Raw genomic sequence first — 57,671 nt, 5'->3', positions numbered from 1 at the left:
AACGGGAATGATTTAAATTGGCAAAAAGGAGATCGCGCAACCCACGCTGATTATCGAGAGGAATCCGCTTGGTTTGCATGGATTTTGCCTGTTCAACTTGCTCTTTTGCCGCTGAAAAATGATGAGATTCTGGTTTTTTTAAAGGCAAGCCAACAAGAATATCCTGTCCGCGGCTGCTGCCTGATCTGAGTAAAAAACCACCTCCAATTTCAGACATTAAAATATCATAGCTATCCTGAACTTCAGGCCCGGTGCCCGCTGAAACACAAAAACAGTTACTGGATGAGTAGGCACAATTGACCGCAACGATGAATAATTGTTCCCGCCGCGTGCGATAGAGCATATCTACATTTTTTCCGGATAAAAACACTTTATCCTGTATTTTCATTGCCGCCAAATCACAGGCACGCGCTCCGATTATTGCCACAGGAGGCTCATGCGCATTCGCTGGTTGGAATGTTAATTTGCCTCCCTCATCGCGCGCGACTCGCCAGACCGTCTCCCGAGGTTTAAATAAGAGCGGTTTTATGGCTTCTGCGCCATTGGCAAAGGCAAACGCTTTCTTGTCTGCCGTTTGCCGGAGGGTGTATTCTCCGGGATTCTGCCGATCTCTTATCCCCCAGGGAAGTTCCGATAGATCGCCTATCTCTTCATAGACAATCGATCCATCCCGCACTTTTGGGCCAATCACGCGGTAACCTGCGCTGTTCAAGGCATCAAATAATTTCTGCAGGTTGTCCTCTGGTAAAAATCCTTCCGTTTTCATCTTGAGTTTCCAGGTGAATGACAGATTTTGGGCGCGCACCTAGCAGATACGGGGCAACTGCTCTCCCATCAACCAGTCCATAATCCGCATGCCGCCGAGTTTGGTTTTAAGTTGGACAAACTGGTGGCTATCATCCACCACTTCGCCAATCACAGCCGCATGCTGCCCCAGCGGATGCCGATGCATGCAGGCCAAAAGTTTTTCTGCATCTTCAGGCGCACAGAGTGCCAGCAATTTTCCTTCATTGGCAACATACCATGGATCAAGGCCAAGCAATTCACAGGCACTCGCAACTTCAGTCCGGATTGGCAATTTGGTTTCATCTATTATAAATCCTACTTTAGACTGTTTTGCCCATTCGTTCAAAGTCGTTGCAACCCCGCCGCGGGTGGGATCACGAAGCGCGCGGATGGCAGCCCCGCTTTCAATCATCATGCCCACCAAACCATGCATTGGCGCACTGTCAGACTTAACGGCTGTCGTAAAATGCAGATGGTTGCGTAAAGACATAATGGCGACGCCATGATCGCCAATAAAGCCACTGACGATGACTTTATCACCCGGGCGGGCCTGATTGCCTGAAAACCTTATGCCAGGGGGAAGAACTCCAACACCCGTTGTGGTGATGAATACGCCGTCTCCCTTTCCTCGCTCCACTACTTTTGTGTCGCCCGTGATGATAGGCACATTTGCCTCTCTTGCTGCCTCTGCCATTGAGACCACAATCTTTTGCAAATCAGCAAGAGGAAGACCTTCTTCGAGGATAAAACTTGCCGAAAGATACAAAGGCTTGGCGCCTGCCATGGCAATGTCATTAATGGTTCCATTTACTGCCAGGGAACCAATGTTGCCCCCTGGAAAAAATAAAGGAGAAATCACATAAGAATCAGTCGTCATGACCATTTGCCCTAATGATGAAGCAAAAACTGCCTGATCATTACCGGCAAGCAGCCATTCGTTTTCAAACTCCCGATGAAAGAGCTGCTCGATTAGCTGAGCTGTAGCGCGCCCGCCGCTGCCATGGCTTAATTCCACAAAACCTTGTTTAAAGTTAAGCTTGGCTCCTGTCTTTTTCCCGGAAATTGGATTTACAGCCACAATCGCCATTCACGCTCTCCTTGCATAAGCATACATCGCAGCGCATGCGCCTTCAGAAGAAACCATACACGCACCAAGGGGATTTTCAGGCGTACAGGCCTTGGCAAACAATTTGCAATCCGTTGGTTTTTTTATTCCTCGTAAAATAGCGCCGCAATCACATTGTTTATGTTCCGTCCCTTCTTTTTTATCAATAGAAAATTTTTTTTCTGCATCATAGAGCTGATATTCCGGCCTGATTTTTAAGGCGCTGAAAGGAATGTCTCCCAACCCGCGCCATGCAAAACTTTCCCTGGGCTCAAAAATTTTGTCCACCAGTTGCTGGGCATAAAGATTGCCCGCAGCGGTTACGGCACGTGTATATTGAATCTCAACTTCATGGCGCCCTTGGTTGATCTGTTCGACCAGCATCAATATGGCGTGCAAGACATCTAAAGGTTCAAAACCTGCTATCACAATGGGTTTTTGATATTGATTGGCAACAGCCTGATAAGCGTTGCTGCCAATTAAAATGCTGACATGGGCAGGCCCCACAAATCCGTCAAGATTGACCGCTGACGCTTCATGCATCTTTCCTTGCAAGAGGCTGTTCATGGCTACCGGCGTCAACACGTGGTTACAAAAAACGCTGAAATTGGTTAAGTGTTCCGCATAAGCGCTTTGTATGGCACAGGCTGTGGGCGGAGTCGTGGTTTCAAAGCCGATTGCAAAAAAAATCACTTCTTTTTGAGGGTTTTTTCTTGCAATATCCAAGGCATCATCCACAGCATAGACCATACGTACATCAGCCCCGCGTGCCTTGGCACGCATCAAATTTTGCTGGTTTGTGCCTGGAACCCGCAACATATCGCCGTAGCTGCAAAAAATAACATCTGGCAAGGAAGAAAGCGCTATCGCTTCATCAACGCGGCCAATGGGCAGAACACAAACTGGACATCCCGGGCCGTGGATCATTTCTATATTTTCAGGCAATAAATCCGGCAGGCCATAGCGGTGTATGGTATGGGTATGGCCGCCGCAAAACTCCATCAGGCGATAATAACGGGAGGGGGAAGCTTTCTGCTTAATAGCTTCTGACAAGGCTTTTGCAGCATGAGGCTCGCGAAATTCAGCAATATATTTCATTGATTTTCCCCTCCCTCGGCCAATTCGTTAAACAAAGCAAGCGTTTTTTTTGCTTCCGCTTCATTAAGCCTCGTCAATGCATAGCCGACATGAAGAATGACATAATCGCCAACATGAACCTCATCAATCAAGGCCAAAGAGATTTCTTTTTCAATACCGCCTATATTGGCAAGAGCCCTTGATGGGCTTAGGATCCGGGTGACCTGCACCGGGATAGCAAGACACATGGTCAATCTTTCCTTATTTTCTTATTCATCTTTCATCATCAGGGTTAATCGGTTTTTCGGCCGGCAATCCATGCCTGGCCCAATGATAGACCGCCATCATTGGCCGGCACTTTTTGCGGCAGAAAAACCTCCAGACCTTCAGTTCTTAATCCCTGACTCAGCCCTTCAGCCAAAATGCGGTTTAAAAAACAACCGCCGCTTAACAAAATTGTATTCACTTTAATTTTCAAAGCCCAGTATAAAACCCATTCCTGAAGCCCCGCAATTAAAGTACCGTGAAAAAGATTGGCGCCTTGTACTGCATCAAGCTTTAAAAGATCATTGAAAAGAGGCAGCATATTGAAACAATCATTCTGTAATTGCCACCCTTCCTTTAAAACTTCAAGTTCACGTACAAGGCTTTCAAGTTCCATCGCCGCCTGCCCTTCGTAGGTTGATACTAAAGTTACTCCTAATAAAGCGCTTGCCGCGTCAAACAAGCGCCCGCAGCTTGTGGTAAAACCGCTGCCTCTGGCATGCTGCTTCAGCCAATGAGCCAAAAGTCCGGCTTGGGGCATGGAAGCAAAACGGGTAGAGATTTCATCATTTCGCCCCAATTGATGCAAAACAGCCGCTGCCATACGCCAGGGTTCGCGGCTGGCAATATCGCCGCCCGGCAGGGCCTGCGGAAAAAAACTGGCCAAACGCTTAAATTCAGTGTTCTCAAGCAGAAGTAATTCTCCGCCCCACGCATGGCCATCCGTTCCATAGCCATATCCATCGAGTGCAAGCCCCAATGCCGGACCTGAAAGATGATGTTCTGCGGCGACTGCTGCAAGATGCGCATGATGATGTTGAACCGGTATGCAGGGAAGTTCAAAATCACGCGCAAGATGCGTTGTATAAAAATCAGGATGCAGGTCACAGGCAAGCCGTTCAATGCGGATAGAGAGCAAATTCTGCAAATGATTTAATGTCTCATGGAAGAAGGCAATGCTTTCTCTGTTATTTAAACTGCCTATGTGCTGGGAAACAAAAGCTTCATCGCCACGGGTGAGGCAGAATGTGTTTTTTAAATGCCCCCCGAGCGCTAATGTGGGCGGCATCACTTCAGGCAATTGAATGGGTTCAGGCACAAATCCCCTGGCGCGGCGGATGAATCGAGGCTTGTTATTTATCAAGCGTACTACAGAATCGTCGGCTCTTGTCATAATCCTGCGGTTATAACTGACAATAATATCCGCAACGCCCTCCAGCCCAAGCTTGGCTTTATCTTCGTCTATTATGATAGGTTCGCCGCCTTGATTGGCGCTGCTGACTACCAATACCCAGGGGTGGAACTTGCCTAACCAGGCAATGCCCTCTGGATAACTTGAAAGTGCGTGAAACAAAAGGTAATGAAAAGGGGTCGAAGGAAGCATCACGCCATATTGATTCAATTTGGGCGCAATTTCTTCTGGCAATAATTCTGCAAGCTTATCCAGCAATACGATAGGACGGGCTCGTGCGCTTAATAACCCCGAGGCTTCGGCATCAACCCTGACAAGCTTTTTTGCACTGTTTAAGTTCAACACCATGACAGCCAATGGCTTATGGTATCGCATTTTTTGAGTACGCAAACGCCGTATTGTTTCTTCATTTCTGGCATCGGCGATAAACTGGTATCCCCCGATTCCTTTAACAGCAAGAATTTTTCCTGCGCTTAAAGCCTGCGCCAGCTCGGCAATTGAATGAGAAAGCTCAGGTCCGCAGTGAGGGCATGCGGTAGGCTGGGCATGATAACGGCGGTTGGACGGCTCACCATAATCATGGCGGCATCCTTCGCATAAGGGAAATTCAGCCATCGCAGTGCGAGCTCTGTCATAAGGAAGTTTCTCCACAAGAGTATAGCGCGGGCCGCATTGCGTGCAGTTTAAAAATGGATAAAGATAATAACGGCTCTGCGGTGTAAAGAGATCCTGAAGACATGCTTTACAAATAGCCGCATCAGGTGAAATTAAGGTACTGGCCTTTCCACCGACGCTTTCCTGGATGGAAAAACCGCTTTCATCCTGAATATAGGGAATGGCGCCAACCTTGATATCCTGAATTCTTGCAAGCGGCGGCAAAGCATCTTTTAACCGCAAGACAAATTCATGGCGGGCTTCGCCCTGAATTTCTATTAAAACACCTTTTTGATTATTTCTTACCCATCCGGTTAAACCCAATTCCTGAGCCACACGATATACATGCGGGCGAAACCCCACTCCCTGAACGACACCCGTAATTAAAATCTGAAGGCGTTCGCCTGTTTGTAAAGCTTCTACCGCCATGAATCTGCCCTTTGCATGCGCGACGATTTCTCTGCCAGCCAATCATACCAGGCAGAAAGGCCTTCTTTGGTTTTAGCGGATAAATTGAGAATCATCATGTCAGGATTAATTCTTTTTGCATATTCCAGACATTTTTTGAGATCAAAATCCACATAGGGCAGCAAGTCCATTTTCGTGATCAACATTAAGTCTGCCCTGCGAAACATATCGGGATATTTCAAAGGCTTGTTATCCCCCTCTGTCACTGAAAGGACAACCACTCTGTGCTGCTCCCCAAGGTTAAAGAGCGCCGGACATACGAGATTGCCAATATTTTCCATAAATAAGATGCTATTTTCTTTAGGTTTTAAATTCAAAAGGCCATGGCTCACCATGTGGGCATCGAGATGGCAGACACGGCCTGTGTTGATTTGCAGGACTTCGATACCTTCCCTGCCTATTTGCAAGGCATCAAAATCGGTTTCCTGATCGCCTGTCAGCACCGCCATGTCGCGCATACCCTTTAAATCAGCCACGGTTTGGCCAATCAGGGTCGTTTTTCCAGAGCCGGGACTCGACATCAAATTTAAAGCGAGGATATTGTTTTTCTGGAAATAAGCTTGATTCTTCAATGCGAATTGTTGATTTTCTGCCAGTAAGTCCTCTTCAATGGCGATCCGTTTCAGCGGGGCATCATGATGCCCATCGTCTTCATGAACATGATGTAAGGCGCTATAAGAGTCACTGCAGCCGCAAATCGCACACATTATTCTACCTCCATATATTTGACCTTCAATTCCTCCCCTTGAAGCACTGTCCAGGAAAAATGGCCGCAGGCACAGCAATCATAATATTGGGCAATCGGCATTTTTTGTTGGCAATGATTGCAGAGGGCAAACCCTTCAACCGGAATTATTTCAAGAACAGCATTTTCCGCAGCAGTCCCCTGGCTGGCAATTTTAAAGGCAAACTTTAGGGATTCATGATCCACACCAGTCAGAAGCCCTGCCTCAAGGGCAATTTTTTTTACTTTAAGCGCTTTGTCTCCTTTGACATGATCATTGATAATATTAATGATATTTTTACATAATGACAGCTCATGCATTCAGCATTCTCCCTTGCAGATGCACCATAGACAAAAAAACAGATTTAAACAAGGACGCTCTATGACCCATCGAACCATATATCCTGTGCCCGAACACTTTGCCAGAAACGCACATATTAATGAATCACAATATCATGCCTTCTATGAACGTTCCATTGCTGAACCTGACGCGTTCTGGGATGAGCAGGCCCGCCGGTTTATCAGTTGGGTTAAGCCCGCCTCCCAGGTTTGCAAAGGCGATTTTACAGCAGGATCTGTCAGGTGGTTTGTAGATGGGCAATTGAATGTCTGTTATAACTGCGTTGACCGGCATCTTGAAACCCGTAAAGATCAAACAGCCATTATCTGGGAAGGAAACAGCCCGGAACAATCACGAACCTTAACTTATGGGGAACTTCATGAGCGGGTCTGCAAATTCGCCAATGTTTTAAAAGGGCAGGGAGTCAAAAAAGGCGACCGGGTCTCAATTTATCTTCCAATGATTCCTGAAGCAGCCATTGCCATGCTTGCCTGCGCGCGAATCGGCGCCATTCATTCCGTGGTGTTTGCGGGCTTCTCGCCCGACTCCTTGAAAATGCGAATAAATGACGCAGATTGCAGCCTGCTTATCACAGCCGATGAGGGCTTGCACGGCGAAAAAACTGTGCCTTTGAAAAAAAACTGTGATGAGGCCCTTAAAGAATGCCCAGGCGTTAAGACAGTCATTGTGGTTCAGCGCACGGGGAACAGCGTTTTCTGGCAGGAAGGCCGTGATCTTTGGTATCACGAACTAATGGACAGGGCCGAAACAGACTGCCCCTGTGAGGTTATGGATGCCAATGATCCCTTATTCATTCTCTATACGTCAGGTTCTACCGGAAAGCCAAAAGGTGTTTTGCATGGCAGCGGCGGATATCTGGTTTATACGGCGATTACCCATCGCTATGTTTTTGATTACCATGACGGAGATATTTACTGGTGCACTGCTGACATCGGCTGGATAACCGGCCATTCCTACCTGGTCTATGGGCCTCTGGCAAATGGCGCAACAACGCTTCTCTTTGAAGGTGTTCCGCAGTTTCCGGATTATGCACGCTACTGGAATATCATCGATAAATATCAAGTCAATATTTTCTATACAGCCCCAACAGCCATCCGCGCACTGCGCAAGCAGGGAGATGGCTGGGTTAAACAAAGCAGCCGCCAAAGCCTGAAGCTGCTTGGATCAGTTGGCGAGCCCATTAACCCTGATGTCTGGGAATGGTATTTTACCGTTGTCGGTGAAAGCCGCTGCCCTGTCGTTGACACCTGGTGGCAAACTGAAACAGGCGGCATTTTAATGGCGCCGCTGCCTGGCACGCAAGCGATGGTACCGGGTTCGGTGTCTCGCCCTTTTTTTGGCATTGTACCTGATGTGGTGGACGATAAGGGCATGCCTGTACCGCCGGGTCAGCGCGGCAGGCTTGTCATCAAAAAGCCCTGGCCCGGTATGATGCTTACGATTTATGGAGACCATAAACGCTTCGTCGATGCTTATCTTCTTGAAATCCCGGGCTGTTACCTGACCGGTGACGGTGCATATCGCGATGAAGCCGGCTATTACTGGGTCACGGGGCGCAATGATGATGTGATCATGGTTTCTGGCCACAGGTTGGGCACAGGCGAGCTTGAAAGCGCCCTTCTTTCGCACCCTGCCGTATCTGAAGCTGCCGTCGTAGGGGTTCCCGATCAATTAACCGGCGAAAGCATTTATGCTTTTGTAACGCTTAAAGCGGATATCACCCCTGCCGATGCCTTGAAACAGGAATTGATTCAGCAAGTCAGGGAAAAAATCGGGGCAATTGCCAAGCCACGTACCATTCAATGGGCAGAATCCTTACCCAAAACACGCTCCGGAAAGATCATGCGGCGGATTTTACGTAAAATTGCCCGGGATGATTTAACGGAACTTGGAGATATCTCAACGCTTGCTGATCCAAATGCCGTCAAACGCTTGATTGCAGAAAAAGGAGAAAACCATTAACCATTCATTGCCGGTCTTATTCATGATGGTATTTGCATTGGGTGCCCGCCATGGTTTGGATTTGGATCATATTGCAACCATTGATGCGATTACCCGCGCGATGCGAAAAAATAACCATCTTGCCAGAATGGCCGGATTATTTTTTTCGCTGGGGCACGGGTTCGTGGTGATGGGCATCAGCTTAATCGTTGGCAGCGGTTTTGCCAAAGAAATATTTCCTGCAGCGCTTGAACCCTTGGGGCAGGGAATATCGATCTTTTTTTTGCTGGCTTTTGGCCTATTTACGCTCTGGAATGTTTTGCAAACGAAATCTCACCGGCAGAGCTCAAGCCCTGTCAGTATCTTGCTTGCGAAATATCTCCCCAAACGTTTCAATCCCCTGGCTGTCATCCTGATTGGCACCTTGTTCGCGCTATCGTTTGATACCATAACGCAGGTGGCATTTTTTTCCTTGTCGGCCTCTTTACTGGCAGGCTGGTCTTTCTCCTTGCTTTTGGGCGCAGCATTCACGGCCGGCATGATGATGGCAGACGGATTAAATGGTTTTTTCATGTCAAAATTAATTCAAAAAGCAGATAGCCGCTCCGTTACCGCATCCCGGTTCCTGGGGCTTATCATCGCGGTTTTCAGTTTGGCTTTGGGGATATATGAGTTTTATGAATTCATACTTCCCGCCCTGAATCCATAGCAAACATGGATAACCACCTTAATGCTGTTGAAATAAGGAACAATAATGAAACAAAAAGTTTTTGTAAACCGCATCTTAAATATGAAAAAAATCAAATACATTGGCCTTGATATGGATCATACCCTTATTCGCTACCGCACAGAAAACTTTGAAACCCTGGTTTACAAGCTGGTTATAGAAAATCTGATAAAACACAAAAATTATCCAGAAAGCATTAAACAGTTTAAATTCAATTTTCAAGATGCAATCCGCGGCCTGGTCATTGACAGCAAAAACGGCAATATTTTAAAACTGAGCCGTTATGCAGCCATCCGGCAAAGCTATCATGGCACAAAATCCATCGATTTTTCAGAACAAAAGCAGTTCTACCGCAGTATCTATGTCGATTTAAATGATCCAAACTATATGGCCATAGACACTTCCTTTTCGATTGCCTTTTGTGTTTTATATGGGCAGCTTATCGATTACAAGGATGAACACCCCCATGATTTGCCAAGCTACAGCGTGATTGCGCTGGATGTTTTAAGCGGTGTTGATGAAGTGCATGCTGAAGGGACACTAAAACAGCATATTTGCGATAATCCGGAGCGGTTTATTTACCGTGATCGTGAAGTCGTTGAAGGGTTGAAAAGATATATTCATCATGGGAAAAAAATCTTTATATTAACCAATTCTGAATACCAATATGCCAATCTATTGTTAAATTACGCCTTAACGCCGTATTTAGAGAAAGGGGAGCGTTGGCACGACTTGTTTGAATATGTCATTACCATCGCCAATAAGCCCCGCTTTTTCTATGATGAATACCGTTTTTTACGCGTCAATCCTGAAGACGGGAGCATGACCAATTTCTCAGGCCCCATCACGCCCGGTATTTATCAAGGCGGCTACGCGACAAAATTTACCGAAGATTTGCAATTAACCGGCGATGAAATTTTATATATTGGCGATCATATTTATGGCGATATCCTGCGCTTGAAAAAAGACTGCAACTGGAGAACTGCTCTTGTGGTTGAGGAGCTTGGCAAGGAGATAGCGGCGCAACTTCGAGCCAAACCTATTGAGGAAAAAATTGAATCCGCTATGAAAAGCAAGCGCAAACTAGAAGAACAACACATTGAACTCTATACCAAAAGCATCGAAGAAAACACCAGTCAATACAATGAGGAGCTTGAGTCGCTGCAGACAAAAATTATGGAACTTGATAAGCATATAGCCGGTTTGTTGCAAGCGCATCATGCTTTTTTTAATGCCAAATGGGACAGGGTTTTCCGAACTGGCGCTGAAGAAAGCTATTTCGCCTATCAAGTCGACCGCTATGCCTGCATATACATGGAAAAACTGGCCGATCTCCTGCATCATTCTCCCTTGACTTATTTCAGGGCAACACGAAGACTATTGGTGCATGATATTGAAGCATCAGAACTTTGACAGGCGATGTTTTGGGCTACCCCCCTGGTTTACCCATCTTGTTATTTGGTGCTGGAATACTATATCTTATCTGGATTTAATGGTTTTTTTAAGCATTCTTAATGGGCTATTAAGCATAAGGAGAAAGTATGCAAATTCAAATCAATCCCGGCAACCAGGTGCACGGGTATCAATATGTAGCCAAGGAAATTGAAGCGCAGTTAACCAAAAAGCTGCATCGTTTTGAGGGGTACATCACCCGTATTGAAGTTCATGTAGAGGATGACCATCAAAAAACAGGAGAAAATGACAAACGTTGCCTGCTTGAAGCAAGGCTTAAGCATCATCAACCCGTTGTAGCAAGCGACACAGCCCCCAGTTATAAAGAAGCCATAAACGGCGCAATTGATAAATTAAAACGCGCCCTGGACAGCACTATTGGGCGACTGAGCAATAACGGTTAGTACAAAAACAGTGCCTACGTACGAAAAAATACTTGTCGCCTACATCCCGCGGCTTGTTCGCGAGATGTAGCGATATACATAAATTGATGGATGCTATCAACCAGGCATTGCTGGCGATGGAAAACGACGGCACCTATAAAACCATATATGCAAAATATTTTGGGTGGAACACCCTGTTTCACCCGTTTTACGCTTCGCTAATATGGGCTACACTCGGCGGCTGGCGATAGCTGGCTCAAGATTTAAAGTTTTTTTATCCGGTTGCAGTAACTCGCGGGCTTTATTACTGTCAAATCCTTTATGCCAGGCAGCAATAATAATGGCAGCAACGGTGTTGCCTATCATATTCGTGAGTGCCCGGCCATCCGACATGAAACGATCGATGCTTAAAATCAAGAGCACTCCGGCAACGGGTATCAAATCAAGCGCTGCCAATGAACTGGCTAACACTAAAAATCCGCTGCCGCTCACGCCTGCCGCCCCTTTAGAGCTGATTATCATAATGGCCAGGAGCGAAAGCTGTTGCCAAAAACTCAAATCAATATTGGTTGCCTGGCCGATAAATAATGCAGCAAGCGTTAAATAAATGGCGGTCCCATCGAGGTTAAAGGAATACCCAACCGGCAACACGAGTCCCACGATATTTTTTTCACAGCCAAGGCGCTTAAGCTTTTCCATCAGCATAGGCAGCGCGGTTTCGCTTGATGAAGTTCCCAAAACCAGCCAGAGTTCAGTTTTAATATAACCCAGGAGATGGAATATATTCACCTTGCAATAAGCCTTAAGAATAGTCCCGAGCACCACGAAAATAAATAACAGGCAAGTCATAAAAAAGAGGGCTACAAGGCCAAGTAAATTCAGCAGCGAACTGATGCCATATTGGCCTATGCTGAAAGCCATGGCTGCAAAAGCAGCCAGCGGCGCAAGATACATAATGATTTGGATCATTTTAAAAAATACATCATTTAATATTTTTATGCTCTCTAATAACGGGCTTGCTTTTTCGCCCGCGAGCAATAAGGCAAAGGAAAATAATATCGCAATGAATAATACCTGAACTATTTCCCCCTCAATGAAAGGGCTTAAAAAGGAATGGGGAATGAAATTGAGAACAACACCTTCTGCCTTAGCGCCTTGATGATTAAGCAGATATTGGCTGCCGGCAGCCAACGCGCCCGGTTCAATATTCAAACCTCGCCCTGGCTGCAGCATATTGGCCGCCATGAGTCCGAATGCCAACGCAAGGGTTGTGGTGATAAAAAAATAAAGCAGTGCGGATGCGCCTATTTTTCCCACTTCTTTTATATCCTGCATCGCTGCAATTCCTGAAACAAGCGAGAGAAAGATGATCGGCGCAATGAGCATTTTGATGAGTTTAATGAAGGCATCTGACAGCGGCTTTAAGGAACTGGCAAATTCTGGATAACAGACGCCAAGAACTGCGCCCAAAAGAATTGCTGCCATGACCTGCACATATAATTTTTTTACAAATCCGAGCTTTAATTTGGCCATCCTGTGCACGCATTAAGTGGATTTATCAATACTATAGTACTTAAAAAAGATTAAGCAATTTTGATCCATCACCTGCATTCAGGATATCGACCCGTATTGTGCCTTGCCTATTGGGCTCGCTGCAGTTCGTTGTCTTTGAACTATACTTATTAATGCATGTAATGCCTAAAGTGGAGGTGCATCATGATTCATGTAAACAAGCTCACCGATATGCCAAAGGAAGAGGTGTACGCCATATTGGAAAAATCAGCGGAAAAACTCGTTAACGATGAAGATTTCCGTAAATTTTTTGTTCAAAACCCTCGCGAGGCTCTGGAAAATCTTGGGCTGAAATTCAAAAAAGGCGTTGAGGTTAAATTTGTCGGAAGCCAAAAAGAAATAGATTCCTTGCCGGATAATGTCTTTCCGCTTCTAGTGCCGAAAACTGCTGCCAGTAAAAACCTTTCACCTGAGCAACTGCAGCAAGTCGCTGGAGGAACCTTTATAGATGACGCATTTCAGTGGGGAGGAAAAATCGCAGGTGGAGTTCTTAAACACACCGTTATAGACCCCGCCAAAAATGTTTATAATGGGTTCGTAAATGGTCTTAAGTAAGAGAAACCAGACACCATAGTGAGCAACTGATTAATCAGCTGCTCACCCGAAACTTAAAAAATTCATATCTTTTGACCTCAGTGTCTGAGGATGAGTTTTACTTCGCGGCAACCACTTCCATGCGAAAATTAGCCAAAACGCCGTTATGGAGGTGAATTTCGACTTCGTATTCCCCAACTGAATGCAATGGCCCTTCAGGTAAGGTGAATTAGTTTGGTTGGCTGGACGGGCGGTGGGGGGAGCTATAGACACTGCAAAACAAATTGCAAATACATTCAGCAACGGAGTAAATAATAGATTATCATAATGCATAACCGCAACCCGTATTCAAGAAAGCCTAATACGGGTTGCCGCTCAAATTCCCATATCCGCCAAGCTAAAAGCGCACCTGCTTGCGGCAGTTTAAATAGTATTCGTTTTAGTGTCCTATAATTTGATATAGGCAATAAACAAAGGACTGTTTTATGGCTAATGTAAATGCGCTAAGCATCAACCCCGATATTGTCTGCCTGCTGATTTTAAGAGCGCGCGAGTTCCATGCCAAGGAAGAGGTTTCGATCCCTGAAGACTCGCCTGATACCGAATATGAATATGACTGGGCACAGGTTCTGGCCGACCACCAGGATGACCTGACTTATCTTGAAATTAAAAATGCGATAGGCTCTCTTGAGCCTTCCCTGCAAACAGAGCTGCTCGCCCTCATGTACCTTGGCCGCGGCGATTTTGACGATTGGCAGGCAGCAAAAGATGCCGCCAGAGACAATATGCCTGTTAATTTTGTAGATTATTTATTGGCACATCCTTTTCTGCCCGATTACCTTGAAAAAGGGCTCGATATGCTGAATATCCCCTGTGATGATTTTGAGCTGAAATCAGGGTAACGGGGTCAATCAGACGCAGGTTGGGCCTTGGCCCAACGCGAGCCCAATCAGGATGAAGCAGCGCCATGGGATAATGAATTATTCAGTAATCTGATAAATTCGCGGATAACGATAAAAAACATGCTGTAATCCGCCGAGCCGCTGCTGTGTACCATGGATAATAATTTATTCCATCGTTCAATAATGGCAGGATTCTCGGCCATCCAAGCTTCTATTCTTGTGTCCACCTCGCCTTTGCCGGTACTGGCCATAATGCGCTGCGTCAGGGTGCGCTGCGCCAAATCGAGCTCATCGCGCAGTGAAAGCTTGGCAAGCTGGTTCCAGTAGCCTTCCCGTGTATCGCTTGCCATTTGATCGCGAAACCACAAAAGATTCAACCGCTCGCCTGCGGCAAAATAGAATCTTGCGGTTTGTTCCATATCCAGCTTGTGGGTTCTTGCCACTTCAATGATGTTTAAAGTGGTGTAGATGGCACGATAGGCAGCAATGCGCTGGGCAGTGGCCCTTGAAAGCCCCGCATTTTGGAATTGTTCGGTCAGGGTTTCGAGATAATGTTGTGTCACCCCGCCCATCAGCTCGGGAATTAACTGTTCAAGCGCCCTGATTTTTTGGCTGTATTCCTTGATCAATGGCTGGATCTCGCCTTGCAGGCGGTTGTTTTGCAGAAACCACCGGGTGGATAAGGCAATCAGGGTGCGGATGTTTTTTACCATATCAAACTGTTCAGCCAGAGAAATTTGATAATCAAGAGACTGAATCGTGTTCAGCAACTCTTTCGTTGAAAAAATTTCAGAAGCGACAGTATAGGCCCGAATGATATCAGCAACTGACGCGCCTGTTTCCATCCCTGTCTTGAAAATAAACGTGATTCCCATATTGTTCACCACGCTATTGGCAAGCTGGGTTGCAATGATATCGCGCTTTAATTGATGTTCCCTTAAAGGCTCTTTGTATTTTTTACCAATTAATTTTGGAAATGCAGTTTCCAGTTGAAGGGCGAGGTATGGATCCTCAACAAGCGTGGAATTTAAGATATCATTTTTTAGGTGGATCTTGGTATAGGCAAGAAGAACGGCAAGTTCCGGCCGAGTGAGCCCCTGACCTGCCGCCTTACGCTCCATCAGCTGCTTGTTTTGAGGCAAATACTCGACTTCGCGATTAAGAATATTTTGTGACTCAAGCTCTTTTAGATAGTCGGCATGTAAGCCTATCTCTTCCCTGGCCATAAAACCCGCATAACTTAAAGCCAATGCCTGGTAATAATTGTTGGCCAGCACCAAATCCCCTATTTCTGAAGTAAGCGACGCCAGCAATTTGTTACGGGCTTTTAGCGATAATTTGCCGTTTCGCGTTTCTTGATTCAATAATATTTTTAAGTTCACTTCATGGTCAGAACAATCCACTCCTCCTGAATTATCAATAAAATCGGTATTAACAAGGCCGCCATTCAACGCAAATTCAACCCGCCCCAACTGGGTGAAGCCCAAATTGCCGCCTTCACAGGCTATTTTACAGCGAAGCTCGCTGCCGTTGACGCGGCAGCGATCATTGGCGCGGTCGCCAACATCCGCATGGCTTTCTTTTGATGATTTGACATAAGTGCCAATGCCCCCATTAAATAACAAATCCACAGGGGCTTTCAGGATGGCTCGGATTAATTCATCAGGGGTCAACGAATCGCTTTTGACGTCGAGCGCTTTTTTCATTTCCGGAGTAAGCGCAATTGCTTTGAGGGTACGTTTAAAAACACCGCCGCCTTTTGAAATCAAACTGGAATCATAATCTTCCCAGGACGAGGAAGGAAGTTGAAATAAACGCTTTCGTTCCTCAAATGAAATTTTTGGGTCGGGATTCGGGTCGATAAAAATATGCCTGTGATCAAAAGCTGCAATTAATCGAATGTTATCTGAATAAAGCATGCCATTGCCAAACACATCGCCGCTCATATCGCCAATGCCTGCAACGGTAAATATTGACTGTTCAGGGTCAATTTCCAGTTCCCTAAAATGCCTTTTCGCCGACTCCCAGGCACCGCGTGCGGTAATTCCCATTTTTTTATGATCATATCCTGCCGAACCGCCGGAAGCGAAGGCATCGCCCAGCCAAAAACCGTATTCTTCCGCAATGCTGTTGGCAAGGTCAGAAAACGTGGCGGTTCCCTTATCAGCCGCCACTACCAGATAGGGGTCTGAAGCATCATGACAGACAACATCTTTGGGAGGGATGGTTTTTTCTTCGCGGACATTATCGGCTAAATCAAGAAGGCCGCGGATAAAAAGGCCATAGCAGGCAGCCACTTCTTTCTGAAGCGCTTCCTTCAAAGGGCTCTTGGGCAAATGCTTTAAGGTAAAGCCGCCTTTAGCGCCAGTAGGCACGATGACCGAGTTCTTGACTACCTGCGCCTTCATCAGCCCCAAAATTTCCGTGCGGTAGTCTTCCAAGCGGTCAGACCAGCGGAGCCCGCCGCGCGCTACCTTGCCATACCGCAAATGTATGCCCTCAAACCGTGCGGAATAGACAAACGTTTCATACATTGGCACGGGCAAAGGCATATCAGGTATGCTTCGCGAATTAAACTTAAAGGAAAGATATGTTTTGGGCGCGCCGTTTTCATCCACTTGATAGTAATTGGTGCGCAAGGTTGCCTTAATTAGACAAAGCAGCCTCCTGATAATGGTATCTTCATCCAGTTCAGGTATCAGTTCCAGCCTGGCAAGAATCTCTTGTTCTGCTTGATTGATTTTGGCGGCCGGCAAATTCTTTTTAGGGTCATGCATCAGTTTGAAAAACTGAATGAGATCTTCGACAAGGGCCAGATTTTTGGTGAGCGCGCGTTCAATATACAGCTGGCTGTAAGGGAAGCGAATTTGATGTAAATATTTGGCGTAAGCCCGCAAAATATTTGCCTCACGCCAGGAAAGTGAAGCGCCTAATATCAGTTTGTTAAACCCGTCATTTTCAGCCTGTCCGAAATAAACACGCGCAAACGCTTCCTCAAACAGCAGTTGGATTTTCTGAAGCTTTAAATCCTGAAGTTTGGTTTCCAGGGAGAAATCGTTAATCCAGATGGTTTCACGACCGCGAATGATTTTGTAAGGATGTTCAGTATGGGTGCGAAGATCAAAATTCTCAAGCATCGGCAATACATCGGATAAAGGCACAGGCCTTTGCCACTGAAATAACTTAAGGTGCAGCCTGTTTTTTTCTTCTTTGGGCAGGTGATAAAATTTTAAAGCAAGAGTATTTTTTTCAGATACTTCTTCAAGAAAAGCAATATCTTGACTGGCAGTTTCAGGATCATAATCTTCACAGTAGCCCGCCGGAAAACTTTCCGCATACTTCTTAAAGAGACCGCCCCCCTTCTCTTGTCCCAGTTTCTCAGCCAATTTTACCTGAAGACTTGCCTTCCACTCTTTCATCTTATACTCCTTGAGCCTTTATACCGTGTATACTTTTACCTTGTGCACCCTTCCTTTCACGCTAATTTCACCGAGCTCCCTAAACTGAAAGGCAGAATGATCTGCTGCAATATACGTATATTCGCTGATGATGATATCGGCATTTAATTCCTTGGAAGCGCTTTCAATTCTTGAGGCAAGATTAACTGTATCGCCAATTGCGGTATATTCCATATGTATATCCGTTCCAATATTGCCTACGATTGCGCTGCCAGTATTAATGCCTATGCCAATAGCTATTTTCGTTTTGAGTTTTTCTTCCCATTGTTCATTAAATGGCTTAAGCACATCCCGGATCTGGATGGCAGCTTCAATGGCGTGATCCTCCTGATAGGGATCATCCTGGGGTGTGCCGAATATGGCCAAAAATCCATCGCCAAGATATTTATCCAATATGCCTTCATGAGAAATGATAATTTCAATAATGCGTTCAAAAAAATCATTTAAAAAATTAACCACTTCTTCAGGCTTAATTCGTTCTGAAATGGCAGTGAAATTACGAATATCACAGATAAGAATAGTCACTTTGCGCCGTTCGCTTGAGAGTTGCGGAAGCTCTCCCGTGTCCAGTATCCTTTCAGCCAATGCATGAGACACGTATCGGGTAAGGCTTGCCTGCAGCATATCACGCTGCCTAAGACCCTGCGTCATTTTATTGATGATTTCTGCAACTTCCGCAAATTCATCTCTGGTGCGAATTTCCAAATGACCGCTCAGATCGCCTTCGCTGATTTTTTTCAAAGCTGCGGTAATTTTGAATAAAGGCCTGTTAAACCAGCGTAACAACAACCAACCAATCAGCATGGCCAGCAGTATTGTTGCCGTAAATAAAGCAAATCCCGCAATAAGCAGCCCGTGAAACCGGCCGGCAACCTCCTCGGCATTGATGTCTACACGGATGCTGCCCGCATATTCACCCTCCGGCGTACGGATTGGATAACTGGCGCTTAGCCAATGCCCCCATATATCTTCAATAAATTCGGGCAGTATGCTTGGTTTGCCGTAATCAATCGGCAGGGGTTTTCCTGAAGCCGTTTTAAATTTTACAATAGTGCCTAATTTTGTTTTTTCCGCGCCCTCTTCTTCCGCGTCTACCCCGAAACGCAGTATTTCCGGATTTTTGGCATCGGGAAATAGGGTATAAATAAAATTTACATACGCGTCATCGCGCCGATTGGCATCGCGAACCTTGCGTAATTTGGCCTCGAGCTCCTGATATAAGGGAGAATATTCCGAAGTATGGACATTGATTTTCTGATATTGTTCTACATCTATGAGCGCGGCTGTCGTGGCCGCTATGGATAAGGCTGTTGAGCCAACTTCTTGATAAAGGGATTTTTTGCCATAAAGATATGCCAGCAGTAAAAAAGCCCCGTTTGATATCAATACGGCAAACAATAAGCTAACCATCAGCTTGGTTCGGAATTTCATCCCATCCCCTACAAATGATGCTTTTTTCATAAGTATTGGATATGGATGATGCGATGTAAAGCAAAACCAAATCCGACAGCGGTGCCCAAGCCTGTTCTTTCTACTTACGCACTACGATGTCATTTTGAACATATTTAACGCCATTGATTTTCCCTGCCAGTTCCGCTGCTGTATCACTTTGACGAATGGTTTTAACATACCCGCTGAGATATACCACCCCATTTGCAACTTCAACATGAAGAGGTGCATCTCTTAAGAGCTTATGATTTCGTAAAGTTTCACTGACTGCAGCCTGAAGAGATTCATCGCTGGACTGCAAGGGAAAATTGAATATCCCGCCGGCAGCATTATAGCCTTGACAGCCCATCAATAACGTAAAAATCATTGTTAAAAATAACTTTCGAAATAAATTGATTCTCATTTTTTTCCTTCATTAATTATGTTCATCCAGCCAATCATACATGACAGCATTGGCAAAAGTTACATTTCCAACCTGACAATGGGTACTGGCGCCTTCAAAATCACTAAATTTATAATAATGAGCATTCAGTTTATTACAAAACTCATCAAATTGCTTTTCTGGCTCCCCTCCCTCACTGGCACCGATAAGCGCAAGGCATGGGCAATTGATGTTTTTTAGTGCGCTGCCAACTTTAAATTCTTTTAAATAGATAAAAGTATCCTTAAATGATCGGCGTCCATAACGAATCATTAACTGTTCGCTGCGAACCTTCATCTCAGAAGGAAACTCTGACTCAGGAATATTGTTCAAATCCTCAATACGGAAGTTATTTTCATCAGGCATTTCTGCCGGATCCCCGCCAATAAAAGAGGAAAGATAAGCATGGACATCCAACACCGGTGAATTGGCGATCAATGCCTTGATCCTTGGTTCATGGGCAGCCGCTCGGGTTGCAAAATAACCGCCTATGCTGATGCCCAAAAGAGCCAGATGATTCATGTCAACTTCCTCGCGAAAAGCAAAATAATCAATGACCAGTTTCACCACATTCTCAAAATCAGGCTCAAAAAAAGTATCCGGGTATTTGCGAAAAACATCCATCTGACCTGGGCCTGCAAAATGAATGACATTATAGTTACGCTCTACGGCAGCCTTGCCGCGCATGAGGAATTCTTCTTCCAGGGTGCCGTCAAAACCACTGACAATCATAATCGTTTTACGTTTTTGGCCATCATTTGCCGGCGAAATAAAATAAACCGGGATATGAATATTTTTATAGGCAATCGCATGGGTTTCAAAGTGCAAATCCATGCTGCCAAGCGCTGCAATGAAACAATCAGCAGATTTAAGCCCCAGTTGCCGGTGGTGCTCGGAAGAACAGGGTGAATAATATTCTGCGGCACGAAAGGAATTGCATGCCTTAAAGAGCTGCTCACGTCCGCTGATGATATGATTTTTCGCCAGGCGGTCGAAACCATCCTGTTTTTGCCATTCTGCCTGCTCTTCAAATGCCTTAACCCATTTCTCAGGGTCGGCCTCCTGCATTCGGTTAGCAATATTCAGGCATTCACCTACGGATGCGGCTTTATATGAGGTAGATCCAAGCTGGCGAATCATTTGAAAATCCATTTCAGGATCTTCAAAACCCCTGATGCGTATGCTGCCTCTACTGATATCACTCATAACGATTTCCTTATGCTTAGATGATTAAACTTGAAAATATTTTTCATAGTGAAGCCTGACCAACTCACGATCTGCTTTTATGGGCAGGCATTCTTCCGCTGCATTTTTCAGTGCCCGCGCATGCTCAACGAGAACAAGCTGATGAGTTTTTTCTGCGATTGCGGCATGGATATTCACAATCATTTGCATCATATGAAGGGTAACATTGCGATCACGGCTAACATAAGGCTGAATTCGGCTGAAAATCATATCGCAAAATTCACTGAACAAAATGGGTTTTATGATCAAGCGCAGGTTGTCGTCCTTATCATAGCGGTAAGGCGAATGTTCACAGGTTTTCGATGCTTGTTCTAAAAATAACTGCAACCAATCGATGGTTGTCATCGCTGTAAAAGGATCGTTAACGCCCGGAGACAAGGCGCGGGCAATAATTTCAACCATTTCATTGACCAGAAACAATATATCCTGTTCCTGATTACGCCTATGCCCAAAAGCAAAGGCGCTGATGCATTCTCCCGCTAGAGAATCAGTGATTTTTTCTTTGGAATAAACATGAATAAGGGTCGTTTTTTCGGTAACGTATGACCCGGGACGTACTTCAAGCTTCAAGATCACTTGGTGATTCCTGGCCGTCTTGATTAATGAATTACCATCTAGGATGCGGATATAACCATGCGTTGTAGAAACAATCGCATCATAATGCTGATGAAGCGTATCTTGAATATCCACGTTTTTATCCGGGCATTCCTTACCAATATTCATGGGGAATAAATGTCCCACCTGCCGATTCAAGTCCTCCCCAACCTTAGCGATCACATTGGACATGTTAATGCTTTCGGGGATATGGTGAATAAAATAAATTAAGACTAAAATACTGCAGAATGTCAAAATGACTGCAATCAATAAAGAAACTTGCGGTACAAAGGCTTCTCTTCCTATCGTAACAAATAGTCCCCCTTCTGCTGTATTTAATACATTGCGCAAGGTCATTAAACAGTAAACATAGGTTGCGATAAAGGTGCCAAGCGTTATCTGGTTAGGCCTGTCGCGCATAAAATTGGAGGTGAGTCTCGGGCCTATTTGGCTTGCAGCAAAAGATACGGCAAGAATAGTCATTGAAAAAGTAACCCCTGCCACGGTTATCATGGATGAGGCGATGGTCGTTAAAAAAGCGCGGGCTCCTTCAGGATTATTGTAATGAAACAAGCCTAGTTTCCGCAGCCAAGTAGGAGACAGGTAATGATCAATCTGCATGGCAACGATAGAAAGCAAGATAGCCATGACAGTCATCAGCAAAGGGATATACCAATAACTGGCTCGTAAAGCAGCATAAAAATTTAAAATCCTTGTTTTCATCACCAGTCCCTGTCGAATCAAACGCCTTTTAACTCATTATTGCATTTTTACTTCAAATCGCCAGGTATATTTTAAATCACCGCATTCTGCGATGCCTGCTCGTTTTTGCAGATGCAGTGTTCGCGTTGGATAAGCACATTGTGCGTGATTCGCGGTTCGATTTGTCAAATCATCCTGGGCAAAAATAACGTCATTGACGATTTTTGATGATTACAGCCAAAAAATAGCCAGGGCAGGCAAGGCTGTAAGCAGTACCACAATTTCCAGCGGAATGCCAAGCCATAAATAATCAAAAAATTTATACCCTCCAGGTCCCATGACAAGGGTATTGTTTTGATGACTGATGGGCGTGAGGCAAGAACAGGAAGCGCCAATACTGATGGCAATTAAAAATGCGTCGGGGCTCATATGGAGCAGCTCTGCAATATCAGCGCCAATAGGCGCCATAACAACAGCCGTTGCCGCATTATTCATAAAATCCGATAAAGTCATGGTGATAAGGAGTAACAAGGCAAGAATGAGAATGACTGAGCTGCCTCCTGTCATTGACAACAGGGAATTTCCTATCATTTTTGCAGCTCCGGTGTTCTTCAGCGCATCGCCCAGCGGAATTAAGGCACCAAGAAGAACAATAATAGACCAATCAATACTTTTGTAGACTTCACGTATTGGAATTACGTTACAAGCAACCATCAACACTACGACAAGAGTAAAAGCGACTTCAATCGATAAAATCTGCAATGAGGTTAATAAAATTCCGCCAATAAAGAATGCCAAGGGCAAAACAAGGCTTCTTTTAAAACCCACGTTAATCGTTCTTTCTGCCAGAGGAACAAGCCCAAGGTTAATGATTTGCTCACGTAAATCTTCTCCCGGCCCCTGAATTAACAATACATCTCCCGGATTAAAATTTACATGGTTTAACCGTTTTCTAATTCCTTTCCCCGACCGCGCAACGGCAAGCAGGTTCAAGCCATATCTTGATCTCACTCGAAGCCTTTGCCAAGAACGGCCTTGCAACCTGGAGCCCGGAGTCACCACAGCTTCAATGGTATTGATCTCTTCACCACGCAGGCTTTCAGGTGAAATAATTTCTCCCTGGCTTAATTCCAGGTTTCCCTGGATCAGCAGGTTATTTAAATCCTCATGAGAAGCTTCTATGATTAAGACGTCATTTGCCAAAAGCTCCTCTCTGCTGTGCACCACCAGTTTTTTCTTACGCCCTCTGATTAACCCCAGTATGGAAAAATCCCCTTCGATGAATTGCTCAAGCTCAGCGCGCTTCATTCCTGCCACAGGAGAATTCTCCGGAATACGGATTTCAGTAATATAATCCTGAATGGGATACATTTCGCTTGTGTCGCCAGAAGCCTTGCGCCGTTCGGGAACAAAACGCCAACCAATAAAAATGATAAAAACCAAACCGCCCAATGCGACCGCAAACCCGACAGGGGTAAAATCAAACATGGAAAAAGGCGTGCCGGTCAAGGTTTCTTTATAAGAAGAAATCAAAAGGTTTGGCGGGGTTCCTATTTTGGTTGTCATGCCGCCAAGTATGGTTGCAAACGATAAGGGCATCAGTATCTTTGATGGGGACAATTTTGCGCTGATAGCACCCTGAATGGCAACGGGCATGATAAGCGATAATGCCCCAACATTGTTCATAAATGCTGATAAAACAGCAGCCAAAATACAAATTGAGCCTATCAGCAAGAAGGGAGATGCCAATACAGGCTTCATAAAACTCAATATCTGCTCAACGAGACCCGCTTGGATAATCACTGAAGAAATCACCATGACTGCTGCAACGCTGATTACTGCAGAATTGCTGAATCCTAAAAAAGCTTGGGAAGAAGGCACAAGGCCTGTAAAAACGAGAGCAAGAAGGTTCATTAAAGCTACTGTATCATAGCGAAAATACCCCCAAACAAACATTACGATGGTTATGGCCAGTATCAGAAATAACAGATATGCGTCATGCATCATCAATCCCTGAAATAATTTCTCTTGCGGGCAAGAGAGAATTATAGGCCATAAAAGCCTAAAAAAATAAATAGATTTTTTAAGGCTTCCTGGTAACCAATTTCGTCACGTTTTAATGAGGGGCTGTTGGCAAATCAACCCAGCGCCTAACTGTTCTTCATCTCTTATTGGGAAATTGGCGGCTCAATAGATAGCATCTTTTCTTTTGAGAAAGGATGTTCTTGTTTGCCGGTACAGTGAGTTAACTGTATTTTGTGTTGCGCCTTTCCATAGCAAACAATGACCAGGCCTGATTTGTTATAAACAGTAACAGTGATATTACTCATAACATCTTTGCTGAGATTTTCAACAAAGATATTGACCCGATAACCTTGAGGATTACCGTCTTGTTCCAGTTTTTTTCGTATGCATTTCGCTAAATCAGCACCCACCTGATTTTCAACCTCATAACACTGATCCATCGCCTCGATAACCAGAGCCAACTTTTCCTCCCCTTTTTCAGCCTGCGCCGGGATAAGGAAAGTAAACAAGAGAATGAGTCCAAATATATATTTCATTCCATCTATTCCTTTCCATTTTAACAATTTACTCAAGAACCAGCTAAATTGATCCATTTCTGTTCCTGAACCTTTGCAATCCCTAACCACAAAGGGGATCTTCCGAATAGTTCAATTATAGTACACTTGGACAGATCAAATCGGCATATCATCAAAATCAGAATCGAAATATTTAACAAGAGTGATGCAAACCTCGAACGCTTCATTAAAAAATGATTTTTTAATCCTTTAGTATTTTTGTTTTTTCATGAAGTTCCAGCTTTTGGCGGTATCCTGCCCTCCCTAAAAGATGAAACGCCACGGGGGCGGTCAGAATCAGAAAAAATATAGCCATCAACAGTTCAATAGCAACCAGCCAGTCTGCAAAAAAAAGCACAGCGCCGCCCAAGACGAGGCCTGCGCCCAAGGTTCCTGCTTTCGCGGAAGCATGCATACGCAAATACAGATCAGGCATCCTTAGAATGCCCAGAGATGCAATCAATATCAACCCCGCCCCTGCAATCAAAAAATAATCGCTAAATGGTATCATCCCTCTTTTCCTTTTCTTTGAGCATTTTTTCCAGGTATCGCGCATACATCGTACTGCTTAAAAACATCACCAAAGCCAAGGCAACCACAATATCGAGAAAAATGGCCTGCTTTTTATAGATGCTAAAGAAAGCAATAGAAGCCATTAACAAATTAGCCAGCAAATCAAGCGCCACAATCCTGTCCGCCAAACTTGGGCCGAGCGCCATTCTAACAAGACAGAACACATAAGCCAGAGCTATGGCAAATGCAGAAAGCCAGAATAAAAGACTCATGGCCAGATCACCCTGATTGGATATTCAAATTTTTTACGCAAACTCTTAACTAACTTCTCTTTATCCGTAAAAAACATGGTATGCAGCAACAGATTTTTTTTATCTTTAGAAATTTCCAAAGTCAAGGTTCCAGGAGTCAGGGAGATAATATTGGCAAGGACAGTGATTTGTATATTATTGGTACAGCTAAGAGGAAAATAGAGTATTGCAGGTTGTGCCCGTAACCCAGGCATTAATACCACAAAGGCTACTCTCAAATTAGCCCAAATAATTTCATAAGAAACAAAAAAAATAAACATCACAATATAAATCATCCTGTATAACGTTTTTCTTACAGAATCCATGATTGCCCCTATTCCTGCTGAAGTAATGCCTGAGCCGCAGCATTTGCGACGGCATACAGTGTTTCCGGGAAAAAGCCTATAAACAACGTTATGAGTCCAAGAAAAATAATTGGCAAATAAAAAAACATGCGCTCTTGCAATGGAATATTTCTGGTTTTAAATTGCGCGGGTTGCAAAAAAGCATAACGCCAAATTTTTATCATGGAATATAATGTGAAAAAACCTACGGCGAGCGCAATGACAGCGCTCATCCAAAAACCGCCTGCCAGAGCCGATTTTAAAACGAGGAATTTTGCCCAGAATCCTGAAAAAGGGGGCATGCCAGCCAAAGACAAGGCCGGAATTAAAAACAATATGGCAAGCAGCGGTTTTTTACCCAAAAAATTGCCCATCTTGCGTAAGTTCACATGCCCGTTATAACGGCTGATTAAGCCTGCAATTAAAAACAGGTTGGTTTTGACAATGATATGATGAACGATATAGAAAATACCGGCGCTTAATGCCAGAGTTGTACTCATTGCCAGGGCCAGGGTCATATACCCTACCTGTGAGACAATATGAAAAGATAGAATCCGGCGAATGTGAAAATCAGTCATTGCGCCAAATACGCCTCCCAGCATGGTGAAGCAGGACACAAACAGTAAAATTTCCATGAAATGCGCGCTGGGAGAAAAAAACAAAGTGGCAGTACGCATTAACGTATAAATACCAACTTTCGTCAGTAATCCTGCAAAAATCGCACCCACGGTTACACTGGTTAAGTAGTAGGAATCAGGCAGCCAAAAATAGTACGGAAACAGTGCGGATTTAATCGCAAGAGAAACAAGCAATAACGCAATAAACGGCAAAGCAACAGCCGAGTTTTGAGAATCATGAAACCAGCCTGCCATGTCATACATATCCAGCGTTCCGCTCAGGCCGTATAAAAAACTAATGGCAAGGAGCATAAGCAAAGTCGCAAGGATATTCAGTCCAATATAATATAAGGTACCCTGCAAAACCTTTTCTTCATGGGATAAAGTCATTAAAACGAATGAGGCCATGATCATCACCTCAAACCAGACATACAAATTAAATAAATCTCCGGTAGAAAATGCCCCGGTCACCCCGCATAGCATAAACCAGAAAGCGGGATAAAAAATGCTGATTTTGTGAATGGTGGTATCAACAAGGCTATACATGGCTGTGGCAAAAACCGTGACAGCAGTTACAAGCAACATCAAACTTGAAAAACCATCCAGCAGGAATGAAATGGCAAAGCCTGAAGGATAACCGCCAATCCGCAAAACAAGGCGGCCATCTAATTGCACTGTCCTAAATACATAAATAGACACGAGCAGGTAAATCACGGCACCAAGGATATGGAGCAACCGCTGTCCCCTTTCGATTTTTATAGAAAGCAGTGACACTAACGCAATTGCAAAAGCGCACAGTAAAGGAAAACAGGCCAGATCAGCCATCATGGCGCCTTTTTTTTCTTGTTTTAAACATCGAAAGCGGCATATCCCGCAAGGTGTGACTTTTGCGGTAAAGTTCACGCAAAACAATTAAGGAAAAAGCAATCAGCGCAAACGATATAACAATTGCTGTTAAAACCATGGCCTGCGGCAAGGGGTTACCAAGATTTCCGCCGCCGTCCTTACCGATGAACGCGGGCAGGGAAAAATAAACCCGGCCCAGCAAAAGAATATTCACATTGATTAATGAAGAAAAAAGAATCAAGCCATATAACCAGCGGTTAAGCTGGGTACTCATCAATAAATAGACTGAAACAGCAATTAGCAAAGCCAGCAGCACAGTTACAATATTCACTGCGAACGCTCCAAAGCAATCAATATGCACAGCACAGAAAAACATACAACAAGATAAACCCCAACATCAAACGTTATTGCAGAATTGATGAAATGCTCAAAGCCTCGAAGTGCGGTAAAACTCATAAACACTTTTCCCGCAACCAACCCTGAAATACTGCTTAAAAGCATTAAAATTAAGCCAAATCCTAACCAGGTAACGGGTGAAAAATAAATAATCTGCTGCACGCGATTTACTCCATAAGCCAAAAGATATAAAGAAAAAGCAGATGCGGCAATTAAGCCCCCAATGAAGCCACCGCCCGGGGCATTATGGCCGCGCAACAATACCCACCAGGAAAAAACGAGCATCCAGGCCAATAAAAGACGGGTAATGGTCTGTAATATGACTGATCTCATTTTCTCTTTCTCCATCCCGTGCCCAAAAGTGAAAAAATCCCCAATGCGCCAACAAGCAACACTGTCGTTTCTCCCAGGGTATCCAGGGCTCTAAAGTTAACCAGTATGGCATTCACCACGTTTGCCGCATAACTTTCAAAGACGCTGTTGTCGAGATAATATCGGCCAATCGCGTTATCGAAAGGCATACTGAGTACACGCTCAACCCCTATGCCAATCAACAAACCAAAAAAGACAGCAACACAAGCCCTGCTGAAGCAATGCCAATTGGGCTCCGAAGCGATATTCGGCCAGTTTATAAGTCCCGACAGGGTGAAAACAATCAAAATGACCATCAAGGTCTCAACCAGTGCCTGGGTCATTGCCAAATCAGGCGCGCCTTGCGTCACAAAGAAAAAAGCAAGCCCCAATCCAAAAACGCCGAGCGCGATTAATCCGCTGATAAATCGCCGAATCAGCAATATTGGGGCCGCTGAAAAAAGAAGCCAGGCAGATAAGCTCCAAAGCAAGGGAGAAGAAGGTAGAAAAGATCCGGTAAACAAGAAATTCCCGCTTTCATATGCCATTAATACGCAAGTAGAAAGAAAGGCAAGCATCAGGTACCGATTCATATATCCGTGCTGAAAAAGCGTCGTCCACAGCTTTGCCGTTAAAACGCTGCCTGTTAAAAGCACCTGCAAAATACGTTCGGGAAAAATCCAGCGCAATACGTTTGTTTTAATAAGTATAAAGCGTATCTGATACTTCACGAGATAGATGAGCAAGGCGCCGCTCAGGGTAATGATGCTCAGTATCAATGACGGACGCCAAATCTCCACGTGAAAAGGCAAACCCATTGCTACCTTGCGGCCAAGAATGGCTTCAGCAGCAGGAGAAAGAATGTAAAAATCCAGGGTGTTGGTGAATAAACTCAGGATAATTGTTACCACTGCCAATATAAAAGCATTCACAGACATGTTCATGTCCGCTTCACGCACCTGATGAGGCCGCTTCTTGCCCCAAAAAACGTTCAGCACCAGGATAAAAGCGATGGCAGCCATCATCATATTGGCTAAAAGGATGATAAAGGTTTGTATATAAGCTGCAGCGGGGATATTTAAACTCGCCTCATAAAGCATTTCCTTAACATAAAACCCAAGCAATGGCGGAAGCCCTGCCATGGCAGAACCCGCGACGCACATGGCAAGCATTGTGATTGGCATGGCATGATGCAATCCTCCGACCTGCTTTAGGTGGCGGGTTCCTGTCTGATGTTGTATATCTCCCACGGCCATGAATAAATTTGCCTTATATAAGGCATGAACCAATAAAAATGAAACCGCAGCCTTGATCATCAATTCATGATTACTGGCAAGGGTCACAACCAGTGATCCCAGAGCGGTAATTGTGGTGTAGGCAAGGATTAATTTCATATCGTAATGTTTGAACGCAAATAAGGCGCTTGTCAGCATGGAAATGCTGCCTATCAGGGCCAGGCTTCCAAACCACCACTGCGATTCAGCGAAGAGGGGATGAAAACGTGCCAAAAGATAAATTCCAAGTTGTACCATGGTTGCAGAATGAAGATAGGCGCTCACAGGAGTAGGCGCACGCATGGCTCCAGGAAGCCAGAACCCAAATGGAAACTGGGCAGATTTTGTAAAAACACCGATTAAAAACAGGACAAAAATCCAGGGAAATAATGGCTTGTTTACTATGGAGGAATATTTGACAAGTTGATGAATCTCATGATTACCGCTCACCTGGATGAGCAATACAAAAGATGCCAGCAGGCAAAGCCCCCCTATTGTTGTGATAAACAATGCCTCGATCGCCGCCTTTCTTACGGTACGATAGCGGTGCTTAAGACCAATAAGGACAAATGAACAAATGGATGTGATTTCCCAAAATACAAATAAGGTCAAAAGATCGTTTGCACAAACTGCTCCGGTCATGGCCGCCATAAAAATAAACAAGACGACATAATAACCGCTTAGATAATCATGATTACCAAAATAAGGCTTGCTGTAAATCACTATTGGAAAGCCGATGCCGCTGATGAGCAAAAGCATTAATTGACTTAAACCGTCTATGCGAAAAGCAAAAGCAATATGCATGGATTGGAACCAGGAGAAACTGATGGCAGGCAATTGACCATGAGCTATATTTGAGCTTTGGGACAGGGTAAGGCAAAGCATCAAAAAAGGGACCAGTCCGAGACACCATCCCGACAGATTGCCCTGAACCAGCCTGACTATAAGCGGGGCCATGGCTGCCGCAAGCAACGGCAGCAATAGAAGGGTTATTATGATCATCGCCTTATAAAAGACAATAATGAGAAATTTTGATTAAGAATGACATAGACATCCGCTGTCCCCCGGTTCAATTAAAAATCCATTGTATAACGTAATTTAAAGTTACGAAAGGAAACTGCAGACAGCCTGCCTCGAGCATTGGGGCATCATTGTAAATACCGCTGCATGTCATTCATCAACAATTGCACCAAGAATACAAAAAATAAGATTATAGCCAAGCGATGCAACAATATTTCCATGGCGATAGACATCGGCCTTCCACGGATTTTTTCAATCATTGCATAAAAGATAGAACCGCCGTCAAGGCCCGGTATGGGCAAAAGGTTGATAACAGCGACTGCCAAACTCAGGTTGCCGATAAAATACAAAAACATCCGAAGCCCCTGTGTAAAAGAAGCAATCATTTCTGTAAACAGCCCAAGCGGACCAAGGAGCACGCTGATGGGCAATACCCCTGCTGCTAATTGTTTCAGTAAAACAAGATAGAAGGCGATTAATTCATATAATTTTTCAAATGCCTTCCTGGCTGCTTGCCAAACTGGTAAACCCGAAATCTTAAGATGATATTTTTTATCCGTGTCCGGCTTGACGCCGATAAGCTTAAATAACGTATTATTTTTGCGATTGTATTCCCATCGGGTTAAATCAAAATAAGCCGTCCGTTTTTTACCTGCCGGATCCATGATTTCTACCAGAACATCCTTCTCGCCAAGATTCATGATAAAAGCCATCGCAACCTGCCGCCAGGATTCGGCAGGTTGGCCTGCAATGGATATGAAACGGTCTTTTTGTTGCATGCCCGCTTGAGCTGCGATACTGTTTGGCCTGACATAGGCGCTCACAGGCAATATGGTTTTATATCCGATGAGATAAATGAACAAAAAAGCAAACCAAGCAACGAGAATATTAACCAGTGCGCCAGCTGAAAGAATGATTATTCGCTGCCAAACATGTTTTTTATCAAAACAAAATCGCTTGTTTTTTGGCTCTACTGCATGATGGCGGGAATTGAGCAGAAGAACATATCCTCCCAAAGGCCATAATCCCCATACCCATTCTATGCCTCTCCGGCTGGTCTTTTTGAGTAATGGTTTGCCAAAACCAATGGCAATGCGCTTGATTTTTACGGCAAATATTCGCGCAGCAATAGCATGGCCCGCTTCATGCAGGCCAACAACCGCCAGTAAACTGATGATGATTGCAAGTACGGCGTAGACAACTGTCATTCTGCACCATAATATGTTTATCGGGTATTATCAATCACCAATTTTAATATAGGCGTGCTCGGCCGTCTCGTTAATTCATATTGTTCACGATGTACTTCAAAGGTACGGTATACGTCCATTGTTTCGCTATCAACAAGCTCCACATCATCACCTTGCTCATCGACGAGCGTCATCGTCAGGCGCATTTCACGAAACTGGCAGATTTGATATCGCTCCTTAAATAATTCTATAACTCTGCAGAGACTTTCAATCGCCTCTTCACTATTGTGCTTCCCCTGAAAAATGATATCCATATACCCTCCGCTACCAGTAAATCACGGCTTTATCACCGGGCTAACTACAATAGCGGCGCCAAGTAAAAACAACTTTAGAAAAACGATTAATTTTGAGCAATTTCATCATATAATAAACAAAATTTCGCCAGGTTTTTTGTTTGAAGCACAAAGTCGGAATGAGTTGGGCAATTTGATTTTTTAATCCTGCTTTCAGCAGTATTTTTTGGCAGAAAAGCCCCATTGCGGGCAAAGCTTGTTGTTGAATCATATTCATTCAACAGACACCATGGCAACACACTGAAAAAGTACAAATTTAATGCATGTTTACCAAGGTTAAATCTGTTTATTGGGAAAAAGTCTATAATTATGACAAACAATAGTTTACAATTCTTTCATTATTGCTGACCTTCTATCCCTTTACCTATGGTGTTTGTTGCTTGTGGAATTAGTCATAAAACTGCGCCTTTGGAAGTGCGGGAAAAAATCGCGCTGCCATTGGAACGCCAGGATACGCTTCTGAATCAATTAGTCAGCTTGCCTGCAATCAATGAGGCTGCCATTCTTTCTACCTGCAATCGCACTGAAATTTATTGCGATGCGGAAAATGCGAGCCCCATCATTTCCTGGCTTGCAGGAGAACGCCAACTTAATCCGATACTGATTTCTCCCTATTTTTATACGCACCAGGGCCATCATGGAATACGGCACACCCTTCGCGTTGCGAGCGGCCTTGATTCAATGATGCTTGGAGAGCCGCAAATTTTGGGCCAAATGAAGCAAGCCTATCAACAGGGTTGCCTGGCCGGTACGGTCAAAAATAATTTACGCCAGGTTTTCCAATATATCTTCCAGGCCAGCAAGCGAATTCGCAATCGAAGCGGTATTGGCAATACCCCCGTGTCAGTCGCTTTTGCTGCCGTACAGCTTATTAGCCAATTCTTGCCAGACTTTTCATCGCTGCGTGTCCTGATTATTGGATCAGGAGAAACCTCATCCCTGGTTGCTAAATACCTCTTCAAGCAAGGAACAAGGCACTTTATGGTTGCCAGCCGCAGCCATGAAAACGCCAAACAGCTTGCTACTTCCCTTGCGGGAGAAGCGTTGACTATTACCGATATCCCGCAATATTTGGCGAAAGCGGATGTGGTCATTTCTGCCACTGCCTGTCCCTTGCCTTTTATCAGCAAATCGCTGGTTGCTGAAGCGATGCATAAACGCCAGCATCAACCCTGTTTTTTTCTGGATTTAGCGGTGCCCAGGGATATTGAACCCGATGTTGGGACTTTAGCGAACGTGCACCTTTATAATATCGATGATTTGCACATGATGGCTGAACAGGGTATGGTTGAACGCCGCCACGCGGCCCTGCATGCAGAAAAGCTGATAGAACGCGAATTGGATAATTATATCCGTTGGCACCGCACCCTTAAGGCTAAGGAAATTATTTGCGACTATCGCAGCCAAATGCAACGTCTGGCTGAGCAAGAATTACAGCGTGCAAAACAAAAACTGGCTGCGGGACATTGCCATCATCAGGTACTGGATGAATTCAGCCAACGGCTGCTAAAGAAATTAACCCATAACCCTACCGTTGGATTACGCCAGGCAGCATGGGATAATCGTGCCGATATCCTGGGATTTGCCCAATACCTTTTTAACTCATCAGAAAACCACACCTCATGAAAAAATCACTGGAACTCAAACTCGAACAAATGTATGAACGCTTTGAAGAAGTAGGGCGCCTGTTGTCTGATGCGAGCATTATTGCGGATCAAAACCAGTTTAAGGCGCTTTCCAAAGAATATGCGCATCTTGAACCGGTTGCCTCTGCCTTCGAGCAATACCAAAAAGCAAATTCCGAGCTTAAATCATTAGAAGACATGCTGCACGGTGAAGATAAAGAACTAGCTGCGATGGCTCAGGAAGAAATAGACGCCGCAAAAGAAAAACTTGCCATCCTTGATGAAAAACTGCAACACCAGTTAGTCCCCAAAGACCCTGCTGATGAGCGGAATGTGTATTTGGAAATCAGAGCCGGTACGGGCGGAGATGAAGCGGCCATATTCGCAGGCGATCTGTTCCGCATGTACAGCCGTTACGCCGAAACCCAGGGCTGGCAAGTGGAAATCTTAAGCGCCAGCTATGGAGAACATGGAGGCTTTAAGGAAATCATAGCCAAAGTCAGTGGGCATAATGTCTTTGGACAATTAAAATTTGAATCGGGCACACATCGCGTGCAACGGGTTCCTGAAACAGAGTCGCAGGGCCGGGTTCATACTTCTGCCTGCACAGTTGCCATATTGCCCGAAGTCGACGAAGTTGATGAAATTGTCATCAATCATGACGATTTACGCGTTGATACCTACCGTTCATCCGGTGCCGGCGGCCAACATGTCAATAAAACAGATTCTGCAATTCGAATTACCCACCTCCCCTCAGGCATTGTCGTGGAATGTCAGGATGAGCGCTCTCAGCATAAAAACCGTGCTAAAGCATTGGCGCTTTTAAAAACAAAATTGCTTGATATAGAACAAAGCAAACAAAAACAAGAACAGGCTCTCTCCAGAAAACTGCAAGTGGGCAGCGGGGATCGCTCTGAGCGTATCCGCACTTACAACTTTCCGCAAGGGCGGCTGACAGACCACCGCATTAATTTGACTCTTTATCAATTGCCGGAGGTTATAGCCGGCGATTTGTCCCCGGTCATTGATGCCTTAAAGCGTGAACATCATGCCGAATTACTGGCTGAATTAGGTGGACATGATTGATGTAAAAAATGCTTTACAGTTTGCCATTCGTTTGTTATCCGGCACTGGTTCTTCTCCTCAACTTGATGCAGAAGTCTTGCTTTCGCATGTTTTAAACATGACGCGTGCTTTTTTGTATACCCATCCCGAGCATGCCTTAAATGAAACGCAATGGAAGCAATTTCAATGCTGTTTAAAGCAAAGACAAGAAGGCATGCCCGTTTCTTACATTACTGGCAATCGCGAATTCTGGTCGCTGCCGCTTAAGGTCAGCCCCGACACCCTCATACCAAGGCCTGAAACCGAACTTTTAGTCGAATTGACCTTAAAATTGGCTGGCAATATTCCCCATGCTTCTCTTTTGGATCTTGGAACCGGCAGCGGGGCTATTGCGTTGGCACTGGCTTCTGAAAAACCTGCCTGGAACTTGTTGGCAAGCGATGCCAGTAAAAAAGCATTGGAAATTGCCTGTCAAAACGCAAAAAATTTAAATATCAGCAATGTTACTTTTATTCAGTCTGACTGGTTTTCAACTATTCCACAGCAACTGTTTGATGTCATCCTCTCCAATCCCCCCTACATTGCTGACCATGATCCGCATTTGTTGAATGAAGAAATTCGTTTTGAACCCCGGGATGCCCTGGCAGGCGGCGCTGACGGGCTGGAAGCGCTACGCCATATCATTGCCAGCAGCGCTTCATTTCTCAAGGTCCATGGCTGGTTATTGCTAGAGCATGGTTATAACCAAAGTGAATCAGTTGCAAGCCTGCTTGAGCAACACGGTTTTCAATTTATTCAAAGTTTTCAAGATTGCCAGGGCCATTATCGGGTTACTGGCGGACAATTGCAAAAATTGCACAATGAATTTAATTTTTAGATCTCTTGAAGTAAAAAAATAGTCTATAGTTGATGAATAACAGGTTTTTTGGTATATCTAGCCCTTTTCTTTCATAGGGATATGACAGGAAAAGTGAATGGCAGCAGGAGGCGATTATGCCCAAGCAATTACATGATCTAACCAATAAGAGTGAACTTAACGTGAAAAATGATGCAGTCAGTAGCATGGGAATAGCCCCTTATCTGGAAACAGAGGGCGAAGAGTATATGAATGAAAAGCAAATTGCGCACATTGAGAAAATATTGCTTGCATGGCGTCAATCATTAATGGAAGAGGTTGACCGTACCGTCATGCATATGAAAGATGAAGCGGCGAATTTCCCTGACCCTTCTGACAGAGCAAGCCAGGAGGAAGAGTTCAGCCTCGAGTTACGCACAAGAGATCGTGAACGCAAATTGATTAAAAAAATCGAAGACGCCCTGGAAAGGCTTCGCGACGACGATTTCGGTTACTGCGAAGCCTGTGGCGTCGAAATTGGTCTGCGCCGCCTCGAAGCCCGGCCTACCGCCACGCTTTGCATAGATTGCAAAACACTTTCCGAAATTAAAGAGCGGCAAAATCAGGGCGGTTAATTCTGAAACCGTGACATCAATAACTGGACACATATCCTGGCCCGGATTAGACAAAATCATAATCCGGGATTACCTGCCTGATTTCCGCATCAAGCTTCGTGAATAAAGGCTACTTCATCAATGCCATCAGATAGCCATCAATTCTTCAATTTTTTGCAGATACCGCTTAAGGCATCCCTGATTCAGCTTAAGAAACTCGGAAGCTTTAGCAATCTGTTGAGACCGCATGGTTTCATTATGGAAGAGATTAATCATGGCACTGATGACGTTATCGGCATTTGAAGCAATACAAATTGCCCGCTCCTTTAATAACTCTTCACAAATGCTTCTAATATTTTGAATATAGGGTCCGCAAAAAACAGGAACCCCTGCTGCAATAGGCTCAAGCAGGTTATGACCGCCAACCGGCACTAGGCTGCCGCCAACAAAGGCATAATCACTGATTTTATAAAAATGACGCAACTCACCCAAAGAATCCAGGATGAGAACCTCAGTGTTGTGATTGATGTCCTGACTTTTACTTCGCAAAGCAGTGTTTAAGCCCAACTGCTGACTCAAGCGGTAGACAGACTGAAACCGTTCGGGGTGACGAGGGGCTATTAATAACAAGATGTGAGGTATGGCAGATTTTAACTGGTTATAGCGCCCAAGCAGTTGCTCTTCTTCATTATCATGGGTACTTGCAGCAATGAATACGGGCCTGTTTACTCCTATGGCATATTTAATTTTTTGATATATATCGCTTTCGTCAACCGTGGTTTGCAAATCAAATTTCAGATTGCCAATCGCCGCAACATGCAAAGCCTGCGCACCAAGCATCATAAACCGTTCGGCATCGAGCTTGCTTTGCGCCAAAATTCCAGAAAGCTTGGCAAGAAGCGGTTTAAAAAAGAATTTGAATCGCTGATAACGCTTAAAGGCACGATCAGATATCCGTGCGTTAACGATTAAAACAGGAACCTGCGCTTTTTGCGCTTGATTAATCAAATTCGGCCAAAGCTCCGTTTCCATAATCACGCCTATGCGGGGAGTATATTTTTTAAAAAAAAGGCGCAAAATAAAAGGCAGATCGTAGGGAAGATATTGGTGTTGCACCCTGTTGGCAAATTGTTCTAAAACACGTTGTGAGCCCGTGGGCGTCATTGTGGTGATTAATACCCTGAACTGCCTTGCAAGAAGCTCGTTAATTAATGGCGTGGCCGCAATAACTTCGCCTAATGAAACTGCATGCAGCCAGATATCCACTTTTTCTGGTTGTGAAATCAACATGAAGCGTTCATGGATTCTTTTGCGATAGGCTGCCAATCCTCGACCTTTCCAGTAAAGCCGTACTAAAATTAAAGGGATGGCAAGATAAAGAAATAAGGTATAAATGCGGCGCATAAGCAATGGGTTCTCATTTGGCTGAAAAGCTTTTCTATTCTATTTTAAGTCTTTTAATTGTCAATTTTTTGTCAAATATTAGCATATCTTGTATAAAAAAAGAGATTTACCGCTAGAATATGATTAAGGATAAGCGTTACTTCGGAAAAAAGATTAAGCGCTTTGTTTACTTATGAAAAAAAATTACCTGGGAACACATAAATACATGATGAACTTACGCCAGTTTTTTCTCACCCAGGCATGGTGGGGGAAACTGATCGGCGCATTTTTAGGCTTTCTCATTGCAGGCCCTGTGGGGGCTTTGGTTGGCATTCTTATTGGTAATTTTTTTGACAAGGGCCTTACAGAGCATTTTACCAATCCTTTTTGGCCCTATCACATAGAAACAAATCAGGATATAAAAGCTGTTTTTATTGAAGCGGTTTTTTCCATTTTAGGCCATGTTTCCAAGTCAGATGGAAGGGTTTCCGAAGAGGAAATTCGCCTTGCAAAAATGTTGATGCATGAATTGCGTCTTAACTCCAAACAGAAAAAAGAAGCCATCCACAACTTTAATCAAGGGAAAAAAACCAACTTTAACCTGGTAGAAATGCTGATAAAACTCAGAATGATTACCCGGGATAACCCCGAACTGCTGAGAATATTCATTGATGTTCAATATCGAGCGGCTCAAATAGACGGATTAACGGAAAACAAAATTCAATCTTTGAATGTCATACTCAAATCATTAGGTTTTGCGCCCCTCTATGACCAATATCGATTCTATGAAGATTTTTTCCAATACAGGCCTCACTATGGGAATGAATCTAGAGGCTACCAATCCGGCAATCGTTATTATCATTCTCAGCGAAAGCAACAAGCCTCAGAAAGCACGCTAGCCCAGGCATACGCCCTCCTGGAAACGAGTCCCGCGAGCAGTGAGAAAGAAGTCAAGCGCGCCTACCGCAAGATGATTAGCCGCCACCATCCTGATAAATTAATCGCACAGGGGCTATCAGCGGAAATGATTAAAAAAGCAAACGAAAAAACGCAAAAAATTCAAAAAGCTTATGAGCAAATTTGTAAGAGCAAAGGATGGAAATAAATCAAAAACAGCTCACTTCGCCCGCCGCCATCCAGAGCAAGCGAATCAGCATCGGCTTGCTCTGGAGTGACACGATAAAAGCGAACATTTACAAAAAAATTCAATCTATCTATTTAAACTCAATTCCGGCGCGGGCAAGAATTTCTTTTGCTTTTTCTGCCATGATCTGATGAGCCGGTGCGGTAGGATGGACTGGATCAAAAAAGAGATAACCGGTGCAAGCATCGGCTTCAATTTTTGGCTTCACCCGAGAAACCATGCGCAGTATGGTTTCCTGGCCAGAAGGTTCATCCATAAGCGCCTCATAGCAGGTATCTGTAATGTTGGTAAACCCATATTTTTCCGGCTCGGTGAAAACGTCGCCAAGGATTTTATCTACATCAAGATAAACCCATTGGACATCAGGGTAGAGGCTTTGTAAATGCTCGATTTCTTGTGCTAAAACCGCATTATGCCGCTTTGAATAAGCAGTCAGGACTTCAATTGCCTCGAAATCCCGCGCAATCGGCGTGCGCCCCAAATCAGGAAGGTTTACAACGAGAATATGCTTTGCCCCTTTATTGGCAAGCTTGGCCAGGCTGGATTTTATGCCAGAGTTGACGCGTTTGATCGCTGCCTCCCAATCGTCTGGGATAGCCAGATAATTATTGGCTCCTATCCATACCACAAATAAGCTCTGCTCATCTGCCTTGTCTTGATGGGCAAGCAGGTAGCTTTCAATTTCGCTTTGCAGGGTAAACAAGGAATCGTCAGAATCTTCTCCTTCGCCAAGAACACCGGCTCCGCCAAATGCATAATCCTGTAAATGGCTGCCTGTATCATTGGGATAATAATTCTTGGCCACCAGTTCAATCCAAACAGGCCCATTGCTGAACCGCCCAGAGTAATAGGGAGGAGAAACAGGCAATTGCCGTTTCATATATTCATAAAGGTTACCGTTATCAGAAAGACTATCTCCAAAAACGACAAGATTATTTAATGGCGTTGCAATAACACACCCGGAGAAAAAAAGACCGGCTAAAGCACTGAAAATTTTCATGCTTATCCTTAAAATAGTTTAAAGAAAAATTATAAACGTGAACCCGAGCCATTGGAAGATAATGATATTATTTTAAAACAAATCAAGTTTCAAAAGGCTCAAGGCCCGATGTAGCCAGGGCATGAATCATGAGGTTCCCGCCAGTATGTAACCGCATGGAATTTGATGTAACAAGGAGAGAGGCATTGCCGGTTTTTATTGTTAAAGAAGTGTCCGCCGCTATAAAAATATTTCCCTGATGCGCCTGCAAGCTCTGGTTGCCGCGGCTACAGGAAAAACGAAGGTTTTGTCCTGCTTTTAAAACGGTCGAGCCAACGCTTTTACTCTTAATTTTTTTCTGAGCTTGCAAGGATTGCGTCGGCGCATGAAAAGAAGCATCTTGATCAGAAGAGAGACTTAAGGATTCCTGGGCTTTAAATACAATATTTGTCGATGACCCATTTAAATCGCCCCTGCCCCATAAGCGCAGCATATTCTTGGCATATTTTTGATAATTTTGGCTGGTATTTATGTTCAATACATTGGCGGTATACAGGCTTAGCGATCCCTCTTGGGATTCAAGGGTTATCTCCTTGCTTCCTCCCTGTTCTTTTATAGACAGTCGATTCTTTTGCAGCTTGCTGCTCAGTTCAACTGAATTTTCCTGCCCGCTTTCAAGCCATTTAAGCTGGTTGCCTGCCCTTGTGGCAATCATTTTCTCATCAGGATTTGCCGAAGTCACAACAGAAGGGCAATCTGAGTTTGACAGAGCGCCAATAAGGACAGGACTCTGCATATTTCCATTTTCATAAGCGATAAGCGCTTCACTTTCATCATATAAGGGAAAATTAAATCCATAATGGTTACCGGCAAAATATGAAGCTGCACGCACCCATGGCGAGGCTTTGGTTTTTTCATTGCGCAATCGCTTACCGTCGCCATGGGCCATTATGTCCTGATGCAGGCGGATATGATAACTACCCGTCTCTGAAATATCAGGATATATTCCCGGCCGATGCTCGATTTGTGCTGTATCAAATTTTGTTTTTACTGATTCAATCTGATTTGATATCGGCGCAAGGCCTGAAAAAAAAGGAGACAGCACAGCTTTTGTATGCAATCTTTCCTCATGGAAACTCAGATGTTCCTCTATTTTCTGCACACCTTTGACTTTCTCCTGAAAACCTCTAATCTCTAAAGCGCAGACTCGGACTCTTCCATTGAATTCATCAGATTCTACATTCACCTCATGACCCGGCAAGAGCGGCATGCCTGATATTTGCAGGGTTACTTGCCTTGCCGCTTCATCAAGCATTGCCTGTTTTACAATCGCGCCCTGAGAAGGCGAATAGCCATTGGTTTCATATTTTCCCAGAGCAGGCTTACATGCTGAGGATGCCTCTTTTGTTGTATAGTTTGCTGATTGTGCTGCAAAATTTCTCCTGGTTACTGTGCCGGTACAAAGATGTTGTTTAAAAGTCAGAACCGATATTCCCTCCTGGCGGGCAAAGCCTGAATGAGGCTGCAGTTTTAAGGCGATTAACCCGGCAGGAAGCAACGTTTCTAACGAATCGGCAATAATACAACGCGCATGATCCTCAGTTTGCTGATAGCTGTAATAAAGACAATGAGCAGCTAAAATACGCCTTAAAAACAATAAGGTTGATTCATTGTCCTGATAAAACCACCAATCCTTCGCTTCGGATTTCAGGCGCAATTCAAACTGCGCTCCTTCCGTTAAGCCGGCATTCACCAATAATTTACGGATTATGGACGGCAGGTGCTGTTCTTTAAAAATTTGAGTATGGCTGTGACTCAAGTAATACTTGAGCGGAGATACAAGCTGAATACTTGTCCTAACAATTTGTTCGGAATGGGAAACTTGTTGCGAGACAATAAATCCATGGAAGATATGCGCATCCACATGCAACGAGGCAGGCTGGTTTATAAGCCTTGGCACGTCTTCGTCCTGGATGATTAAATGAATCTCATATTCCCGTGAAATACCGAGGTTTTTGATTGTAAAACTTGTCACATTCCATAGGTGGGAGCCAGTTTTTAAAACGAATTTTGGACTTTTGCCAGCAGTCATTTTTTTCCATCATTATTTGCTGTGGCATAAGACTAAATAGATGATGGAAAAAAAACAAGTCCTCTCGCGTCAAACGCCAAGGGAAGTCAGGTTTAATTGCCGGCCGCATACCCAGGCCTTATTCAATTCACGCATAATGTCTTTGGGCATGCCGGAAGGCAGGCATACTGTTGAGTAATGATCGTGAATTTTCAATTCGGTAATATAACGGCTTTGCAATCCTGTCTCGTTGGCTATTGCGCCAACAATATTACCAGCTTTCACGCCATGAACTCGCCCAACATCAAGCTGGTATAATTCCCGGGGATAATCCGCATGACTGGCCTTGGGCTCTTTTTCTTTTTTAAACTCATGTTTCCCGCGCTTTTTTTTATGGCCTTCTGTTACAGGTTCGGGAGACGCGGAAAAAGCGAGCTGGGAATAGAAGGATTTATCCTGATTCAATTGCAGTGCCAAGGCCGCCGCAACTTCAAGGGCTGAAACGTGTGGATTGTCTTTTAGGTATTCCTCAAGCATCTTTTGATAAGCAGGCTTATTTTCATGCTGCAAACGCGCGCTGATTTCACTGAGAAATCGCTCTTTTCTTGCGGCGTGAATAGCCTGATCGCTGGGCATGGCAATTTTTTGAATGCGCTGGCGGGTATGCCGTTCAATCAAATTCAGCAACCTGCCTTCTTTCGGCGTCACAAATAAAACGGCAACACCACTTCGGCCTGCGCGCCCGGTGCGGCCAATCCGATGCACATAGGTTTCACAGTCCTGGGCGATATCGTAATTAATCACATGGGTTACCCGGTCGACATCCAGCCCTCTTGCCGCAACATCAGTGGCTACCAGTACATCAATTGTGCCCTGTTTAAACTGGCTGATGATCCGCTCACGCAAAGCCTGAGTTAAATCGCCATGAATGGCCATAGCTCGATGCCCATATTGTTGCAGCAATTCTGCAACTATATCAGCGCTCGTTTTGGTTCGCACGAATACAATGACGCTCTGATATGCCTCAACAGCAAGAACGCGCAGCAATGCCTCTGGCTTTTGCGCCTGCTGCGCAAATAAAAAACGCTGCTCGATGCTTTTTACGGTCGCGGTTTCCATACGGATTTCTATAGAAACAGGATTTTTGAGATACTGATTGGCAATTTGCCGAATACGAGAAGGCATCGTCGCGGAAAATAAAGCCATCTGTTTTGCGGCGGGTAATTTTGCGAGAATGGTTTCAACATCCTCAATAAAACCCATCCTCAACATTTCATCAGCTTCATCCAGTATAAATGTTTTTAAGTTGGCCAAACTGAGGCTGCCCCGTTCCAAATGGTCAAGGATACGGCCAGGAGTGCCGACAACAATCTGTGCTCCTTCCTTCAGTTTTTTTAATTGTGGACGATATTCCTGCCCGCCGCATAATACAGCAATTCGAGTACCGTTTTGATAGGCGCTCAAACGCTCGAACTGCTCCGCCACCTGAATTGCGAGCTCCCGCGTTGGCGCTAAAACCAATGCTTGTGTATCAGGCTGCTGGGGCGCTAGCATTTGCAATACAGGCAGAGCGAATGCCGCGGTTTTGCCCGTACCGGTTTGCGCCTGACCAATTAAATCTTTCCCTTGCAAAAGCCATGGTATCGTCTGCTGCTGAATAGGCGACGGATTGATATACTGTAGGTCTTCTAACGCTTTCAATAATGCCTGAGACAAGCCCAAAGAGGCGAACGAGTTTGTTTCTTGATTCATAAGGTTCCTGGAGAAATACATCTGCAATTAACGCAAAAGAATTGATAACTTGACTTGTTTGAATGGATTACATGCAATAAAACAGGTTAAGTAATACAAAATTTGATCACTATCATAGCAAAAATCACGTCAAAATGCACTGTTTTTTTAGTTTTTATCTCTGTACTACTCCATTAAATTAATTTTGTCTTTTATCGTTGGGTAGAGACGTTTCAATTTTATCCTGGCCATATCATGCCTTATTTGTGTCACTGACGCGCATCCGGAAATCTATTTCCAACGATAGCCCATCACGCCGCTTGCCGAATAGATTTCCGCCTGCGGATGACATATTTTAGACACTTTAGCAGGACATACTTTAATCAACCTGTTATGACCTAATCCTCGATTATTATTTTCAATGGTTGATTTATCAGATCAAAGCCGCCAATCGGCAAGCCTGCTCAATGGCATGTCTTGCATCTAATTCCAATGCCTTATAAGCGCCTCCTACCAGATGCACAGATTTACCTGCCCTTTTTAAGGGCTCAAAGAGAGATTGCTGCTCAATCTGCCCTGCGCAAATGATAACAGAATCAACCCTCAGTAATTCCTGTTTGTCATTGACCAACAGGTGGAGTCCCTCATCGTCAATTCGTTGATAGGTAACGCCCGACATCATATGCACATCTTTATGCTTCAGGCTCAGTCGATGAATCCAGCCTGTTGTTTTGCCAAGCCGCATGCCCGGTTTTTCTTTCTTGCGCTGCAATAAAAAAACCTCACGCGGGCTGGGAGAAATTACAGGCTTTCTCAAGCCACCGCGGTGAGAAAGCTGGATATCAATGCCCCATTCATCATAAAACTGCTGAGGATTTTTATTCTTATGGGTTAGCCATTCAGCGACATCGAAGCCTATACCGCCGGCACCAATAATGGCAACGCGCCTGCCGGGAATTTTAGTGCCTTCCAATACGTCATGGTAAGTCATGACTTTCTCATGAGTAATACCCGAAATATCTGGAACTCTCGGAAAAACCCCCGTAGCCAGTACGATTTCATCATAATCGTAAAGCATCGCCTCGACTGCTTCCGTATTAAGGCGGATATCAACCTTGTATTTTTGTAACTGATAAGTGAAATAATCAATGGTTTTGCTGTATTCTTCCTTACCGGGAATGACTTTTGCGAGGTTAAACTGCCCGCCTGGCGCATCACTTTTCTCAAAGAGCGTCACATGATGCCCGCGTTCAGCTGCGACTGCGGCAAATGCAAGTCCTGCAGGTCCTGCGCCAACTATGGCAATGTTTTTGGCGTGGCGAGCAACTTCATAAACCAATTGCGTTTCATTGCAGGCACGTGGATTAACGAGGCAAGATGCCGTTTGATTCACGAATACGCGATCAAGGCACGCCTGATTACAGGCAATACAGACATTGATGGAACCGCTTTCACCCCGTTTTGCTTTTTCAGCAAACAAAGCATCGGCAAGGAAAGGCCTGGCCATTGAAACCATATCTGCTGCGCCAGACTCGATGACTTGATTGGCCAGTTCAGGAGTATTAATACGGTTTGAGGTAATAAGCGGTACGGATACCTCGGGCTTCAAGCGCCTGGTTACTTCTGTGAATGCAGCAGGAGGAACCATGCTTGCAATGGTTGGTACGCGGGCCTCATGCCAGCCGATACCCGTGTTAATTAAACTGGCCCCGGCTTCTTCTACCGCTTTGGCCAGCGTTACAACTTCTTCCCATGAACTCCCCGCACCAATCAGGTCCAGCATGGAAAGACGATAAATGATTATAAAATCATCCCCAACCGCTTCCCGTACAGCCTTAACCACCTCAACAGGAAAGCGGATACGGTTTGTAAACGAGCCTCCCCATTCATCGTGACGCTGGTTGGTATGAGTCACAATAAACTGATTGATTAAATATCCTTCGCTGCCCATGATTTCTACCCCATCATAACCTGCTGCCTTGGCATGGCATGCACAGCGGGCAAAATGTTTGATGGTTTTTATAATTCTCGATTGGCTCATGCTCCAGGGTTTAAATGGGCTGATTGGAGATTTAATGGCGCTTGGCGCGACCACAAACGGATGATAGCCATAGCGGCCGGCATGGAGAATCTGTAGTGCAATTTTGCCGCCCGCTTCATGGACAGTCCGGGTAACAAGCTCATGACGGCGCTGTTCTTTTAGAGAAGTCAGCTTGGCAGCAAAAGGAGCAAGGCGCCCTGCGCGATTGGGCGCAAAGCCTCCAGTTACAATCAGCCCGGCCCCCCCCAACGCGCGTTCCCGATAAAACATCGCCAAGCGTTCCAAACTGTTCTTGTCCTCTTCAAGGCCCGTATGCATAGACCCCATCAGAAGACGGTTTTTGATTTGGGTGTATCCTAAATCCAGAGGCTGAAACAGCGAACGAAAAGCGGTGTTCTCAACACTTAACTCCATGGGCAGCATCCATTTTAAAAAATCATATTTATCGCATAATTAAAAGCATTTCATCAAATAATAATTTCAATATTTTTTCATATTGCCTGAATTTATACCATTTGCAAAAAACTTATACTCGCGCGGATTACCAGAGGAATCATATTTTTTTACCATAATTTCATCAACATGATTCTCTTCAGATATTTCCTCCTCAATTGATCCAGACAACGTCCCTGAAGTTTTTTTGCTATTCAACTTCAGGATTGTTACCATGTTTTTTGAACCTAGTAATCATTCGGTATAATGCCACTTAAAAAATACCCGACGGTCATTGGTTATAGTGCTCTCATTTTTTGGGCTCTTGCCGCACCTTTTGTTGTTCATATCAAGTCGCTTCCAGTTTTTGAATCACTCACCATTGTGTTCGGGGTGAGCTTTATTTTGTCTGCTTCAAAATTAACCTATCACAGACAATGGTCTCACTTGCAGCAACCCTGGTTTTTATGGATTGTTGGCTTCCTTGGGATTTACGGTAATGATTTGTTATACATCGCAGCCTTCAAACATGCACCTGCAGCCCATGCGGATTTGATTAATTATCTCTGGCCGATCATGGTCATTTTGTTAACAGGACTGCTCCCCAATGAAAAGCTGAGTTTCCGCCATTTGCTGGCTGCATCGCTCGGATTCTTTGGCATTTATATTTTAATCAGTCAGAATAATGAGGGGTTTGACGCACAATATTTATTGGGCTACACCCTTGCTTTTCTTGATGCATTAGTCTGGTCTCTTTATACATTAATGGCACGGCATTATGGCAAATCACCCGTAGAAACTATCGGGGTTTACTGTGGATTAGGCGCTTTGTGCTCTTTATTTCTGCATCTTCATTTGGAAACAGCTGTCATGCCCCAATACGGGCAGTGGCTTATTCTCTTGATTATGGGGGCTACAACCCAGTGCCTTGCTTATTTTTTCTGGGACTTTGGTGTTAAATGCGGCGATTTTAAATTACTTACCATCTTATCTTATGGTAATCCAATCCTGTCCATTGGTTTTTTAATCTTATTTGGCCTTGCCAAGCCTTCCCTGGAATTGCTTATCGCATGTGTTTTGGTTAGTCTTGGCGGGCTGGTCGGTATGTTTCCCCTGACCGCAATTGGGCAATTTTTTCGCACCCACAGCCATTCCAAAGCCTCTGTATCCTCGCGACTTTCACGCAGTTAAAGGCTATATTACTGCTGACGCTTTCCCGCCATGGTATTTTTTAACTCGATAAAACTAAACGAGTGTTGTAATAGCTTCACCCGCTAAAAGATAATCTGCTATGCTAGCAAAGGCATACCATATCAATGAAAGGAGTAAGAATAATGCTTGGCAAATGGTCAGGAAGTCTTATTGGAATAATTTTAGGAGGCAATATATGTTATGCCGCAGAATTGACAGTAACCATGTATACGACAGGAGGCAAGAAGCCTCTGGGGCAAGTCACATTTACTGATTCCCAATATGGTTTGCTCATCAAGCCCAATCTGGTTGGTTTGCCGGGAGGATTGCACGGCTTCCATATCCATGAACATCCCAACTGCGGTGAGGAAGGGCATGATGCTGGCGGGCATTTTGATCCCCAAAAAACCAATACCCATCAAGGACCCTACGGAGATGGGCATTTGGGAGATCTCCCTGTGCTGTACGTTACCAAAGAGGGCGGTGCCAATATTCCCACTCTGGCGCCTCGTCTCAAAACCAGTGATTTGCCGGGGCACGCTGTTATTATTCATGAAGGCGGAGATACCTACAGCGATACGCCAAAATTAGGCGGCGGCGGAGAGCGCATTGCTTGCGGGATCATTGAACAAACAAATTGATTGACCAATAAAAAAACTGCACGCCCGTAATTAATACGGGCTGCACTCCTTGAAATTTATCCGCAAAATTCCTTAGTCCTTAAAAGGATCGTGGATGATGATCGTAGAATCACGCTCCGGCCCTGTAGAAAGAATATCCACCGGTACGCCTAATAACTCTTCAAGGCGTTTGATGTATGCCAGGGCATTGGCTGGAAGCTCGGCAAGGGAAGTAACATCCGCTGTCGACTCATTCCATCCGGGCAAATCCTCATACATCGGTTCTAAATCGACAAATTCTTCCGCAGACTGCGGCGGATAACCCAGGATATTGCCATTGCTGTCGCGATAAGCGACAGCAATGCGGATTGTATCCAGACCATCGAGCACATCCAGTTTAGTCAGGCATAAGCCGGATATGCTGTTCAGCTCGATTGAACGGCGTAGCAAAACAGCGTCAAACCAGCCGCAGCGTCTTGGCCTGCCTGTGACTGCGCCAAACTCATTCCCACGCTCAGCGAGTCTTTTACCCGTCTCATCAAATAATTCAGTAGGAAACGGGCCACCGCCAACGCGGGTTGTGTAGGCTTTGGTTATTCCCAGAATATAATCAAGATAACGCGGGCCAAAACCTGATCCATTGACAACGGAACCGACACAGGTGTTAGAGGAGGTCACAAAGGGATAGGTGCCGTGATCAATATCAAGATAAACTCCCTGTGCCCCTTCAAACAAAATGGCCTCCCCATGTTTGCGGTGTTGATGAAGCGCGCTTGTGACATCACTCATCATGGGGATGATTTCCTCTCCCCAGGCTGAGAGCTCACTGAATAGTTCATTTTGATCCACCGCTTTTTGCTGGTAATAATGAGTTAAAATAAAGTTATGATACTCAAGCAATTCCTCAAGCTTGAGCTTTAACCGCTTAGGGTATTGCAAATCGCCAACTTTAAGCGCTCTTCTTGCAATTTTATCCTCGTAAGCAGGCCCGATGCCGCGACCGGTAGTACCAATGGCCGCATTCCCCTTACGGCTTTCACGGGCATGATCCAAAGCCACATGGCTTGGCAGAATCAGTGGGCAGGCTTTGCTGATATGCAACCGAGGACGAACATCAACTCCTTTCGCCTCAAGCTCCTGAATTTCATCGAGTAATGCTTTTGGGGACAAGACCACTCCGTTCCCGATATAGCATTGCACATGAGGGCGTAAAATGCCTGAGGGAATCAGGCGAAGAACCGTTTTTTCGCCATTAATCTTTAACGTATGGCCTGCATTATGTCCACCCTGGTAACGAACAACCGCCTTGGCGTCTAATGTCAGCAAATCAACAATTTTACCCTTGCCCTCATCACCCCACTGGGTGCCTACAACAACAACATTTTTTCCCATGATACGCCTTTACTCCGCAAACTGGTGAACTATGGTCAGCAAAATCACACCGGCAAGCATACTGAAGAATCCGGTGATGCGTAAAATTTTTTCATCTTGCAAGGTGATTCCCAATAAGAATTTTTTCCATTTCTCAGGGAACGCAAAAGGCATAATGCCTTCAAATACAAAAACCAAAGCCAGTGCCGAAAGAAAATTGATTAACACAACTTTATCTCCAACAAAAAAGGGTTAAGTAGACTTAACCCTTTTATTGACCAAAAAAATGATAATTATAATTAATTCCTGGGAACAACGCCATTGCTTTTTGCCATACCGCTTTTGAAATAATCAAAAAATGCGCTGCTTTGATCCAGTACCAGAATATCCTGTTTACTGTTAAAACTGTTTATATAAGCACGCAAGCTGCGGTATAAACTGAAAAAATCCTTATTTTTGCCATAGGCTTCTGCATATATTGTCGCGGCTTGCGCCTGTCCTTCTGCACGAATTATCTGACCCTCGCTGCGGGCTTTAGCGAGCAAAACCGTCACTTTGGCATCAGCGGCAGCCTGAATTGCTTCAGCGGCAGCCTGGCCATCGGCGCGGTGGCGGTTGGCAATTTTCTGCATATCCGCACGCATCCGCTGGTAAATTGCATTGGTGGTGCTCGGCGGCAATTCTATACCTTTAATCCGCACATCGACCACATGGATGCCAAGCTCCCTTGCCTGCTCCTCAGCTCGTTGCTGCAATACATCCATCACATCCCCACGGCCCCCAGAGACTACATCAGGAATGGTTCTTTTACCAAACTGTGCCCGCAAGGAAGTATTGAGTTGTTGTTCCAAGAGGGTTTCGGCCTTCAGCTGATTGCCTCCGGTTGATTTGAAATACTGCGCCAAATCCTCAATGCGCCATTTCACATAGTAATCGACAATGACGTCTTTCTTTTCCTTCGTCACTATTCGTGATGACTTGATGTCCAGAGTTTGAATCCGGGTATCGAAAATGCGTGCTGTCTCAATGAAAGGGAGTTTAAAATGCAATCCCGGGGATAATACCCTGACTTTTTGGGTGGTGGAATCAACCACCAGTCGCCCCAAACGCAAGAGAATGCCATGCTCACCCTGTGTGATCGTAAACACACACGCCAGAAACAAGATTAAAATGAAAAAGCCAAGGACTGCCAAAATGGTTTTAGTCGCATTCATTAATCATTCCTCCCCAGACGCTCTGTTGGTCTTACGATAGGCCGGCCTTCATATAAAATCTCCGTCTCAGGCGTCTTCGCAATACTTCCGCTTAAAACCATCGCTTGCTTATCCGCTTGCAACGGAGGCGAAACGGCCAGCAGCTTTTCCAGGGGAAGATACAGCATATTTCCTGCCTTGCCATCTACAATAATCTTGCTGCTGCTGCTTAAAACCTGCTCCATTGCATCAAGATACATCCGCTCTCCTGTCACAAATGGCGAATGAATAAATTCAGGAAGGAGTTTTAAAAATTCGGCTGTTTCTCCTTTAGCGCGCAAAACAGTCTGCTCGGCATACGCTTTGGCTTCCTCGATAATTCGCCTTGCATTTCCCTCTGCAATCGGAATAACCCGTGCTTCATAAGCGCGCGCCTGCTCTTTAAAACGCTTTTCATCTTCCTGTGCCTTAATTGCATCATCAAAGGCATCCTGCACATTTTCAGGCGCGCGGGCAGGCTGTGGAGAAACGTTAACGATTTTAATGCCTGTCTGGTAACTGTCGAGAATTTCTACCAGGTTCTGCTGCACCTTACTGCCCCAGACTTCCCTGCCTTCAGTGATAATTTCATCGAGCGTGGTTTGGCCAATCACCTGCCTTAAGGCACTGGATGTGGCCTGCTGCAGGCTTTCCTGGGGATCGGCAACTTTGAATAAATAATCTTCAAGGTCTCCAATATGGTATTGAACGACCACTGCCACAGAAACTAAATTTTCATCCTTGGTGAGCATTTGCGCTGAATAGGAATAATCAGACACTCGATCCACATTCATGACCACTTTGCTGGAAATTAAACGGGGGATCCAGTGCGGTCCCGGGCCAACGGTTTCAACATACTTGCCAAAACGCAAAATCACCGCCTGCTCGGCAGGGCCTATGATAAAAATACCTGATAAAGCCCAAAGAATGAAAGCTACCAGCAAAATCATTACAGCAAGAATTCCGCCGCCTCTGGCATTATCACCGCCATTGCCACCAGAATCTTTTTGCGAGCCGCCCCAAAATGTTTTTTTTAATTTTTCCTGCAAGCGTTTTAAAGCTTCATCAAGATCTGGCGGTTGATTCTTTCCACTCCATGGATCTTTGCCTTTATCCGGTTCATTCCACCCCATGCGATGTATACTCCAGCCATTGTGCATAAAAATAGAATTTTATGGGGTATCATAGCTTAAGGCAAGTGAAATACAGAAGGACAGAACACATTGGTTACCTTGAATTCAATATTAGTTTTCAAGGAGATAAGCTTGAATGCGGTTTTCCTCGCGATTGTATTTGGGCGCGGCCTAAGCCTTGTCTAACTCATTGCGGCGAATAAAAATTAAATCCCACACGCCATGTCCCAAGCGGCTCCCGCGCTGTTCAAACTTTGTGACCGGGCGCGTGGCAGGCCTTGGGCTATATCCTTTACCCGCCTGATTCTGCAAGGCAGGTTCCTCAGAAAGTACAGCCAGCATGTGCTCGGCATAATCCTGCCAATCTGTGGCGCAATGAATGAAACCTCCGGATTTAATTTTTCGGGATAAAAGCTTTACAAACTCACCCTGGATTAAACGCCTTTTATGATGCTTTTTTTTAGGCCAGGGATCAGGAAAGAAAATCTGCACCCCCAGCAAGGCATTATCCGCTATGCAGGTTTTAAAAAGTTCAACGGCATCAAAGGCAGCAATCCGTATATTTGCGAGGCCATATTCCTGTATACCGGCAGCCAGACTGCCAATTCCGGCAAGGTGTACCTCAATGCCAATAAAATTGACCTCAGGCCGCGCTTTTGCCATCTCCAGCAAAGAAGTGCCCATACCAAATCCTACTTCAATCACAGTTTCTGCATCACGGCCAAAAACTGATGACAGATCCCAGGGAGCGGCCTCTTTTTTCAATTCATAAGCTGGCAAATAATATTGAAGCGCATGCTGTTGGCGATTGCTGATTCGTCCTGCACGCAATACATAGCTTTTGATGGTTCTTTGCATGGTTGCGATCTGATTACAAAAAAAATGCTGATTATACCATCGATTGGTGCAAGTACCATGGCAGTTTAGTGCAAAATTTAAACCATTTGATTGTTTACGGCAATTTCCTGTTCTCTGATTTTCAGAACCATAGGGTTCATTTTTTGAACCATCCCTAAACAAAAAAAGAGGCAATTCATTGCATCATTTGCTATTTTTTGTTATAAAACGCCACCTATGTTCACTTTTGTAAAATTCGCTTGCGAATTGAATTAAATTAGACGTTCCTTTTGGAGTATTAACATGTCAAGAGTATGCCAAGTTACTGGCAAGCGACCCACCACTGGCAACAATGTGTCGCATGCAAACAGGAAAACAAAACGACGTTTTCTACCGAATATCAGATACCATCGTTTCTGGGTGGAAGAAGAAAACCGCTTCGTAACCCTGCGTGTTAGCACAAAAGGCATGCGTATCATCGATAAGTTAGGCATTAAAGCTGTGCTCGATAAAATCAGAGCCGAAGGCGAAAAAATTTAATTAATTGAGGAATTACCATGGCCGCTGTTACCATCAAGGTTAAAATGGAATCAACCGCAGATACGGGTTATTTTTATACAACCACCAAAAACCCAAGGAATCATCCAGACAAACTGGAACTGCGTAAATTTGATCCAATCGCTCGCAAACATGTCCTGTTTAAAGAGAAAAAGATCAAGTAATTATTTTAACCGACATTCCGCGTTAGCGTTTTTTAGCTAAAAAACACAGGGCTGAATGTCGGATTCAACTTACCGGGTAAACTGCTTATTCACCTTGACCCAGATTCAAAAGCTGCAGCTTATCCCGTCATTGTTTCTTGCTCCTTTCCACTCTAGCATCCTCTGAAAAACATCAATCAAATAATTTAATGTGGCTCCGCTGCACCTGAAATCCGGATAAGTCCATGATTCAATGTTATTTTCCCGCTTCTTCCCTGCCTATAGCATATAAAGTAACTGGATAAACTGACTGAATTGGTTAAACTAATAATAGGAGCAGGCAAAGTTTGAGGAGTTGATTTATATGAAACCATCACTGCAGATGAAAATAACTCAGCAGCTCACTTTGACCCCCAAGCTTCAGCAAGCAATTCGTTTGTTACAATTATCTACCCTAGACCTGCAGCAGGAAATTCAACAGCAGCTCGAATCCAATCCCATGCTTGAAGTCTCGCCAAGCGAAGAATTTGAAGATTCATTTCCTGATGTTGCAACTGAAACCGAAGATGAGTTTCAGTGGTCAACACTCTATTCAGGCCCAAAGAAAGAAAATCTTTACAATGAGAATGCTTATATTTTTGATACTCTCTACTGCACTTCGACCACGCTGCAGGATCACCTGCGCTGGCAGCTGGAACTCACCCCCATAACAGATATTGACAAAGTCATTGCCACTGCTGTGATCGACGCAATTAATCCGGATGGTTTTTTAACCTTGTCATTAAAAGACCTTCATGCAAGTTTATCAAGCAGCAGCCATCCGTTGTTAGAAAAGGAAATAGAAGCGGTCATTCATCGCATTCAGCGTTTTGATCCAGTAGGATGTGCTGCTGCCAATTTACAAGAAACCTTACTGATTCAGCTTGAACAACTGAGAGCTTCCAGGCAACAAAAAGAGTTGGCTGCCAAAATGATTCGCAAGGACTTATCCTTGTTGGCCCGCAAGGATTATGCAAGCCTCATGAAACAATATAACATCAGCGAGCCTCAGCTCAAGCAGGTACTCCGCCTCATCCACACCCTGAATCCCAAACCCGGAAGCGCAATCAATACAGAAAAGCCCGAGTATGTGATCCCTGATTTAACAGTAAGAAAAAATGGCGATCAATGGTCTGTCAGTTTGAATCAAAGTATATTACCCCAGCTCAGTATCAATTCTTACTATGCATCCTTAATAAAACGGGCAAACTCCAGCAGTGAGAATCAGTTTCTGAAGTCCAGCCTTCAGGAAGCCCGGTGGTTTTTAAAAAGCATCCATAGCAGGCAAGAAACCCTGTTGAAAGTTGCGCAATATATCGTAAACTATCAAAAGGATTTCCTTAATCAAGGCGAGAAAGCCATGAAGCCCTTGATTTTAAGTCAGGTTGCACATGCCCTGAATATGCATGAATCCACGATTTCCAGAGTCACAACTCAAAAATTCATTTTAACTCCGCGCGGTTTATTCGAGCTGAAGTATTTTTTTTCCAGCCACATCAGCGCAAAGATGGGTCAAGAATATTCTTCTACCGCTATAAGGGCATTCATTAAAAAGCTCATCAGTGAAGAAAATCCCCAAAAGCCGTTGAGTGATGCAAGTATTGCCCGAATCATGGAAAAACAAGGCATTCATGTTGCAAGGCGCACCATCGCCAAGTATCGTGAAGAAATGGGAATTGCCCCTTCCAAGGATCGTAAAGCTATCAGTCGTTCGTTGTAAGCCAAAAAAGGAGATGTAAGATGCATATTAACTTTACCGGCCATCGTTTAGAAATTACACCGGCATTACGGTCATTTGCACTGGAAAAGTTTGATAGATTATCCAGGCATTTCGATAAAATAACATCGATTAATGTTATTTTTGATGTGGAAAAATTACGGCAAAAGGCAGAGGCAACCATCCACGTTGCCAAAGGGGAATTACACGCCAGTTCAGAATCAACCGATATGTACGCCGCCATTGATACTTTGGTTGATAAATTAAACCGCCAGCTCATCAAGCATAAGGAAAAAATCCAAAACCATCGCGCGCACAGCTAATCCTTCTCTGTAAGTACCCGTAAAAGGGTACTTATTCTGTTTAAATTCATGTAAAATAAGCTTTATATAAAATCGTGCCGTTCATAATTTCTTATGTTGTTTTTTAACCTTTTCCATCGAAAGAATATCTGCCTTGATGAAGCTTCGCAAAGTAAAACTGCAGTATTATTAAAGATTAGTCAGTTAATCCATCAAAACAATCCAAAACTTTCGATTGAATCGTTGTTTGATGCCTTTTGGAAGCGTGAAACCCTGGGCAGCACAGCCATTGGCCACGGCATTATCATCCCTCATATCCGCTCACAAGCCGCAGAAGAGACGCAAGCCTGTTTTTTAAAATTAAAAACACCCATTGATTTTGGTGCGGAAGATAAACAACCTATAGATTTGGTTATTGGTCTTGTGGTGCCGCAAACAAATACTACACAGCATTTAGCCTTGTTAAATGGGATTTGCCAGGAATTTGGCAAGCCTTCTTTGCGAAATGCCTGCCGGGCTGCAAATGACGAGGAGGAATTGTTCCGCTTGTTAGTAAAGCCTTCAAAAACCGCAACGCAATTAATTGAAACTGAGATGATTTCCGAGTAGTTGTTCCTGCCAGCAGGCGCCATTGTGAAATTGGCTGTGCATTTTTTGAATTCATACTGATCAATCAAGTCAAAATAATCACAAAAAATCAAACGAAACCAGCATAATTCCAGGGTCTGCGCATGAAAATCAAACTTGAATTAGGTGAGGTCAACTTGACTCCTATTTCTACGTCCCACGACTTGTTTGCGGGATCCAGCATTTGATTCAGAATCACTGGATTCCGCAAACAAGTCGCAGAACGTAGAAGTCAAGAGTTTTTTCATGCGTAGGCCCTGAGCATAGTTCATATCTATATTGCGCTTACGGCAAGTTGGTGATAGATTGTAAGAGTCATGATCATAACTAAAATCAAAATAATCAATAAATTAGGTCTGCATGCCAGAGCTTCGGCAAAGTTTGTCTCAACGGCTGCAAAATTCCAAAGCCATATTGATGTCACCAAAGATTCCCAAACGGTTAACGGAAAAAGCATCATGGGAGTCATGATGCTTGCTGCCAACAAAGGGAGCGAGTTAACCTTGCAAATTGATGGGCCTGATGAGGAAGCAATGAATGAGGCCCTCACCGAATTGATTAATAATCGTTTTGGTGAACCAGAATAGGATTGGGCTCATCCTCTCTTTATTGACTGTTTTCATTTCTCTTTTTGGACACTCCCCGGCGCTGTTTTCGCACACGATGCAATGCAATCAATGTTTGCAAGGGTCCTGACAAGGCATAAATAAGAAAAGCGACAAATAAAATAATTGATGGGTTTGCGGCAATTGCAACAAATAAAAAAACGATTATTAAGATATAGATGAAGGGAACCTTGCCTTTAAAATCAACTTCTTTAAAGCTGTAATAGCGAACATTGCTGACCATCAATATGGCAATAACAATGCTTATCATTGCGGCAATTACTATCACCAATGAATTTTGCCAATGATGCTGGTGGCAAATCCATACAAAGGACGCAACGATAGCAGCCCCCGGTGGGCAGGCAAGCCCCTGAAAATAACGCTTGTCAGCGGTTTCGACCTGCGTATTAAAGCGAGCAAGTCGTAAAGCGACCGCTGCAGTATAGATAAATGCCACAAGCCACCCGAATTTACCGAGCGAATTTAAGCCCCAGCCGTAAAGAAGCAGCGCCGGGGCTACCCCAAACGTGACCATATCCGAAAGGCTATCATATTCTCCACCAAATGCGGTTTGCGTATTAGTGAGGCGCGCAATACGGCCATCCAGCCCATCTGCGAGCATGCCGATAAAAATTGCAATCACTGCTGTTTCATACTGGCCTTTCATGGAAGCAACCAGTGAATAAAAAGCAGCAAACAAGCTCGCTGTAGTTAAAAGATTGGGTAACAGATATATGCCCGGGCGGCTTTCTTTCTTTGAAACCATAAGATCCTCAACTGTAATGCAGTACAATCCAACCAAATTATACCCGCAGTTAGACTTCATCCCAATGAAAATAATATGAACGCAAAAGCAAAAATCAGATCTTCCGCTTTTTTTATTGACAAAGGTATGGATAGCATATTGATGATGCTATAATAAACATACTGTTTTATTATCTAATAAGCATGGCAAAATCAAGCGATAAAAAAATTGTTATTGAAGGAGTAACCAATCAGGGTAAGCCTTTCCGCCCAAGTGACTGGGCTGAACGCATGAGCGGCACTCTGGCTACTTTTAAAAACAGCCGCATCCATTACTCTCCCCTGTTACAGCCCAGCGTCAACCATGAGGGCTATAAATGTGTTTTGCTTGACCCCAGATTAAAAGAATCAAGTCCTCACGTCTATCAAGCAATCATAGATTTTGCAAAGGCGAATAATCTTAAAATCTGCGGCGAAGAAGAATAAGCCTTGAGCCTGTGAGTCGTGAGTTTTTCGAGGCGCTTGTGAGATCATTTACCAGCCGAAAAATTTGACAGCGCAAAGGCCCTCCACTATCGTATTTTCTGCAAAAAAATGCAGCTGCAAAATACCGGAATGGCTAAGTCAGAGCACGCTGAAATGCCGATCATTGTTTTAAGGACAAATACACTTCATATTGACCTTCTTCGCTAAAAAGCTCGAATTTTTCAATATTTCCTCCCTCACCCATGACGGTCGATGGCCCGACAGACCGATTGGGAATGCTCCACTGGACATTCAACGTTCCCTTTTCATTTTTCAATTTAACCCGCATGATCCCAAGCAGATCGTCGGGGTTCATTGGCGTGACA

General features: G+C 44.4%; 57 protein-coding genes and 1 pseudogene (1 of these 58 only partly in view). 20 read left to right on the top strand and 38 right to left on the bottom strand.

Annotated features, from left to right (window positions below):
• The 7 genes in view from Llon_RS00585 to hypA are tightly spaced (at most 44 nt apart) and all read right to left on the bottom strand, a layout consistent with a single transcriptional unit that may run on beyond the window.
• Positions 1-766: the 5' portion of a 4Fe-4S dicluster domain-containing protein gene (locus Llon_RS00585; RefSeq protein ID WP_058528133.1), read on the bottom strand. The gene continues 362 nt to the left of window position 1, outside the view; the window shows 766 of its 1,128 coding nt (coding positions 1-766); it begins with the start codon at positions 764-766; its stop codon lies beyond the left edge, outside the window.
• 39 nt (positions 767-805) lie between these two features.
• Positions 806-1,873, bottom strand: a complete 1,068-nt coding sequence (gene hypE / locus Llon_RS00580; protein WP_058528132.1) for a hydrogenase expression/formation protein HypE — start codon at positions 1,871-1,873, stop codon at positions 806-808.
• Positions 1,874-2,989, bottom strand: a complete 1,116-nt coding sequence (hypD, locus tag Llon_RS00575) for a hydrogenase formation protein HypD (protein ID WP_058528131.1) — start codon at positions 2,987-2,989, stop codon at positions 1,874-1,876.
• A complete protein-coding gene (locus Llon_RS00570; RefSeq protein WP_058528130.1) occupies positions 2,986-3,216 on the bottom strand; it encodes a HypC/HybG/HupF family hydrogenase formation chaperone in 231 nt (76 codons plus the stop codon). The genes hypD and Llon_RS00570 overlap by 4 nt, the downstream gene beginning before the upstream one ends.
• A 44-nt stretch (positions 3,217-3,260) precedes the next feature.
• The gene (gene hypF, locus Llon_RS00565) at positions 3,261-5,507 is read right to left on the bottom strand and encodes a carbamoyltransferase HypF (protein WP_058528129.1); all 2,247 of its coding nucleotides are present in this window, start codon (positions 5,505-5,507) and stop codon (positions 3,261-3,263) included.
• Positions 5,498-6,253, bottom strand: a complete 756-nt coding sequence (hypB, locus tag Llon_RS00560) for a hydrogenase nickel incorporation protein HypB (protein ID WP_058528128.1) — start codon at positions 6,251-6,253, stop codon at positions 5,498-5,500. Before hypB ends, hypF begins: the two co-directional genes overlap by 10 nt.
• On the bottom strand, positions 6,253-6,591 hold the full coding sequence (hypA, locus tag Llon_RS00555; RefSeq protein WP_058528127.1) for a hydrogenase maturation nickel metallochaperone HypA: 339 nt from the start codon (positions 6,589-6,591) through the stop codon (positions 6,253-6,255). Before hypA ends, hypB begins: the two co-directional genes overlap by 1 nt.
• A gap of 61 nt (positions 6,592-6,652) precedes the next feature.
• Between hypA and acs the strand changes: the two genes are divergently transcribed.
• From acs to Llon_RS00535, 4 genes are all read left to right on the top strand, one after another.
• Positions 6,653-8,593 (top strand): acetate--CoA ligase, encoded by a 1,941-nt coding sequence (gene acs, locus Llon_RS00550; protein ID WP_058528126.1) that lies wholly within the window; start codon positions 6,653-6,655, stop codon positions 8,591-8,593.
• Positions 8,594-8,615: 22 nt separating this feature from the next.
• Positions 8,616-9,281 carry a HoxN/HupN/NixA family nickel/cobalt transporter gene (locus Llon_RS00545; RefSeq protein ID WP_174221662.1) on the top strand — a complete coding sequence of 222 codons (666 nt, stop codon included), beginning with the start codon at positions 8,616-8,618 and terminating at the stop codon, positions 9,279-9,281.
• Between the two features lie 45 nt (positions 9,282-9,326).
• Positions 9,327-10,712 (top strand): HAD-IG family 5'-nucleotidase, encoded by a 1,386-nt coding sequence (locus tag Llon_RS00540; RefSeq protein ID WP_412754089.1) that lies wholly within the window; start codon positions 9,327-9,329, stop codon positions 10,710-10,712.
• Positions 10,713-10,840: 128 nt separating this feature from the next.
• Positions 10,841-11,155 (top strand): HPF/RaiA family ribosome-associated protein, encoded by a 315-nt coding sequence (locus tag Llon_RS00535; protein ID WP_058528124.1) that lies wholly within the window; start codon positions 10,841-10,843, stop codon positions 11,153-11,155.
• A 207-nt stretch (positions 11,156-11,362) separates the two neighbouring features.
• Here Llon_RS00535 and dctA read toward each other — a convergent pair whose 3' ends face one another.
• Positions 11,363-12,667 carry a C4-dicarboxylate transporter DctA gene (gene dctA / locus Llon_RS00530; RefSeq protein WP_058528123.1) on the bottom strand — a complete coding sequence of 435 codons (1,305 nt, stop codon included), beginning with the start codon at positions 12,665-12,667 and terminating at the stop codon, positions 11,363-11,365.
• A 183-nt stretch (positions 12,668-12,850) separates the two neighbouring features.
• Here dctA and Llon_RS00525 point away from each other — a divergent pair, with 183 nt between their 5' ends.
• Positions 12,851-13,261 carry a hypothetical protein gene (locus Llon_RS00525; RefSeq protein WP_058528122.1) on the top strand — a complete coding sequence of 137 codons (411 nt, stop codon included), beginning with the start codon at positions 12,851-12,853 and terminating at the stop codon, positions 13,259-13,261.
• A 97-nt stretch (positions 13,262-13,358) separates the two neighbouring features.
• On the opposite strand, the pseudogene Llon_RS11880 reads toward Llon_RS00525, so the two are convergent.
• Positions 13,359-13,454 (bottom strand): annotated as a pseudogene (locus Llon_RS11880) (50S ribosomal L9 C-terminal domain-containing protein); the annotation flags it as partial.
• Between the two features lie 271 nt (positions 13,455-13,725).
• Between Llon_RS11880 and Llon_RS00520 the strand changes: the two are divergent.
• Positions 13,726-14,142, top strand: coding sequence for a DUF3775 domain-containing protein (locus Llon_RS00520; RefSeq protein ID WP_058528121.1), 417 nt, complete (start codon positions 13,726-13,728; stop codon positions 14,140-14,142).
• A gap of 47 nt (positions 14,143-14,189) precedes the next feature.
• Here the strand turns inward: Llon_RS00520 and Llon_RS00515 are convergent, their stop codons facing one another.
• The 17 genes from Llon_RS00515 to Llon_RS00435 all read right to left on the bottom strand — a co-directional run bounded on the left by Llon_RS00515 (position 14,190) and on the right by Llon_RS00435 (position 32,002).
• Positions 14,190-17,561 (bottom strand): NAD-glutamate dehydrogenase, encoded by a 3,372-nt coding sequence (locus tag Llon_RS00515; protein ID WP_058528120.1) that lies wholly within the window; start codon positions 17,559-17,561, stop codon positions 14,190-14,192.
• An 18-nt stretch (positions 17,562-17,579) separates the two neighbouring features.
• A complete protein-coding gene (locus Llon_RS00510; RefSeq protein WP_058528119.1) occupies positions 17,580-19,031 on the bottom strand; it encodes an adenylate/guanylate cyclase domain-containing protein in 1,452 nt (483 codons plus the stop codon).
• 100 nt (positions 19,032-19,131) lie between these two features.
• The gene (locus Llon_RS00505) at positions 19,132-19,452 is read right to left on the bottom strand and encodes a BON domain-containing protein (protein WP_058528118.1); all 321 of its coding nucleotides are present in this window, start codon (positions 19,450-19,452) and stop codon (positions 19,132-19,134) included.
• Between the two features lie 12 nt (positions 19,453-19,464).
• Positions 19,465-20,676 (bottom strand): alpha/beta hydrolase family protein, encoded by a 1,212-nt coding sequence (locus Llon_RS00500; RefSeq protein ID WP_058528117.1) that lies wholly within the window; start codon positions 20,674-20,676, stop codon positions 19,465-19,467.
• 24 nt (positions 20,677-20,700) lie between these two features.
• The gene (locus Llon_RS00495; protein WP_058528116.1) at positions 20,701-22,032 is read right to left on the bottom strand and encodes a DUF2254 domain-containing protein; all 1,332 of its coding nucleotides are present in this window, start codon (positions 22,030-22,032) and stop codon (positions 20,701-20,703) included.
• Between the two features lie 210 nt (positions 22,033-22,242).
• Entirely contained in the window at positions 22,243-24,015 is a 1,773-nt protein-coding gene (locus tag Llon_RS00490; RefSeq protein ID WP_115336882.1) for an SLC13 family permease, read from the bottom strand.
• 164 nt (positions 24,016-24,179) lie between these two features.
• A complete protein-coding gene (locus Llon_RS00485) occupies positions 24,180-24,572 on the bottom strand; it encodes a hypothetical protein (protein WP_131754646.1) in 393 nt (130 codons plus the stop codon).
• Positions 24,573-24,792: 220 nt separating this feature from the next.
• Positions 24,793-25,101 carry a monovalent cation/H(+) antiporter subunit G gene (gene mnhG / locus Llon_RS00480; RefSeq protein ID WP_058528113.1) on the bottom strand — a complete coding sequence of 103 codons (309 nt, stop codon included), beginning with the start codon at positions 25,099-25,101 and terminating at the stop codon, positions 24,793-24,795.
• Positions 25,088-25,375 carry an MrpF/PhaF family protein gene (locus tag Llon_RS00475; RefSeq protein WP_058528112.1) on the bottom strand — a complete coding sequence of 96 codons (288 nt, stop codon included), beginning with the start codon at positions 25,373-25,375 and terminating at the stop codon, positions 25,088-25,090. The genes mnhG and Llon_RS00475 overlap by 14 nt, the downstream gene beginning before the upstream one ends.
• On the bottom strand, positions 25,372-25,719 hold the full coding sequence (locus Llon_RS00470) for a Na+/H+ antiporter subunit E (protein ID WP_058528111.1): 348 nt from the start codon (positions 25,717-25,719) through the stop codon (positions 25,372-25,374). Before Llon_RS00470 ends, Llon_RS00475 begins: the two co-directional genes overlap by 4 nt.
• 8 nt (positions 25,720-25,727) lie before the next feature.
• On the bottom strand, positions 25,728-27,179 hold the full coding sequence (locus tag Llon_RS00465) for a complex I subunit 5 family protein (protein ID WP_160149086.1): 1,452 nt from the start codon (positions 27,177-27,179) through the stop codon (positions 25,728-25,730).
• Positions 27,172-27,531, bottom strand: coding sequence for a sodium:proton antiporter (locus Llon_RS00460; RefSeq protein WP_058528110.1), 360 nt, complete (start codon positions 27,529-27,531; stop codon positions 27,172-27,174). The genes Llon_RS00465 and Llon_RS00460 overlap by 8 nt, the downstream gene beginning before the upstream one ends.
• Positions 27,528-27,929: an MnhB domain-containing protein gene (locus Llon_RS00455; protein ID WP_058528109.1), complete on the bottom strand. Its 402-nt coding sequence runs from the start codon at positions 27,927-27,929 to the stop codon at positions 27,528-27,530. The genes Llon_RS00460 and Llon_RS00455 overlap by 4 nt, the downstream gene beginning before the upstream one ends.
• Positions 27,926-30,223: a hydrogen gas-evolving membrane-bound hydrogenase subunit E gene (mbhE, locus tag Llon_RS00450; protein ID WP_058528108.1), complete on the bottom strand. Its 2,298-nt coding sequence runs from the start codon at positions 30,221-30,223 to the stop codon at positions 27,926-27,928. The genes Llon_RS00455 and mbhE overlap by 4 nt, the downstream gene beginning before the upstream one ends.
• Before the next feature lie 146 nt (positions 30,224-30,369).
• The gene (locus Llon_RS00445; protein ID WP_058528107.1) at positions 30,370-31,449 is read right to left on the bottom strand and encodes a M50 family metallopeptidase; all 1,080 of its coding nucleotides are present in this window, start codon (positions 31,447-31,449) and stop codon (positions 30,370-30,372) included.
• A 17-nt stretch (positions 31,450-31,466) separates the two neighbouring features.
• Positions 31,467-31,742, bottom strand: coding sequence for a hypothetical protein (locus Llon_RS00440; protein WP_058528106.1), 276 nt, complete (start codon positions 31,740-31,742; stop codon positions 31,467-31,469).
• Between the two features lie 86 nt (positions 31,743-31,828).
• Positions 31,829-32,002 carry a hypothetical protein gene (locus tag Llon_RS00435; RefSeq protein ID WP_157079296.1) on the bottom strand — a complete coding sequence of 58 codons (174 nt, stop codon included), beginning with the start codon at positions 32,000-32,002 and terminating at the stop codon, positions 31,829-31,831.
• 145 nt (positions 32,003-32,147) lie between these two features.
• On the opposite strand from Llon_RS00435, the gene hemA reads away from it, so the two are divergent.
• The 4 genes from hemA to dksA all read left to right on the top strand — a co-directional run bounded on the left by hemA (position 32,148) and on the right by dksA (position 35,941).
• On the top strand, positions 32,148-33,407 hold the full coding sequence (hemA, locus tag Llon_RS00430) for a glutamyl-tRNA reductase (protein WP_058528104.1): 1,260 nt from the start codon (positions 32,148-32,150) through the stop codon (positions 33,405-33,407).
• Positions 33,404-34,492 (top strand): peptide chain release factor 1, encoded by a 1,089-nt coding sequence (prfA, locus tag Llon_RS00425; RefSeq protein WP_058528103.1) that lies wholly within the window; start codon positions 33,404-33,406, stop codon positions 34,490-34,492. The genes hemA and prfA overlap by 4 nt, the downstream gene beginning before the upstream one ends.
• Positions 34,485-35,348 (top strand): peptide chain release factor N(5)-glutamine methyltransferase, encoded by an 864-nt coding sequence (gene prmC / locus Llon_RS00420; protein WP_058528102.1) that lies wholly within the window; start codon positions 34,485-34,487, stop codon positions 35,346-35,348. The genes prfA and prmC overlap by 8 nt, the downstream gene beginning before the upstream one ends.
• Positions 35,349-35,464: 116 nt before the next feature.
• Entirely contained in the window at positions 35,465-35,941 is a 477-nt protein-coding gene (gene dksA / locus Llon_RS00415; protein WP_058528101.1) for an RNA polymerase-binding protein DksA, read from the top strand.
• Positions 35,942-36,067: 126 nt separating this feature from the next.
• Here the strand turns inward: dksA and waaA are convergent, their stop codons facing one another.
• A complete protein-coding gene (waaA, locus tag Llon_RS00410; RefSeq protein ID WP_058528100.1) occupies positions 36,068-37,324 on the bottom strand; it encodes a lipid IV(A) 3-deoxy-D-manno-octulosonic acid transferase in 1,257 nt (418 codons plus the stop codon).
• A 208-nt stretch (positions 37,325-37,532) separates the two neighbouring features.
• Between waaA and djlA the strand changes: the two genes are divergently transcribed.
• Positions 37,533-38,408, top strand: a complete 876-nt coding sequence (djlA, locus tag Llon_RS00405; RefSeq protein WP_058528252.1) for a co-chaperone DjlA — start codon at positions 37,533-37,535, stop codon at positions 38,406-38,408.
• 109 nt (positions 38,409-38,517) lie between these two features.
• Here djlA and plaA read toward each other — a convergent pair whose 3' ends face one another.
• The 4 genes from plaA to Llon_RS00385 form a co-directional block, all read right to left on the bottom strand.
• Entirely contained in the window at positions 38,518-39,447 is a 930-nt protein-coding gene (plaA, locus tag Llon_RS00400; RefSeq protein WP_058528099.1) for a GDSL family lysophospholipase PlaA, read from the bottom strand.
• Positions 39,448-39,529: 82 nt separating this feature from the next.
• Positions 39,530-41,461, bottom strand: a complete 1,932-nt coding sequence (locus Llon_RS00395; RefSeq protein ID WP_160149087.1) for a contractile injection system protein, VgrG/Pvc8 family — start codon at positions 41,459-41,461, stop codon at positions 39,530-39,532.
• A gap of 126 nt (positions 41,462-41,587) precedes the next feature.
• Positions 41,588-43,249 (bottom strand): DEAD/DEAH box helicase, encoded by a 1,662-nt coding sequence (locus Llon_RS00390; RefSeq protein WP_058528097.1) that lies wholly within the window; start codon positions 43,247-43,249, stop codon positions 41,588-41,590.
• Between the two features lie 412 nt (positions 43,250-43,661).
• Positions 43,662-45,683, bottom strand: a complete 2,022-nt coding sequence (locus Llon_RS00385; RefSeq protein WP_058528096.1) for an NADPH-dependent 2,4-dienoyl-CoA reductase — start codon at positions 45,681-45,683, stop codon at positions 43,662-43,664.
• Between the two features lie 285 nt (positions 45,684-45,968).
• Here Llon_RS00385 and Llon_RS00375 point away from each other — a divergent pair, with 285 nt between their 5' ends.
• Positions 45,969-46,892, top strand: coding sequence for a DMT family transporter (locus Llon_RS00375; protein WP_058528094.1), 924 nt, complete (start codon positions 45,969-45,971; stop codon positions 46,890-46,892).
• Positions 46,893-47,035: 143 nt separating this feature from the next.
• A complete protein-coding gene (locus Llon_RS00370) occupies positions 47,036-47,533 on the top strand; it encodes a superoxide dismutase family protein (protein ID WP_058528093.1) in 498 nt (165 codons plus the stop codon).
• A 72-nt stretch (positions 47,534-47,605) separates the two neighbouring features.
• Here the strand turns inward: Llon_RS00370 and Llon_RS00365 are convergent, their stop codons facing one another.
• The 5 genes from Llon_RS00365 to trmB all read right to left on the bottom strand — a co-directional run bounded on the left by Llon_RS00365 (position 47,606) and on the right by trmB (position 52,106).
• The gene (locus Llon_RS00365) at positions 47,606-48,904 is read right to left on the bottom strand and encodes an adenylosuccinate synthase (protein ID WP_058528092.1); all 1,299 of its coding nucleotides are present in this window, start codon (positions 48,902-48,904) and stop codon (positions 47,606-47,608) included.
• A 9-nt stretch (positions 48,905-48,913) separates the two neighbouring features.
• Entirely contained in the window at positions 48,914-49,111 is a 198-nt protein-coding gene (locus Llon_RS00360; RefSeq protein WP_058528091.1) for a DUF2065 domain-containing protein, read from the bottom strand.
• Positions 49,112-49,182: 71 nt separating this feature from the next.
• Complete coding sequence (gene hflC, locus Llon_RS00355; protein WP_058528090.1) at positions 49,183-50,097, bottom strand: protease modulator HflC; 915 nt, start codon at positions 50,095-50,097, stop codon at positions 49,183-49,185.
• Positions 50,097-51,248 (bottom strand): FtsH protease activity modulator HflK, encoded by a 1,152-nt coding sequence (hflK, locus tag Llon_RS00350; RefSeq protein WP_058528089.1) that lies wholly within the window; start codon positions 51,246-51,248, stop codon positions 50,097-50,099. The genes hflC and hflK overlap by 1 nt, the downstream gene beginning before the upstream one ends.
• Before the next feature lie 171 nt (positions 51,249-51,419).
• Positions 51,420-52,106, bottom strand: coding sequence for a tRNA (guanosine(46)-N7)-methyltransferase TrmB (gene trmB, locus Llon_RS00345; RefSeq protein ID WP_058528251.1), 687 nt, complete (start codon positions 52,104-52,106; stop codon positions 51,420-51,422).
• Between the two features lie 282 nt (positions 52,107-52,388).
• Here trmB and rpmB point away from each other — a divergent pair, with 282 nt between their 5' ends.
• From rpmB to Llon_RS00315, 6 genes are all read left to right on the top strand, one after another.
• A complete protein-coding gene (gene rpmB / locus Llon_RS00340) occupies positions 52,389-52,625 on the top strand; it encodes a 50S ribosomal protein L28 (RefSeq protein WP_058528088.1) in 237 nt (78 codons plus the stop codon).
• 17 nt (positions 52,626-52,642) lie between these two features.
• Positions 52,643-52,807, top strand: coding sequence for a 50S ribosomal protein L33 (gene rpmG, locus Llon_RS00335; protein ID WP_058528087.1), 165 nt, complete (start codon positions 52,643-52,645; stop codon positions 52,805-52,807).
• A gap of 343 nt (positions 52,808-53,150) precedes the next feature.
• Positions 53,151-54,545 (top strand): RNA polymerase factor sigma-54, encoded by a 1,395-nt coding sequence (locus tag Llon_RS00330; RefSeq protein WP_058528086.1) that lies wholly within the window; start codon positions 53,151-53,153, stop codon positions 54,543-54,545.
• A gap of 20 nt (positions 54,546-54,565) precedes the next feature.
• A complete protein-coding gene (gene hpf / locus Llon_RS00325; RefSeq protein WP_058528085.1) occupies positions 54,566-54,865 on the top strand; it encodes a ribosome hibernation-promoting factor, HPF/YfiA family in 300 nt (99 codons plus the stop codon).
• A 93-nt stretch (positions 54,866-54,958) separates the two neighbouring features.
• Positions 54,959-55,453: a PTS sugar transporter subunit IIA gene (locus Llon_RS00320; RefSeq protein ID WP_058528084.1), complete on the top strand. Its 495-nt coding sequence runs from the start codon at positions 54,959-54,961 to the stop codon at positions 55,451-55,453.
• A 335-nt stretch (positions 55,454-55,788) separates the two neighbouring features.
• Entirely contained in the window at positions 55,789-56,058 is a 270-nt protein-coding gene (locus Llon_RS00315; protein ID WP_058528083.1) for an HPr family phosphocarrier protein, read from the top strand.
• Positions 56,059-56,077: 19 nt separating this feature from the next.
• Here Llon_RS00315 and pssA read toward each other — a convergent pair whose 3' ends face one another.
• A complete protein-coding gene (gene pssA / locus Llon_RS00310; RefSeq protein WP_058528082.1) occupies positions 56,078-56,842 on the bottom strand; it encodes a CDP-diacylglycerol--serine O-phosphatidyltransferase in 765 nt (254 codons plus the stop codon).
• A 182-nt stretch (positions 56,843-57,024) separates the two neighbouring features.
• On the opposite strand from pssA, the gene Llon_RS00305 reads away from it, so the two are divergent.
• Positions 57,025-57,306, top strand: coding sequence for a DUF3579 domain-containing protein (locus Llon_RS00305; RefSeq protein WP_058528081.1), 282 nt, complete (start codon positions 57,025-57,027; stop codon positions 57,304-57,306).
• A gap of 160 nt (positions 57,307-57,466) precedes the next feature.
• Here Llon_RS00305 and Llon_RS00300 read toward each other — a convergent pair.
• The coding region (locus Llon_RS00300) for a hypothetical protein (RefSeq protein ID WP_162261935.1) at positions 57,467-57,671 on the bottom strand (205 nt) is incomplete at its 5' end.

It is taken from the genome of Legionella londiniensis, assembly GCF_001467825.1.
Taxonomy (GTDB): Bacteria; Pseudomonadota; Gammaproteobacteria; order Legionellales; family Legionellaceae; genus Legionella_A; species Legionella_A londiniensis.
Note: the sequence above shows the minus strand (reverse complement) of the source record. Positions and strands in the feature narration are given on the sequence as shown.

Coding starts and splice junctions, on each gene's coding strand:
- hypE (WP_058528132.1), bottom strand. CDS start 1,873: ATGGCGATTGTGGCTGTAAATCCAATTTCCGGGAAAAAGACAGGAGCC.
- hypD (WP_058528131.1), bottom strand. CDS start 2,989: ATGAAATATATTGCTGAATTTCGCGAGCCTCATGCTGCAAAAGCCTTG.
- Llon_RS00570 (WP_058528130.1), bottom strand. CDS start 3,216: ATGTGTCTTGCTATCCCGGTGCAGGTCACCCGGATCCTAAGCCCATCA.
- hypF (WP_058528129.1), bottom strand. CDS start 5,507: ATGGCGGTAGAAGCTTTACAAACAGGCGAACGCCTTCAGATTTTAATT.
- hypB (WP_058528128.1), bottom strand. CDS start 6,253: ATGTGTGCGATTTGCGGCTGCAGTGACTCTTATAGCGCCTTACATCAT.
- hypA (WP_058528127.1), bottom strand. CDS start 6,591: ATGCATGAGCTGTCATTATGTAAAAATATCATTAATATTATCAATGAT.
- acs (WP_058528126.1), top strand. CDS start 6,653: ATGACCCATCGAACCATATATCCTGTGCCCGAACACTTTGCCAGAAAC.
- Llon_RS00545 (WP_174221662.1), top strand. CDS start 8,616: ATGATGGTATTTGCATTGGGTGCCCGCCATGGTTTGGATTTGGATCAT.
- Llon_RS00540 (WP_412754089.1), top strand. CDS start 9,327: ATGAAACAAAAAGTTTTTGTAAACCGCATCTTAAATATGAAAAAAATC.
- Llon_RS00535 (WP_058528124.1), top strand. CDS start 10,841: ATGCAAATTCAAATCAATCCCGGCAACCAGGTGCACGGGTATCAATAT.
- dctA (WP_058528123.1), bottom strand. CDS start 12,667: ATGGCCAAATTAAAGCTCGGATTTGTAAAAAAATTATATGTGCAGGTC.
- Llon_RS00525 (WP_058528122.1), top strand. CDS start 12,851: ATGATTCATGTAAACAAGCTCACCGATATGCCAAAGGAAGAGGTGTAC.
- Llon_RS00520 (WP_058528121.1), top strand. CDS start 13,726: ATGGCTAATGTAAATGCGCTAAGCATCAACCCCGATATTGTCTGCCTG.
- Llon_RS00515 (WP_058528120.1), bottom strand. CDS start 17,561: ATGAAAGAGTGGAAGGCAAGTCTTCAGGTAAAATTGGCTGAGAAACTG.
- Llon_RS00510 (WP_058528119.1), bottom strand. CDS start 19,031: ATGAAATTCCGAACCAAGCTGATGGTTAGCTTATTGTTTGCCGTATTG.
- Llon_RS00505 (WP_058528118.1), bottom strand. CDS start 19,452: ATGAGAATCAATTTATTTCGAAAGTTATTTTTAACAATGATTTTTACG.
- Llon_RS00500 (WP_058528117.1), bottom strand. CDS start 20,676: ATGAGTGATATCAGTAGAGGCAGCATACGCATCAGGGGTTTTGAAGAT.
- Llon_RS00495 (WP_058528116.1), bottom strand. CDS start 22,032: ATGAAAACAAGGATTTTAAATTTTTATGCTGCTTTACGAGCCAGTTAT.
- Llon_RS00490 (WP_115336882.1), bottom strand. CDS start 24,015: ATGCATGACGCATATCTGTTATTTCTGATACTGGCCATAACCATCGTA.
- Llon_RS00485 (WP_131754646.1), bottom strand. CDS start 24,572: ATGAAATATATATTTGGACTCATTCTCTTGTTTACTTTCCTTATCCCG.
- mnhG (WP_058528113.1), bottom strand. CDS start 25,101: ATGATACCATTTAGCGATTATTTTTTGATTGCAGGGGCGGGGTTGATA.
- Llon_RS00475 (WP_058528112.1), bottom strand. CDS start 25,375: ATGAGTCTTTTATTCTGGCTTTCTGCATTTGCCATAGCTCTGGCTTAT.
- Llon_RS00470 (WP_058528111.1), bottom strand. CDS start 25,719: ATGGATTCTGTAAGAAAAACGTTATACAGGATGATTTATATTGTGATG.
- Llon_RS00465 (WP_160149086.1), bottom strand. CDS start 27,179: ATGGCTGATCTGGCCTGTTTTCCTTTACTGTGCGCTTTTGCAATTGCG.
- Llon_RS00455 (WP_058528109.1), bottom strand. CDS start 27,929: ATGAGATCAGTCATATTACAGACCATTACCCGTCTTTTATTGGCCTGG.
- mbhE (WP_058528108.1), bottom strand. CDS start 30,223: ATGATCATAATAACCCTTCTATTGCTGCCGTTGCTTGCGGCAGCCATG.
- Llon_RS00445 (WP_058528107.1), bottom strand. CDS start 31,449: ATGACAGTTGTCTACGCCGTACTTGCAATCATCATCAGTTTACTGGCG.
- Llon_RS00440 (WP_058528106.1), bottom strand. CDS start 31,742: ATGGATATCATTTTTCAGGGGAAGCACAATAGTGAAGAGGCGATTGAA.
- hemA (WP_058528104.1), top strand. CDS start 32,148: ATGGTGTTTGTTGCTTGTGGAATTAGTCATAAAACTGCGCCTTTGGAA.
- prfA (WP_058528103.1), top strand. CDS start 33,404: ATGAAAAAATCACTGGAACTCAAACTCGAACAAATGTATGAACGCTTT.
- prmC (WP_058528102.1), top strand. CDS start 34,485: ATGATTGATGTAAAAAATGCTTTACAGTTTGCCATTCGTTTGTTATCC.
- dksA (WP_058528101.1), top strand. CDS start 35,465: ATGCCCAAGCAATTACATGATCTAACCAATAAGAGTGAACTTAACGTG.
- waaA (WP_058528100.1), bottom strand. CDS start 37,324: ATGCGCCGCATTTATACCTTATTTCTTTATCTTGCCATCCCTTTAATT.
- djlA (WP_058528252.1), top strand. CDS start 37,533: ATGAACTTACGCCAGTTTTTTCTCACCCAGGCATGGTGGGGGAAACTG.
- plaA (WP_058528099.1), bottom strand. CDS start 39,447: ATGAAAATTTTCAGTGCTTTAGCCGGTCTTTTTTTCTCCGGGTGTGTT.
- Llon_RS00390 (WP_058528097.1), bottom strand. CDS start 43,249: ATGAATCAAGAAACAAACTCGTTCGCCTCTTTGGGCTTGTCTCAGGCA.
- Llon_RS00385 (WP_058528096.1), bottom strand. CDS start 45,683: ATGGAGTTAAGTGTTGAGAACACCGCTTTTCGTTCGCTGTTTCAGCCT.
- Llon_RS00375 (WP_058528094.1), top strand. CDS start 45,969: ATGCCACTTAAAAAATACCCGACGGTCATTGGTTATAGTGCTCTCATT.
- Llon_RS00370 (WP_058528093.1), top strand. CDS start 47,036: ATGCTTGGCAAATGGTCAGGAAGTCTTATTGGAATAATTTTAGGAGGC.
- Llon_RS00365 (WP_058528092.1), bottom strand. CDS start 48,904: ATGGGAAAAAATGTTGTTGTTGTAGGCACCCAGTGGGGTGATGAGGGC.
- hflC (WP_058528090.1), bottom strand. CDS start 50,097: ATGAATGCGACTAAAACCATTTTGGCAGTCCTTGGCTTTTTCATTTTA.
- hflK (WP_058528089.1), bottom strand. CDS start 51,248: ATGGGGTGGAATGAACCGGATAAAGGCAAAGATCCATGGAGTGGAAAG.
- trmB (WP_058528251.1), bottom strand. CDS start 52,106: ATGCAAAGAACCATCAAAAGCTATGTATTGCGTGCAGGACGAATCAGC.
- rpmB (WP_058528088.1), top strand. CDS start 52,389: ATGTCAAGAGTATGCCAAGTTACTGGCAAGCGACCCACCACTGGCAAC.
- rpmG (WP_058528087.1), top strand. CDS start 52,643: ATGGCCGCTGTTACCATCAAGGTTAAAATGGAATCAACCGCAGATACG.
- Llon_RS00330 (WP_058528086.1), top strand. CDS start 53,151: ATGAAACCATCACTGCAGATGAAAATAACTCAGCAGCTCACTTTGACC.
- hpf (WP_058528085.1), top strand. CDS start 54,566: ATGCATATTAACTTTACCGGCCATCGTTTAGAAATTACACCGGCATTA.
- Llon_RS00320 (WP_058528084.1), top strand. CDS start 54,959: ATGTTGTTTTTTAACCTTTTCCATCGAAAGAATATCTGCCTTGATGAA.
- Llon_RS00315 (WP_058528083.1), top strand. CDS start 55,789: ATGATCATAACTAAAATCAAAATAATCAATAAATTAGGTCTGCATGCC.
- pssA (WP_058528082.1), bottom strand. CDS start 56,842: ATGGTTTCAAAGAAAGAAAGCCGCCCGGGCATATATCTGTTACCCAAT.
- Llon_RS00305 (WP_058528081.1), top strand. CDS start 57,025: ATGGCAAAATCAAGCGATAAAAAAATTGTTATTGAAGGAGTAACCAAT.